The sequence below is a fragment of the Bacillus cereus group sp. BfR-BA-01441 genome, assembly GCF_022663075.1.
GTDB lineage: Bacteria > Bacillota > Bacilli > Bacillales > Bacillaceae_G > Bacillus_A > Bacillus_A cereus.
Genome location: NZ_JAKUEU010000003.1, coordinates 57672 through 115342 on the forward strand (window position 1 = coordinate 57672; position 57671 = coordinate 115342).

Here is a 57671-nt window from a genome sequence, read left to right on the forward strand (position 1 = left end):
ATCATCAACATTACTTAAAGGCATCCATTTCGAGTTATCCAATATTTCACCCTTTTCTTAATTCATTCGTTTATACACGAATGTTGCTAGACACAAACTATCATAAGCATCCGTCATTTCATTGATTAGACGACCACCGACAAAGAAAAAAGACTCAACATAGCTTTTTCCCCATTGAAACACTTGCTCTCTCTGTATGAGACAAATCACGAATATGTTTCAATAGATTACTGAACGCTTTGCTCAACCTCAATACATATCGAACGTTAGTTTTTATGAAATTATATTAAGATTTCGAATTGGTTTCAAATATCAACATTTACTTTTAACAGAGCTTTTATTTAAAATGTGTGCTTTTACTTAATTCTTTAGTTATTTTTACATTTTGAATCTACGAAAATGAATTCCCTTATAAAAACTCTAACAGAGAATCTTTCTTTCAAATTCCACCTAGGGAATCATTTATTTTCCCAAAAACCTACCAACATCTTTATCAACTCATTTTAGAATATTTAAACAATAATTTCATATACAAACTCTGCATAAATTATTCATTTTCTTTTATATAATGCCTACCTTTTTACTTTTGATAGATTATTATACATTGGATTATTATACATAAACGCCAAAACATGAGGTATTTTGTAGAATTTTGTCTATCAATATGTATGTACACCCTTTTGTAGTGGATATAGACTGTGAGGTGTAAGGAGATACCTTACAAAATAATAAAAAGGAGATTATAGAATGAGTAGATTAACAAAATTCTCAAAGTTAGTATTTGCAACTTTAGTCGTGGGAAGTAGTTTAAGCACCTTTGTTTCGTCACACAGTGTACAAGCTGACACCTTAGATACTAATTACCAAGATTCTGTAAAATTCATACCACCTTCTAGTGCTAGGCCAAAATTGGAACAAAAAAACACTATTGTTCCAGAAGCAAAAGTTGTTAAAAACCATTATGTAAAGTACTCTAAAGCACATTTCCAAACTAAAGAAAGTATACCAAAAGAGATTTATTATTCTTCAGAAGGCTTTAAAGGCTATATACAGGCAAGTACCGTTTGGGATATGGGAGATCATTTCGCAACACTATATTCCGGAACCGTTATTCGATGTTAGACTTTTAATCCATTCTTTCCTAATGCTTAAAATGATCAATAGTTCACTGCCAATACTGTAATATCTATTGTTCATAAAATAAACCACAAAATCTTTCGATTTCATGGTTTATCAAATATAAAGATAATGCTAAACGAATACTCTAACATTACCTTCCCCAAAGTTAATTATAGAGTATTTTCAAAAAAAAGACACTCTTGTAGTGTCTTTTTTATAGTATTTTAAAAAGAATTCCACCTACTAACACCTTTTTGTTGCGCCTATTCGTTTATTTCAATATGATACTTTTCCATCTCGTATATGCAATAGACAATGATAGCTAAACTCCAACTGACACTATAATAATTATGTGTGTAGAAGTCATAGCCCGCTTTAATACCTTTTTCTATTACAACTAATGTAAATCCTAAAGCCACCCATCTGTTAATTTTCATCTTTATAAACGTTAAAGAGATAATTATTAAAAATAAAATATTTGTAAGATGATTTATCATTAGCTCATATTTTTGAATGTATACTGCCATTATACAAGCAACGATATTAGTCGCAATGCCAAAGGCAATCACCGCTCCCCAAACCCTGTCCGAAAGTCCCACTCCTGAGTCAGTCCCTTCCTAAACAAATATCCCTTTCTTTAATTCGTTCCTACACCCTATTCAAGATATGCTAAATTATCCTTGTCTGATGAATATCTATTTATCTTTTCATATAGAGCAAACAAAATTTCTACTCATAATTTTTTCTTTATTAGACAAACTATGTCTAAGCCGTTTGAACTAGCGGCTTCACTCTTCTGGTAATGGGATAGCACAATTTATTGAATTGACTAACTCATTCAACCCACTGGCACCGGCAGGCAACAAAATAGTTGTCTGCCATTTTCATGTATACTTTTTCTAATTTCATTTCAAACCAAGTGTGTGCTGTACTGATTTCAAAAGGACAGAATTTCATTTTTTAAAATTTAAAAAAGATAAGGTCCTGTCTACTTTTGGTATAGGACTTTTTCTTTTCACACATACTATTTTTGAACCTGTTTACCAATACGTGTCCTAATGGTGTCTTGAATTCCTCCTAAAAAGGGCTGCAGATACGACTGCATGCCCTTTTATTTACATTGCTTCTCTATATTGAATAAAATAATTAAAAACTAAAAATGTAATATTACATATTTTTTCTGTTCAGATTATGTTAGTTTACTTCGTAGTCGAATTATAGTTTCGTATCTAATTCAGCAATATGTGAACTGTTTACCTAAAGAAAAGACACCCAAAAGGTGTCTTTTCTTCTTTTAATCTAAAAAACATTTTTTCTTTTCAGTAAGATCCAATTATCCCTCTAACCTAAACCTCATAATTAAAGGCAATTTAATCATGGTACTCAAGAGTTTTCATCCATTTCAATATACCTATAGCTTAATTTAAAATCACATTTCCAGCACTATATTTGCTTTCCTACAGATTTTCTGTCTTGTTCTTAATTCTGTCAAAATCCTCATGTAGCTATACAAAGAATATATGCTACTATGATATTAAGAAACTATGCGTTCCCTTAACCCTGTATCCGGCCCTGTATTTATTACAGGGTCTTTGTTTATTTTATTTACTTTTATTGGCTTATAAGGGTTAATACACAACCAATTTCAATTAAAATTGTTTAAATGTTAGTTAGAATTTGAAATAATATATCTATTAACTTTTTTAACAAATGTAATCTAATATTAAATTTCTAAATCTATACTGTACTATACACCAGTTAACACTATATAAATAGTATTAACTATCTTAATTGAATATTAGTAATAGTAAGTATAAATATTATCAATTTACTACATCTTACATTTATGTAAAAATAAATACATGTTAAGCTTTTTCAAAATCTTTCCCCTAATAAAGATTTGAAGTAGCATTTCATGATTCTCCTTACTGTTAATATGCCTTGAAAAAGAACCCTATAGGGTTCTTTTTCTTCTCATTATAACCTCAGTAAGTCCATACAAAAAGGACTGCTAGTTATTAGAACATTGCTTCATTTTCAAAGAAACAAAAAAAGGAATCCTTTACGGATTCCTTTTTGCAATGCACTCTTTTTCAAATGGTACATTTTGTACCTACTTTTAGTATAACTTATAATCCCTATAAGATAAATAAGATTAAATTGAATTTACTTCATTTATTTTCATAAAAGTATATAAATCTATAAATTAATACTACTAGGTTCACTTCCAAAAGGTTTGTATTTTTTCAATAAAAAGAATACATTATACTTCTTTATAATTTTACACTTTAGGTTTATCTGTTAATGCAGTAACAATCCTGTCCACTAAGTCTTCTGGCATCCATTCATGATTTGTATCATTCGTTTCATTTGGCCCTAAAGAATCAATAAACTTTTTAAACTTTGGAAATAAAACAATAGAAGTGATCCAATGTATCGTATGATTTATGGAGAAGAAATGAAAAACTCCTTGCTTTTCACCCTCCTGTAATATTTCTTTTAACTGTTCAAAATTACCTATGAAATACGGTTTAATCTTTTCTAATCGTGCACTTTCCTTAATAATCTCCTCATATGCCAATGATCCAATTTCAGGGTTCTCTTTTATATGTGTAGTAAAAACCGTTAAATAGTCTCTAAGGGCATTGATAGGATCAAATTGATTCTTCTCAAGAAAATTGGGTAGCTCATTAGCAAGACCATATTTCTTAAATACCTCATAATATAGGTTTTCTTTCCCGTTAAAATAGTAAGAGGCCATAGCAACATTCACTTTCGCTTCTTTTGCAATTTCTTGTATGCTCGTACCTTCGTAGCCACGCTCTCCAAATTTTTTCTTAGCAGCCTTTAAAATATTTTCCATTGTCTGCTCTCGAGATTTCCCCATTTCACACACCTCAAATAGTATATATTTCACTTCAAAAACCCAATAAGGACTTTGAATAGAGTATCTTTTTAATGAAATTTAATTATATATTTAAAGTGGTAACTTAACAACCGATGAAGTTCTGATTACTTTAAACAATATCCCCTTGCGTAATATCAATAGCTTTCAAATACTTTACGCTCTTTTCTAATCGAGTGAAAGTCTGGACAAAAAACATCTAATATTATCTTAACTTCGTGTGCAAACAAAAAAATAATAAGGACCAAAGTTTATCTATTTTATAGATAAACTTTAGTCCTTTCATTACATTATACAGATTTAAAATAAACTCGTATATTGATGAGATAATTATCCATCAATCGGCCATCATTTACTGACTAGATCTGTTTAATCTCGATATAAGGTCCTTTAATGTTTAATTTGTTAATATCATTAGAGATATTGCCTACAGTTGATTTTTCATTAAAAGTATAGACCTTTTCACCATTTACAAAGATACCCCAATTTTTATCTTCGTAACTGATACCATAACCAGCATTGCTAGATGTAGCTTTAAGTTGATTTCCATTCATTGAAAGAGATAATTTCCCTTTTCCTTTGTTAAGTTTATCATTCACGCTGTTGATACTATTCATTTGTTCTTCAAGGGCTTTTTGGTTATCAAGAGTAACTTGATGGTTTTTCCAGTCTAATTTATAGTGGTTCGTAAAGAATTCATTATATGTATCTTTATTATTTGTTCCCCACCATTTTGAACTTACCCATTCGATATTGTACTGATCTGAAATTCTACGATTTGTTATTTTTAAATCTGATGTAGTTTCTGTTTTATCAGCAGTAATAACCGCTACTACGTTTGGAGAAAAACCATATCCTGTTAAAGCTGGTACTGTATCTTTTGAAACAAAATTATTCGTTCCTTCATTATAACTACGTGATTTCATAAATAGTTGATTACCATAGAAAGTATTGAATGAATCACGATTATAAATTCCCCACTCTGGGAAGTTAAATGATTGGAATCCTACTTTCCAATTTAATTTTTTATCTGTGTGGGTCTCTAATACCGTTTTATAATCTACTTGATCATAAGATACACTTTCTTTCCAAGCAAAGCTACCTGTGATACTTGCATCGGCATTTGGCCCTTTATCATTTACTCCTACTTTAACACTTCCACCAAGTGTATACCCTACCTCCGAAGTGACCTTTGCTGAAGTCATTGTATTAACCGGGGCAGCTTTATGGAATTGAGCACTATCACCACTTGTTATTTCTGCTTCAGTATGATAGGCTGATGGCCATTTTAAACCTGCGTTATAGTATCCGCTATTAATTGTATATTTAGCATCTATATTACTACCATCAGTGGTAACAATTGCAATCTTTTTATCTGCGTAAGGATCCTCAATAAAAGAAACCTTTATTGAATTTTTGATATTTTGCTTCATGTCATAAGTAGTTTTAAAACTATTATAGACCTTCCCACCATTTTGAAGATTTTCTACAGTTCCTTTAGAATCTGCAAATGCAGATGTTGCTTGTAAACCAAATGATCCAGACATAATAACGGACGCTACCGCAACGCATTTAGCTATTTCTTTTGCTTTTTTCATACAGACAGCCACTCCTTCTTAAACATTTAAAAGATATAAATATATTATTTCTAGTTCACAAAAATAGAGATAGATTCATAGCCATACAATATAGAAATTCATTAACTTTTATGACACTAACTAAAAACACATATTTCACTAATCTTCCTCTCACTATTATTGATAACTATTATCAACATTATTAAAACATAAAATAACGATTTAAACAACAATTTTAAATATAAATTTAAAATTGTTGTTTAAAAAATTAAAAAAAATTATAGAATTCTTCATTTCGAGAATTACTATATTTTCAATTACTTATTACAGCCTATATTCAGATACATTATTTCCTTTCCATTCATAATAATCTAAAATTCCTTCATAAATGGCTTCTGCTGCAATTTGTCTGCCATTTTCCGTAGATAATTTACTGTAATCAATACCATTATCTATAAATGCCAGTTCCGTCAACACAGCTGGCATGTCATTTTCCCTTATAACATGAAGGTCTCCATGTTTAACTCCTCTGTCTCGTGTTTGAAGTGCCTCTACTAAACGTGTTTGAATTTTTTCCGCTAAAACACGACTTTCTTCCACATGAGGATTTGTTTTTTCAGATTTAGAAGATTTATAGTAATATGTTTCTGTCCCTTTTGCATTACCATTAAAAGCATTTGCATGTACGCTTATAAAGATATCACCCCGATTTTTCTTAGCAAATTTAACACGTTCCTGTAAAGAACTTTTTTGATCATGTCCTGGTCTATTATCAGATTGACGAGTTAATAAAACTGTAAATGGTGTATGCTTTTCAAGTAATTGTTGTAGACGTAAAGAAGTGTCTAGTACAATCTTACTTTCAGGTAATCCCTTTGTGGATTTCCCAGGATCTTCGCCACCATGTCCAGGATCAATAATAATTGTTTTGCTTTCTAATGGTTTTTTTTGACGATGTTGCATCATATCTGTTTTTGCAGTAAGTTGAGCAGCTTCAGCACGTGTTATAAATCTATTTGGTTGCCAACCGTTCTCAGTACCATTGGAAATTTTCAAACCGATTAAAATATTGGCATATTTTTCTCCCCAATGCCCTTTTAAATCTTCAAATTTAACCTGCTCATTATGATTTGGTGTGCTTTGTAGTTTATATGCATTTACTAGCATCGTAGCCATAGCAGCGCGAGTTACTTTTCCGGATGGATTGAAGATTCCATTACCCTCACCTTTAACAATACCAGCTTTTTCAGCAGCAGCAATATACGGAGTCGCCCAGTGGTTTTGTGAATCTGTAAATGATGGTTTTGCATTAGAGTCAATTTGTAGACCTAAAACTTTTGTCATAATTTTTGTAGCCGAAGCTCTGTCTAATGAGTCATTTGAACCGAAAGTTCCGTCTGGATAGCCATTCAATACCTGTTTATCAACTAAATAATTAACGGATTTGTCCGCCCATGCAGGAACATCTGGGAACTTATGAGTATTTGCAAATGTATTAGATGAGTAGGATAATAGACTTCCAGCAAGAATTCCTGTAGCAATTAATTTGTATTTCAAAATGTAACACCTCTATCAAGTTATTACAATTTGGTAAATATATCATTTATAATTAATCTTTAAATAATACGACCTTGAATAAAGAATAGATTAAGTTCTTCGCATTACTATATAGCAGATAATGAATTTAAAATCGAACTATTACTCCAAAAATAATCCTCGGACATACACTTATAGATAGAGATTATTAAATATAATTACCAACATTGTGTAACCAGTATAGTTACTCATATATATGAGTGTCAATTAAAATAACCTTACACTTTTGTAAGATAATCACCTTAATAGTAAACCAAGTAATTATTAAATAATATAAATAGTTACTACATATAATAAAATAATAATCTTAAATTTTGAACAAAAGCTAATTATTTTGATAGAAAAACAACTTATAATAACCACATTTTTAACAATGCTTTTGAATCCTACTTTACTCTATAATTCTCTGTTATATCCCAACGTGAATGCTCCTATACTATAGTCAATTGCTGCAATGAATACTACAACTTATAATATTGTATTCCCTCAAAAAACATCTCTAGAAGCCACCTAAAGTAGCCTTTATTAATACACCCACACAATCCATCTTTTCACTCCCTTAAGACATCCTCAAATTTTACAAGGAATGAAAAAAGAAGAGGGATACCTTCCCTCTTCACCAAAAAAATTAAAAAACACCTTAATTTATATCCCCTGCCCTTTACAATCTCACGTCTATTGATAGCCAGTTTAATTCTTCAATTCTATTTTCGTAGATCCATATATTCTTCTAAAGTCTGTTTTTGTTTATATATAGTTCTTAACAGAAAGACTGTATATCCTTCTATTTGTTTGACATCATTAAAATGCTCACAGATATAAATAAATTCTATTCCTACATATAGATAAAAAATCTAAAAATTTATATAATAAGATTAGAAGTGTAGCATATTATTATTGAAGGGTCTTGGTATAATGCTAGGCATTAATGTAAAAAAAACAAATGAAGAGTTAATTATTTCATGGCAATTGGCGGAGATTACAATTCCATTACGTGATGTGATTGAGGTTACCGAAGATGCTACCTATGCTGGTGTTGAAGAAGTAGATGTAATACGTATTGGAACAGCTTATGAGACAACAGACCGTATTTTAATTAAAACAGTAAAACAAAATTATGTATTGTTTACTACAAATAAAGTTGCTATTTTAAATGCCATTCACGCTTAAATATAGGAGTCTTCTTGGCTAAAATGATAAAAATAAGCACATCTTGTTATAAAAGCAGATGTGCTTATTTTTTAATTTCTATGCATTTTTACGTTTTAAGAAAATCACTCCACCAACAATTAACAGTAATGCGCCTGCAGCCATAGAGATCCAACTTGTAAGATTAGTACCTGTTTGCGGTAACCATCCAATTTTAGATTGAATTTCTTGTTTAGGTTGTGGTTGTTCTTTTACTTGCTCGTTAGGCTGCTCTGGTGTTGGAGTATTTTTATCTGAATTTGGCTGTTCTGGTTTAGGTTGTTCCGGCTTTACCTCTTTAAATTTCACTGTTTGTCCCTTATCTTCAATTTCAGCGTGAATAGCTACTAATATATTATCTTGATACAGTTCTTCAAACACTACTACTTCTTTACCTTGTAATGCAGAAGCATTAAATGTGAAATCTAGTGTGATAGAACCATTCTTCTCTTTAGCAATAAACTTAGATTCTACTGTTACTTCTTTACCATCAACTAATAATGGCTTGTTTGTTGCTTTATCCATCAGTTTACCTTTTACAACATACTCTTTACCCACGATTAAGTCTTTGTATTCCACTTTATCTTGGATTGTTGCAGATTTAGAAGCGTCTAACTCTTTAGAACCATCAGCTTTGTTTATAGCTGTCGTTTTAATAGAAGGTTCTACAAATCGAACTGTTTGACCTACATCGTTAATGTCAGCATGTGTTGCAATTACTTGACCTTCATGTAATAAGTCTTCAAACACGACTACTTCTCTTCCTTGCTGTTCAGCACCAACAAAAGTAAAGTCTAATGTTACAAGACCGTTCTTTTCTTTTGCAGTAAACTTCGTTTCAGCTGTTACTTCTTTTCCATCAATTAATAATGGTTTGTTAATAGCTTTGTTCATTAGTTTACCTTTTACAGTGTACTCTTTACCTACAACTAAGTTAGTATACTCCACTTTGTCTTGAATAGTGATAGAATCCTTTGAATGAATCTCTTTTCCACCATCAGCTTTGTTTGTTGCTGTCGTTTTTACTGATGGCTTAACGAACTTAACTGTTTGACCTTTATCATTGATATCAGCATGTGTTGTAACAATTTTTCCTTCTTTCAATAACTCTTCGAATACTACTACCTCTTTTTCTTCTAAACCAGTTGCATCAAATGTGAAGTCTAATGTAATAGAGCCATTTGCTTCTTTTGGTGTAAACTTCGTTTCAGCTGTTACTTCTTTACCATTTACAACTAATGGTTTATTAGTCTCTTTACTCATTAATTTACCTTTTAAAGTGTATTCTTTACCTACTTGTAGGTCTTTGTATTCCACTTTATCTTGGATTGTTACAGACTTAGACGTGTGCATTTCTTTTGTGCCATCTGTTTTATCAGTAGCTGTTGTTTTTATTGAAGGAATCTTTTCATCTTTGACAATGTGTTTAATGATTTGACCATTCTCTTTAATTTCAAAAGAGAACGTTTCTTCATTTAATACATAACCTTTTGGTGCAACAGTTTCTTTATATGTGTATTTTCCAAATGGTAATTTTTCAAATTTAGCGATTCCTTTATCGTCTGTTTTTCCTTTTACTACTTCTTTTCCTGCTTCGTTATAAATCGTAAATTCTGCATTTGGAAGCTTTTTATTTCCATCAGCTACATCTACCTTTGTAATTTCTAGATCACCTTTGATAAGATGATTAACTGCCAATAACTCAATAATCTTCCTATGTTCTTTTATTTCGAACATAATTTGTTCTTTAACAAGAACATAACCATGTGGAGAAGCCTTTTCTACAAATGAATATTTACCATACGCTAAATCTTTGACGTTAATCTCGCCATTTTTATCTGTCTTATATTCCCCAACTACTTTTCCACTTTCATCTTTCAATTCAAATACTGCACCTTCTAATTTTTTGCTAATATCTTCATTATCTACTTTTAGTAATTTTACACTACCTTTCACTTCGGTATTTTCCACTGTAAAAGTAAGTGTTTTATTGTGCTCTTTAATTTCAAAAGGATACTTTGTTTTATTTCCAATATATCCATTAGGTGTTTTTGTCTCTAAGAAATAATACTTACCATACGTAAGACCTTCAACGTTTGCAATTCCATTTTCTTTTGTTACTACTTTTTGCACTTCTTTTCCATCTTCAGTAAAGACTGTGAATTCAACATTTGGTAAAACCTTTCCTGAATCACTGAGCTTTTTAATTTCGATGTTACCTTTTACTTTGTTATTTACTATTTGGACAGCTCCTGTTTCTCCTGTCTTAACTTCAATAGTTTGTGGTTTATCATCTGAAACATAGCCTGTTGGTGCTTTAATTTCTTTTAATGTGTAAGTACCAATTGGTAAGTTGTTTAATTCTGCCATACCATCAGCACCAGTCGTGATTTTTCCAACTGATTCATTATTTGCATTAAAGACCTCAAATACTGCACCAGCTAAAACTTCTCCATTTTCTCCAACCTTTTTAATTTTTAAAGAACCAGCTGCTTCCCAATTTACTGCAAGATCACTACTAAGCTTTTCTTCATTTCTTTCTAATAGTACTGTAGCGTTCTGAACAGTATCCGTACCACGGTAAGCAATTGCTTGAACTTTAGTTAAATTAGCAGCTACACTTAAATTAAATTCACCCGTTTTTGTATTCTTAGGAATTTGGATACGAAATTTTTCTCCAACTGAAAGCTGATCTTTCACTTCTCCATTTTCACTAACAATTCTAACTCCATTAGGTGCATTTTTCGCTACTACCTTATAAGAACCACTCCTAGCATTTGTTTGTACTGAATATAGATTTGTTTCGAAGAATTCACCCTTTAATTCTGCTTTTTGCTTTTCAGCAGGAATCACATTCATAAAAACATCTTGAGTCTCTTCACTATTATTAGCATTACTAATAATAGCCTTAGCTGCTTTTTCAACATTTTTATTCTCATGTTTTAATTCATTTACATCGAGTTGACCTAATGCATTCCAAACCGCAAGTTGCGTTGCATAATGCGCTTCATTTTTATTAGCTACTCCCAGCTGTTCTATACTTTTTTGCGGGAAACCATTTAATAAGACTCTATATACTACATTATCTGTTTTCCCCATTTCAGGAAGATCTTCACCATTTGGTGATTTTAATCCAAGAGTTAAGCAATAAGCAATTTGACCACTTGAATTTTTAATCATTTCAGTGCGAATGTACTTACCTAGACTATTACTATAACTCCAGTCCATTGAATATTTCTCATGCGTCATAACCTCTGCACTAGCCCTAGGTAAAAATACATTAAGGAATAATGCCAGTACTGATAATAATGTAAAAACTCTTATAATGACTCTCTTACCCAATTTTGTAACCTCCCTAGAATAAATTAATCCGAGTATATATCGCAATATCTAAAACATTCACGACCGACCCATTTATCATTATAAAACAATAAATTACAAATATTAAATAATTTTAATTAAATAGTCAAAAAATTTACACATTTTATTATTTATCAAGTTTTTTAACGAATTTACTATATACAAATTCTAAAATGCGCCTACAATTTAAAAAACAAATATGTATGTTAAATATATAAATAGCAATTCCTTTACTCCAGTTATTAAGCTTTCCCCCTATTAAAAATATCCTCTACATTTTCTTGTTAACCTGAGTAACTTATACACCTCTTTTAATCTATTAATTCTCTATTACGCTCCTTTATTGAGATATAAGGGTGACTCCTCATTTAAAGAATAAAGTAAAACTTTATTCAGCTCGATCCCCATCTAACTTCTTTGCTTTCATTGAATTTGTGGGCGTGATTCTTACTGCCCACAAATAGCGGGATACATTATGCAATATTGCATTTGATAATCATTTTCAATGTAACTATAATGATTACAGGGTTACTGTTAATCCAATATTCTACACGGAGGTTTTATTATGTTAAAAAAAATTATTGTATCTTCTATGGCGCTTACTATGTTCGGTGGAGCTGCAACTATGCTAGAGGTACCTACTGCTCAAGCAGCTTCTTATAACTCAACATCATCCTCTTACTTTGACGTTACTCCTGAAGAGGCCGTGGCTTTCTATCAATCTCAAGACTATAAAAAATTAAAAGTATTTTTGGATGACTTTGAAGCTAGAAACCCTTATACTCCTGGTGGAGGCTACGCTCAAGGTAGTGTACGTATGCAAAAATTCAACGATGCTCTTAGAGATGCCAAATTAACAAATGTCTACCAAGAATTTATTAGAATCTCATACTACAATCATTATCCAGAACCAAAATAATAACAACGGATAAAGTGAAACTTTAATCAGTGGGGGTTTTGTTCATCCCCACTGATTATTAGTTGAACCAATCGGGCGTTTACTGGCAGTTGATGCGGGATTAAATGTTTATTATTTCTATAACTTAGCCTAATTTTAAATGTATAACCTAAAAATAATTACTAAAAACCACTCATATAAGAGTGGTTTTTCTATTTCCCCATATCATTTAGCTGAATGTTACATCATATTTATTTTAATATCTTTTATAGTAGACATTCTCTCGTTGACACAATCTAGTAGGTTAGCAATGGGAATATCAAAATATATTTATAATTATTTTCTGTTTAATAGCAAAAAACGAACACCCTCTCCCAATTAGATAAGGTGCTCGTTTTCATTTTTATCGGTAATTCTCAATTCAATTTAGCTTCTTTCCAATAAGTAAAGATTAAATTAACTTAAAAACAAAGCGTTTTAAATTTAATTCATAGATCTTACTGAAACTTGGAATTGCCCCTTAGAACCATCATCATTTGAAACGTAAATTTTATATGTTCCATTCGGTAATGGAGATAAAGCATTCCGTACATTTGTAACATTAATTTGTTGTTCTCCAGGTTTTATATAACCACCAACAATTAGCTCTGTATTTGGACCTTTTACACTATATCCCATTGTATTTTGACCATTATTTTTCATAGAGAAGCTTAAGTCAGTACTCCCATCATATACGAAAGAAGTTACAGCCTCACCACTATAATCCATTGTTTGAGTTAATAATAAGTCTGCAGAAACATGTTCAACTACATGAATTGGATCATTCGTTTTGTGCACTTCTTCAGCATAAGTATTATTCCCTAACACACCAAGTGTTAATGCTGAAACTACTCCACAACTAAGCACTAGTTTATTTAACTTCATTTTAAGTTCCCCCTTGATGTTTGTATTCTATTACCATCATACATCCTTTTCCAAGTGCGTTTTTATGTAATAATTCATATCTATAAACCTATATATCTTAACTTTTAACCTTAATAGTTATTGAGAAACCCACATAGATAAAGTTACAATATTACGCTTCATAAAAAACTTATAAATTTTAAAGTCTTTTTCTAACAAAGTTTTATACGATTAAGTACCAAAATACTCACATAAATAGCATTTCTATTTCAGATAAAATGTACTAATAAAATTTTTCTAAAATTTCACTTTGTAATTTGATATATTCCATGTTAATATAACGAAGGCTACAAAACAGGAGTCACCACACATATCATTTTTACAGAATATTCATACTTAAAGAACCTTATTTTATCAGTAACTCAATCCCAATTTTACCTATACAAAAGTTATTTTATAATTTCATATGCACATAAATTTAAATAGATTTTTTATCTATTATTTTTTCCTATTTTCCTTATCGATTTTAATACGAGTAATATAACAGCACTTTTCAAGTACCCTTCCTTTTTTGATAAAAAGTCTACTAATACTAAACATCTTTGTCCAACTCATACATAATTCTACTTACAAACTATTGGAGATGCAAAACTATGGGAATTTCTACTCTTTTATTAAATACCTTTATTATAATAATTTGTATCCTTAGCTATCACGTATTCTGGCTAGAGTTTAAAGAAAAAATAACATGTAATAATATGTTATTTTCTATCCTTTCCTCCATTGCTATTATTTTTTGTATGACTTTTCCTTTTCATTTACATGTGGGATTTATTTATGATTTACGTTTTATTCCTATAATATTAGTTTTTCTATATGGAAATACAAAAAACATTGTTTTTATAGGAATTTTATATCTTTCTTATCGGTTTTACTTAGGCGGAAATGGCGTTCTTCCATCATTTATTATCTTCACTATTATTTTTGGTATAACAATGCTCTTTCGTTACTTATTACCTATGTATGTTAAAGAAAAAAAAGTATTATTAAGCTTACTCCTTATTTTAGTATGTACAACTTCACTTTCTATTTGCGGTATTGTAACTCAAATACATACAGGAGGGAAAATAGACTCTACTCTCATAGAATTTTTATTAAATTACATAATCATTAATATTTTCACAGTATTATTATCAGTTTATTTAATAGAGGGAATGATCGAGAAATATAAAATGAAAGAAAAGCTACAACGGGCTGAAAAATTTTATATAGCTAGCGAACTAGCAGCGTCAATTGCACACGAAATCCACAATCCACTAACCACGGTACATGGATTCACTCAATTATTAAATGAAAAACATGCCTCTAAGCTATCTCAGGATCAATACTTAGAAATCATGTTAATTGAAATGCAGCAAATACAATCTACTATTAATAACTATTTATCTTTAACCAAACCACAGAACACCCTAAAAGAGAAAATAGATATTAATCACATTTTAAATCAGGTGAAAGATACTATTTCACCACTCGCTCTATCATACAAAGTTGAAATCAAACAAAATAGTACAGATTCCTTTTATATAAATGGGGACCCCGAAAAATTCAAACTCTGTCTAAACAACATCATCCAAAACGGAATTGAGGCTATGAAAAATGGTGGATTATTACAAATAAATATACAAAAAGTAAAAGGAAATATCATAATTGATATTATTGATTCAGGAATTGGGATGTCATCTCAACAAATAAAACGAATTGCTTTGCCATTCTATTCAACAACAGAAAAAGGAACTGGGCTTGGTACTATGATTGCTTATAGTATTATTAGAGAATTAAACGGAGATATAGAGATAGAGAGTGAATTAGGTAAAGGGACACGTTTTTCTATTAGTATCCCTTGCTAACGTGATAACAATTTTCTATTTAGTTAATTACATAAAAGGATCAGAGTATATCTATTGTTACAGATATACTCTGATCCTTTAGTTTAATTCAATTAAAAACACTTAATATTTATAACTTTTCTTACATCGTGATGAAATACTAGTTCATCGATTTTATCTCATTTACTGATTAGATTTGTTTAATGTAAATATAATATCTCGCGATACTTAATTTGTTATTATCATTAGGGACATTTCCTGCAGTTGTTTTTTCATTAAAGTACAGACCTTGTGCCATTCATTGAAAAAGACAACTCCCTTTTTACTACTTCACTTCCACCGTATAATTCCCTGTTCCACCACCATACTGATACACATGTAAATAATACTTCCCTGGATACGTGTAGTAACTACCTACTAGTTTATTCCCTTGTTGCTGAGCATACGTAACATAATTATTTAAATCTGCTTCAGAATAAAGTACCCAGTTCATTCCGATATTATTTTCATTCGTTACGTTAATTTGAAGGTTTTTAGCATTCTCCACATTAATTTCAAAGAAGTCACTTGTATCGCCATTTCCTAAACTAGCATGTAAAACTTGATTTAACTGCAGTTTGTTTGCTGTTTGGAATGAGTTATTCGGTTCTTTTTCTACACTGTTATCTTCTTTCTTTTGAACAGTTACAGTCGCTGTAGCAGTATTAGTTGCTCCTTTATCGTCTGTTACTGTTAATTTAGCCGTATACGCTCCTTCTTTTGTATATACGTGAGTTGGATTTTGCTCATTACTTACTGCTCCATCACCAAACTCCCATTTATATGAAATAATTTTCCCATCTTCATCTTTTGATCCGTTGCTTGTAAATGAAATTGCTTCATTTACATTTCCACTATACGGACCGTTTATAACCGCAACTGGTGCTTTATTCTCTGCCCCTTCTTCCGTATCAATACCATGGAACACAACATCATATTCAAATTGTCCTGATGCATTCACGCGATAATTTACGAAGTATGCTGTTACTGTTTTATAGCCTGTCCATTCCTTTACACTTAAACGTTTTAACGTATCATTAACGTTTTGTGTAATTGTTTTCCAATCTTCATATTCTCCTTTTGCTGCAGTTCCTGTATATGTTCCTTGTAGTGTGAATGTATTAAATAACTGTGATTTATTTTTCTTCACTGATACATTTTTCAATTTTGCTTCCGCTGTTATTTCTGCTGCAATATCTGAAACTGGCTTCGATGCATGATTCGCTAAATAATCGTCTGATACTAATGGCACATTATACTTCTCACGATTATCAACTAGCATTTGCATATAGTCTTGATATTCTTTATTTAAATTCGCATCTTTACTTAATGTAGAGCGATATGCATCATATGCTGTTACATCATTTTTCCTAATAAGATCATGTATTTTATCGAACATATCATATCTCTTATTGTACATATACGATTGTAAAGCAAAGGAATAATTATAGAAATCCCACGTTCCATACTTTGCATTTAACGTTCGCTCTGCCGTATAACGCTCTGCTGGATTTGAAGATAATCCTCCTATAATACTCTTTCTCGGTACAACATTATCCGTTCTCGTTGCCCCTGCAAAAAATTCAGCATTCCCTTCTTCAAACCAAAATAATCTTTCATTTTCATATATTTTCCCTTGTCCCCATAACCCTGGTACTTCATATCTACCTTGTAAATAATGCGTGAACTCGTGTCTGAATAATTCTTCTAAACTATAAATACTTTCTTCTGGCGTACGCTCATAAGTAAAGAACGTACCTGTTCCTTCTATATAAAGACCACCGTTATTCGTTTCATAACCGTACAATTGACGATTAAATTGATATTCTGCTGGGCTATTATAAATAACCATCGTTAGTACATCATCAGGATTTCCTTTTTCTAAAGGTTGATCACTTTCAACCGTACGATGGAATTGTGCCTTCACTTCTTTTGCCGCCCAATATAAACGTTTTACTTTTTCTTCTGTCACTTTATCTCCAGCTTTTAAAACAATTGCCCCATCATCAAACGTATACGTTTTTGGCAAATATTTTTTCTTTCCATCTTCTCTTATTTGATCTAAATTCACCACTTTACCATTTGCATCTTTTCCGCCATAATTCGTTGCGATTTGCTCAGCAGCTACGAAATATTGCTCCCCTAAATACGGATAAATTTTCATCGCATCTGTTACAACTTGTAACCCTTTCGTTCCTGTACTATGGAATGTACCGAGTCTACCTGTATAATAAATGCCATTATTAATAAGCCAACCGTTTTTTGCTGTAATCGTTCCCATTAATGCAAAACGACTTAGTTCATTAATATAACTATCTATTTTCTGATACCATACTGTATCTTTCGGTGCTTTCCTCGTATCGTACAAATACGATTGAATGTCGTAATCAACACCTTGCATAATATCGTAAATAGCATTTCCAGCTGAAAGATTATCTACTAATGTAGAAAAATTATCATTATATTGTTTAAAAATCTTTGCAGCTGATGTTATCGTTTCCACATCACTCGAAGCGTTTCCTATTAACTTTCCGTATGATGATACCACTCTATTTTGCTCTAATGTACCCAGCTTGAAATTTGAATTGTTAGCTATCGCTTTTAATGCAGGTAAGCATTTATCATGATAACTCCGTTCATTTAATTTACTAAGTTCCGAATTATAAAATCCTAAATAAAATCCTGAACGCAATACCTCCACTAATGTCTCAATCCCTTTTGAATCATCCTTCGTATAGGCTTGTCCTTGCTGCTTCAATTTATCAATAATCGCCTGCATCCTACTATCATTTTGATAGAATGCTAGACTGTCTGTATTAAACTGAAATAGCCCCGTAATTTGCTCCCAATCAATTGTTACAAGTAAATCTACTAACTGCTGATTGCTTAATTGATTTAATTCAGCAATTGTATAAGTTTTCGCTACAGCTAATTGCTTACTTTCTTTTTTCACCTCAGGTGGTCTTTGTGATAAATCGGCAAATTGTAGCCTTTTCTCAAAAGACTTGCTTTCGAGCACTTTCGATGAATGAGCTAATTCTTGTACTGGTAGTTGTACACCGACTGGCTCCATTTTGAGCACATTTCGATAAGAAACTTGCTCTCCCTTAGTATCTTCTGCCAAACTGCCCCCTTGAAAACTCCCTAACATTAAACTAGCAAAACTTACCCCTACTAACATTTTCTTTGAATAGCTTTTCATGCTCTCCCCTACCTTACATTTTTAGTGTCCCGCTCCATTATTTTACTATTTTTACTTTTTGTCCTGTATTGAGAAAAAATAAGGTAACGTTCACACATATATTCATTTCATGTAAAATTAACGCTTGACTTTCCGTGCATTTTAGATCAAAAAAAGATAGATAATAGCAAAATTTCTGCTACATCTATCCTCGTTTTCAACACTATGATTTTAACTTTATAAACGTAACTTCCGGTAATGTTTGCATATGCTGAATAAACTCATTCTTTTCTTCTGACGATATATTTTTCAGCTGCATTCCTACCTTATAAACAGTTTCTGTACCTTGCTGTGAAGCTTCCACCTCATATGAGAGTATTGGGATGCCTTTCACTTGTAGTGTTTCTAATATTTGTTGTATCGCTTCATGTTTATTTACAAACATTTGCACTGTTATATTTTGTGGAAATAGAAATTGCACCTTAAAAATACGACTTACAATTTCTAAACCAATTAAAACGAGAATCGTCGCTCCAATGCCTACTACATACATTCCCGCTCCAATTGCTAATCCTATACCGGCAGTAGCCCATAAACCAGCCGCGGTCGTTAATCCTTTCACCGCCTGCTTTTGAATAATAATTGTGCCTGCACCTAAAAAACCAACTCCACTAACGACTTGTGCTGCAATCCGACTTGGGTCTAGAGACGTATGCTCTTCATACACAATATCTGAAAAGGCATATTTCGAAACAACCATTATTAACGCACTTCCTACCGCTACGAGGAAATGAGTCTTTAATCCAGCTTCTTTCGATCGAATTTCTCTTTCAATACCAATCATTGCTCCTAACAAGCCAGCAACACCGATTCGTATAATAAAATCAAAATCTACACTCACGGGCACTTCCCCCTTTCATTCATTATAGATAGATAAAACAAAAATTATCACAAACATCCATTTATCACCATGAAAGAATACCACTAAAATACACTTAATACTCCGACTGTTTTATGTTAATATTTTAAATATTAACATAAAATAAATAACTCCTGATTTTAAACCTTCACTAATTTTCTAAAAAACCAAAGGTGGATTGCATGAAATTAGGTTGAGAAATTTTAGAAAACGCTTTCATTTTGTTTCATAATTTTTTATAAAAAATACATAAATAAAGGAGCTTACTAACAATGAACGTCTCGTTACTTACACCTACTACTGATTTACAAGAAGAATACTTAGATTTCTATAACGAATGGAAAGATAGCGGTGAAACAATGATCCCGTGGGTTATCTCAAAAAATCCTGCCAACTTCCCAGCTATGGTTCAAGAACTTCTCGATGCGCATAACGGAATAAATATCCCTGAAACTTGGGTACCAGACTCTACATATTGGCTTGTTACAGATGAAAATAAAATTGTGGGAGCTGTTAATATACGTCATAGTTTAACCGAACATTTATTTAACGCTGGCGGTCATATTGGTTATGGCATTCGCCCTTCTGAAAGAAGAAAAGGTTATGCTACGAAGTTACTAGCATTATCATTAGAAAAAACGAAGGAATTAGACATCACGAAAGTACTTGTCGTTTGCGACGCAGTGAATACCGCTTCTGAAAAAACGATTTTACATAACGGCGGGCTTCGTGATGATGATTTCACTGAGGAAGATGGGAATGTAGTAAGAAGATATTGGATTGAGCTATGAATGATCACAAATAAGCGAGAAAGTGATTATACACTTTCTCGCTTATTTTACACTGCTTCTATTTCAAACTGCACTGTAATACCACTTGGATCTACCACCACAAACCCATTTGTAGTTTCATTTATTTCATGTTGTTTTTCTATTAATCTTTCTTTCACTTCATCTAACGCTTCTTTATACGGTAGTACAATCGTATACACCTTTAGCCCAGTTGCATGTACTGGTGGGTGTGGATTGTTTACTCCGTTCCACGTATTTGCACCAATATGGTGATGATATCCCCCTGCTGAAATAAATAAGCAATCCTCTTCACGCTGTTGTACTTCAAAACCTACTGTTTCCACATAAAATTCATGTGATTTCTCTACATCAGCTATTCGTAAATGTACGTGCCCAACGACAGTATTAGCAGGCAAACCATCAAACTCATAATCAACGAATGTTGCCAATTCTTTTAAATCAAGTGGTGTACTTCCTCCTGGCCCTTCTCCCCATCGATCGCGCGGACGGTCTACATAAATTTCAATACCATTCCCCTCTAAATCTTGCAAATAAAAAGCTTCGCTATATGTATGATCACTTGCACTATTAAACCTTGAAATTGGTAAAATTTCATTTGAATATGTATAACGCCCTTCTTGCTCAGCCGGGCTGTCAATTACATTCTTATTACGAAGAACCCCAAATAGCGCAGAAGCAAAAGCTTCACGAGTCGGAACTAAAAAGGCTACATGATATATACCAGTCGTACGCGGTTCTTGCAGTACCCCGTCCTCTAACTTTTCAAGAACAAGTAACGCATTCTTTCCACCTTTTCCAGATAAATATGCTTTATTCCCCTCTTGCTTAATTACCTCTAATCCTACAACATTCTCATAAAAAGCAATTTGACGCTCTAAATCTTTCACTTTAAATTCAACATGACCAATACGTGTTTTCGGATGAATTTTTACCATGAATAACTTCATCTCCTTATCCCTATATTTTCCCATTACATATAACCGTTACTATGAAGGATACAACTAAAATCATCCTATGTAAATAAGAAAAGTCAGAATTTACATACATTTTTATTTTCATAATAAAAAGCCACCTTTTCTAACTTTTAGAAAAGGTGGCTTTTTAACTCTTATCTCATTTTATGTACTTCAGCAACTAGCTTTCCACCCTGAATGCCCATATAAAGCTTCACAGGTGCATCATTCGTATTTTCAAATACTAAATCTAAGTATGGATATGCAATTGTAGCATCTCTTCCTTGTGGAACATAACCTACCGTTTTAGAATGTGTAGTTCTCTCCACCATTTTCAGACCAGCTTGATCTGCTGCATTGTATAAAGTTGAAGATGTTTGACAAACACCACCGCCATATCCATCTACTAATTTACCATCAACTATTTCTTTCCCTAATTGATATCCTTTATCTGGTGTTGTATCACCGATTAATGAATTAAAAGAGAAACGGTCTCCTTTTGCTAACACAACTCCATTTATGCTCGCTGCTGACAAACGAATATTCTCAATACGGCCACCTGTTGAACCACCTAAGTTCGTTTCATATCTACCAATTACCGTACCATTTCCTTGCGCATCACTTAATGTTGCGACTGGTTTTTTCTCCACGATCGGCAACTGATACGTAGCATCCCACATACCAACATTTAACAATTTATCTACTAATTCTTTTTCCATTAATTCATAAGAAGGTTTTCCTTCTTGCCAACTTCCATCAGGTGCTATACGTGAAGGAACCATTTTTTTGTCGACGCTTTTTCCAACCTCACCAACAACCTTTGTTACAGACTTTTTAAATTTCGCTTCATCTTCAAAATAGCCTAAACTAGATAAATCTAATTTTTTCACTTCAGTACCAGTTCGACCATCAACTAAACTAATAGTATCCTGCACTTCTGCTTTAGCCTCTACAGTATGCCCACCAATATCACTTACCAATGCAACATCACTTACTTTTGCACCACAGCCACTCATTATAGCTACACATAACACCCCAACCAATATACCCTTTACTTTACGGAACAATATACTCTCTCCCTTTCCCCAACATCACTATTATGTATTTATTTCATTTTCATGTATGTTTTGTTACAATCATTTTACAATATGTTTATAAAATGTTACAAGTTATTTTTCACTCTATATAAATTACTCTTTTCTTTTATAAATGTCTATACATATTTACATAAAAGTTTGAGTTTGATAGAATTGTAACTTTTATGTAAACTCTCTCTTTTATCCAGTATATACCATTAAGCAAAAGAAATACAAATCAAAAACCCTCAAGCTATTTTTTATAAAGTGAAACTGTAATCAGTGGGGGTTTTACGGGCATCCCGACCTTCTTTGTTTCTGCTGAATTTTGACATGGGGGTCTTATTGCCCAGCAAATAGCGGGATAAAGAGAAATCCCGTCAACATAAATAGGTATTTGCCGTGCCACCACTCCGCTTTTGCACATACATTATGGTGAATTCAACCTATTTTAAAGAAATGGAGGATGTTATTATGTATCCCTACAATCCATATGATCCATATAATCAATATGCGTACCAACAACCACAGTATGACTTACAAACACAATATCAATCTTATATAGATCAAGCAGAGCACACGAATCCATATGACCAAAATAGACAATTCCAACTTCCAATCTCTTTTCCTGGCACTGGAAATCGTCAATTAGAAAGACGCGTAAATGAGCTTGAACAAAGAGTTCGTCAACTAGAAAATACAGTTGAGCGCCATACACGTAGACTAAACCGCTTAAACCAACGTTTACGCACAGTAGAAAACAGACTAAACATTCCATTCGCAGCATTAGAAGACGGATTTTAATCGAGAAAATAAAGATTATATAAAGGAAGGGGCTTCCCCTTCCTTATATAAATTGACGAAAGTTTTTTCCATCTCTATACTGATAAGAGTTAATGAAATGAAACAAGGTGATAAATATGGATTTTGAAATAAATTATCTTTCCTTTTATGTTGTACAAGTAGAAGGAAAAGGTGAAGCAGTTGATAAACGCTACAAACATTTTCAAACTTTAGACGCTGAAGAATATGAAGATAGTTCCTTAAAAGAATTTTTGAATGGTGAGTTATTAAAAATATCGAAGCGAAAAGTAGAACGTCATGCAAAAACAGAACAAGCCCCAACAAAAATTGGTCGCTTTATTGTAGAAGAAGGGCACGAACTTGATTCAAACCCTCATTACAACCTTTTTAATCGTATTCGCTTTGCAGAAACAAAAGAAAACTTTAAAGATATGAGCGAACCTCTCGTTTATACATATCTTGACACAAGCGCTGTACGTGGTGGTGTATTTTTAATTGCTCAGGCAAAACTACGCAAATACTTTGATGATCCATTCGTATTCGTAATGAAATGCGACTTTGAACCAAAGGTTGCTTCTATTTCTGATGAATCAACACTGATTCGTAACGTTGAAATGGCCATCACAACAAAGAATATGAAATCTATCCAATATCCGTACATGCCTGAAGAAGGTATGGTTGAAGTAGGCGAACTAAAAATACACCAAGCATCACATGCCCGCTACTTTGAAGACTTCTTAAAATTCGTCGAATACGAACGCTCTATGCCTGAAATTATGAAAACACAAGTAATGGACATGGTATACGACCAAATTGAAGATGTATTTGAAGAAGGTACGGAAGAACGCGAACAATTCGACCAAGCGATGGAAGTATGGGCTGCCAGTCCGAAACGCGAAATTATGGAACAATTTTCAACCGAAGAAGTAATGGAAGCAACTGCTCAAATCGTCGAGCATGCTCCTGAAGTCGAATTAAAACTAAAAGCAGATCATATCTCTGTGAAGGCCCTGCTTGCTGATTTCGGGGATCAAATACATATTGCGAAGGTAAATGATCGATATGTACTTATGATTGAAGCAGACACACTTACATTTGAAAAAGGCTTCTCTCCTATTGAGTTTCTGAAGCCAGATGAGCTGCAAAATGTGATTGAGCGGATTGAGAATAAGCAGCAGTATTCGTTTGATCCGAGCGGTATTGAATAAAGTGAAACTTTAATCAGTGGGGTTTTGTTCATCCCCCACTAATTATTAACCCTCACCAATCGGGCTTTTACGGGATAAATACTTCCATATAACTGTTGTTACTGGGCGCTTATAATAAGCGCTCTTTTGTTTATATTAAAAACCGATTCTACTAAGAATCGATTTTTCTGCTTTATAATAAAACATGTTTATTTTCAAATTTTTTTGATGCAAGATGACATTTGTTGCAGAATCAAATACATCCCTTCCTTGTTATACAAGCTTATTTCCATTAGAAATATCTACTTCAATATTTCTATTTGACCAAGTCCTTCTATAAGTTGTTAAGATGCAAATTTCACTTTACTACCTCAAATTTATTGTACTCGTAAAAAGATAATTGAAAACGATATTCCGGATGTTCTCTCACCCAATCGTAGGCTTCTTCTAAAATTTCCATTTTGTTTTGCAAGTCATTAAGTTCACTACATTCGTCCCTTTTCTGTTTGCACAGAGGGCAGAATCCATTCACTATTTCCGCACTCGTCGCCCTAATAGTTTTACTTTCTAAATCAACTACTAGACGAAGAATAACAGAATGCTCTTCTTTTGTAGTCACCTTCATTTCAGCAATCCGATCCTCATTCCAAAAGACACCGTTTAATTCCATCTTTACTGTGACATCTTTAATATCCAAGTCTACCACTATCACACCTCCCTTGTACAAAGCTCAATCTTACTCTTCTATTTTAAACTTTAATACACCACAACTTAAAGAGATATTAAGTTTTTTCCAATTCTTCTTTACTATGAAAGAAAGTGTAGTTAATGCTAATTGTGTGGTAAATATTATCCCAAAAACTAAAACAGTTAAAATGTTAAAGATTGTTTCCATTAAACTACACTCTTTTCTTTATATATATATTTATTTTATTAATACGGTTTAAAGCTCTTATTACGTCTTAACACTCCCAAAGCAATTATAATGCACAATCACAACAACAAGTTGATGCCTATTTAATATCAATACGCTGTTATTACATGTATGTAGTTAGAGGTGGAGGAGAAATTCATTTAACCTCTGTATTCTCCTCCATCTCAGCCAAATACCTAATCTGCCGTTCCGCTTTTCTCACTGCTGTACGAAAATGTTTTTTCAGGAGTTCTACTGTATTTTCACTTATATAATATCTTTCCGTTATACTTTCCCACGTGTCACTACTTTCAAATGTACTCCATTCAAAAGGGCGTTCTGTATTTTTCTTTAGTTCTTTAAATACCCATTTTCGCATCTTTTTTTTCGCTTTTTCTGTTAGTTTTCCGTTTTTTACAAGTTCAAGTTCACCATGTCTTTTGTATCGCTTATTAATATCTCTCTCGCTATATACTTTAAGAAGTATATTTGCTGTATTTTCAGCATCTGCTAAAGCACGGTGCTGTTTTCCTTCCCACGTTAAAGCGAGCTGTTCTACCGCAAAGTGTAAACTTGGCGTATGTTCAAACAATTCCTCATATGCTTGGAAAACAAATTTTTGCAAATCAATTCTATTTTCTTTTTCTATACTTGGGCATTCAACACCATATAATGTACAATCATGAGATAGAAAGCGATAATCTTCTTTTCCCCATGAAACAAATATAGAACCTTCGCCGATGAACTGAATAAATTTCTCTATAATTTGAGGGAATTTTTCTACACCCATTAAATCTTTTTTCGTAATACCGGTTAATTTTGTTGTATGACGAGTTAATCGTGCACTTGGTTTTACTAACTCCGAAAATTCTTCAATTATCTTCATTGTACCTATTTCTATTTTTACAGCTCCGATATCAACTATTTCTGATGGATCTTCTGATTTATACGGTCTGAAATTCCTTTCAATATCAAACACAATGAAATGTGTAGCGTTTTTCAATTTATTTACCTCTTTCTAAATTCCTTTTCACACAAACACTTTATTTTCAGTATTTATTTATTCATGTACTTTATACAAAAATACTCCGAATAAATAAATGAAAATTCAGTCTTGTTATGATATGTAAGTAGGAGGACATCTATAAAAATGCAAAAAAAAGAAGGGCGAGCCCTTCTTTTTTCAAAAATTACTTCTTGTTTACGTTAGTAGCTTGAGGTCCACGGTTACCTTGTTCTACTTCGAAAGTAACTTCTTGACCTTCTTCTAAAGTTTTGAAGCCTTCGCCTTGGATAGCTGAGAAATGAACGAATACGTCTTCTCCGCCTTCAACTTCGATGAAACCGAAACCTTTTTCTGAGTTAAACCATTTTACTTTACCGTTTTGCATGAAAAAAATCCTCCTACAATGTACCTATATGTACATATTCATTTTCAACCACCTTACAATAATAAGCCAGATATTAAAAAACTGCAACCCCTGAGGAGATTTAACATTGCTATCCTCCTCGGAAGTTACAGCTCATTTAAATCTCTATATTATTAAAAGTAAAATGGTTTAAATATACTATATCATATCAATATAATAAAAGTAAAGTTTTTTTCTTAAATTATTTTTTGTTCCCACTGCATTGCTTTTAATTCACCTGATCCGGCTACTACATAACCATCTTTTTGATTAACAATGCGCCATCCGTGCCCTTTAACTGAATCACATACTGTAACAATACCTTCTTCAAGAAGCACACGGCACACACTACTAATCCCCGCCTTATTTTGCGTTGAAGTTGTATATAAAACATGTTGATCTACACTTAAGTCTAAATAACTACTTGCTTTCTGCTCACTTTGACATGTATGCCAATATATTTTTTCACTTGCAATACTTTCATCTATTTTACAATAAGAAATATTTCCGCTAACTCCCTTGCACGATCCACTTGCCGCTACTAAATAAGAATTGTGTAAAGTCAACGCGGAGATCATTTGATTCATCGCAATTTTAATCCTCTTTAATTTACGTGTCTTCAAATCAAAGAGCCAAACACCACCATATTTAGCATGTATTTTCGTACCAATAAATAAGTAATGTTTATATAAAAATAATGATCGAATAGACGGTGCCGCACTGCCATACTCAAGAAACGGATGAATAGTTTCCCATGTCAAACCGAAATTATTAGAAAGATACAGCGTTTTTTCTCCATGAGCAACAACAGTTCCTTGTACATTGCTACATACATTCCAACTCGTTGCTTTTGTTGGAAAACGCTGAATTGTCCAGTTCTCTCCACCATTCATACTGCGAATAAAAATCCCTTCGTCACCTACACCATAAACTACATTATCTTCGCTATGTAAATCCCTAATTCGTTTTTGAAAACCATTTAAAATTCGTTTCCATTCTCCGTCTTGTTCAACAAATAAGCCATTATATGTAGTAGCTAACAACAGTTTTCCATCTCTTAACTTTGTAATAGCAGTTGCACTTAACATTGTCTCCACGTTGACACTCCCATTCTTAGAACTTCTCAGCAAATGCAATTGCAAAATTACTGCATTTTTCAACATCCTCTTCATCTTCTGGAGCTAATTCAATTTTCAGCCCTTCTTGTACAAGCTCTGCACCGCGTTCCACAAGACGTTCTTCAAATATCGTTACCGCTTCACAAAACAGTTCATACGCCGTATCACCCGATCCGAATACCGCTACCTTTTTCCCAGCTAAATCTATATTTTCTAAGTCATCATGAAAATCTTCCGCTTCAAATGGTAATTCACCATCGCCCCACGTATAAGATCCTAAAATGATTCCATCATAAGCTAATAATTCTTCAGCGTCCATGCCTTCCATTTCTTGCAATACTACTTCATGATCAAAAGCATCTAAACTAACTTTAATTAAATCAGCAATACTCTCTGTATTTCCTGACATACTTGCATAAGCTATTAAAATTTTTGCCACTTTGGCATCCCCCTCTAACAATAAATGATTCTCATTCTCATTATATTAATAATGAGAATCAATTTCAATTGATTTTTTCTACTTTTATTTACATTTCACATTACTTATTTCAAATAAGGTGAAACTTTAATCAGTGAGGGTATTCATCCCCCACCTAACTTCTTTGTTTCCGCTGAATTTTGAGGCGGGGGGGGCTTACTGCCCGGCAAATAGCGGGATAAAGTGAAAGTTTAATGAGTCCTCACCAATCAGGCTTTTTCAGACAACCCACAAAGAGCGGAATAAATAAAAAAGCACAGATGACTATACAATCATCTGTGCTTTTTTATTATTTTTTAAAAATACCAAAAGGCTTTCCTACTGGTAAAACAACTTTTCCGAAGTGTGTATTTAACACTGCTGCTGCTGAACCGTAGAAAGATAATAATGAAATAAGAAGTTCAGAATATGCTGCTAAATTATGCATTGCATGCGGCATAACACCTAAAGTACTTAATGAAAGACCGATAAATAAGAAATCAATAAGGACGAAAATCATAAATAATACTTTATGTGTTTCCATTGCACCAATTGTCATAAAGATTGTGAAAATCAAATATCCGATAAAGGCTACACCAAGCTGTTTTGAATCTGCAGCTTGTGCTAATTTTTCGCCAAATACTCCAAGTTGAATTAACCAAGTCATTCCAACACCTAGCCAAAATAGACCGTACGCACCGAATGCTGTTGTACCGAATGTATTGTTATGCTTTGCATCATGAATGCAAGCAAAGATTTGTGCAAATCCTCCTAAAAAGATTGCCCACGGTAATACAAGTGAAACGCCATCTGTTAAGCCTAACTTTTGAGATGATGCTACAAGTGTTACCATCGCTAATCCAAATAGACCAATTCCAGATGGATCCGCTGTTGTCATTTTCACATGATGTGTAGTAGTTTGATTGCTCATATAAACCTCCTGATTATAAACATACTCGAATACAATACTTAAATCAGAAGACTATGTCAATGGTTTTTTTTGTATGTTGTCAGACGTTATATTTTATAATGATTAAATATATTTCTGACCACTTCATAAGGTTTTATATTCACTTTTTCCAACTCGTTTATCGGTAGCCATAACGGAATATAATTTCCCCTACCTTCCAGCTGAAATTCCTCAGCTGTTCCGCTTCCGAACACTCCGCCTGTAATATAGGCAGCATAATAATATTCATTTCCTTTATATTTTACCTTTGCAATAAGGTGCTCCACTTGTATATGTACCCCTAATTCTTCGTATACCTCTCTTTTCGTTGCCTCTTCAGGCGTTTCACCTTCCTCAATCCCTCCGCCAGGAAAAACATAATATCTTTCCTCTTCTCGAATACGTTTTATAAGAGCGATTTTTCCTTCCTGTACAATGATAGCGGCTCCGCGATTTCTTATCATTTTATTACCTCAATACGAATCGCAACTGTTCCCCACTCTTTTTCTTGTTCTTTCGTATATATTTTGTATGTACTTTCTAACATTTCCTCTAAACTATCATTTTCACAATCCAATAATTTTTTATCGATTTGTTCATATATAGCTTTAAAGCTCTCGTATCGCTTTATTTCCGTTACTTTTACCGTCATCATTTCTGTTGTCGTAAGATTCGTAAATACGATTTCATCGTCTTTGTTTATTAGTTGACGTTTTTTATCGTATAGGCGTACTTCATATACTTTTTTCCCTGATTGAATTGACTGAAACGGTTTATTATATAAACCCATTTCGTATCGCATACATCCCACTCCCTTTTGTTCATTTCACCTATTAATACAGTTCACATTACTACATCTTGCATATAATATTCCATACGTATCGCTTAATTGAGAAAGGAGGCTAAAGAAGCATGTTATATTTAAATCAAAAACCTGAATATAATAAATATGATATTGGTGATTATACTTATAGTAAAGTAGGGCCAACCATTTTTTCTTGGAACGATGAAACAAAATTGAAAATAGGTAAGTTTTGTTCATTAGCAGAAGAAGTCGTTTTCATACTTGGCGGTGAACATCGCGCAGACTGGATAACGACTTATCCATTTAATGCACTTTTTGATGAAGGAGCACATATTACTGGTCACCCTTCTTCAAAAGGTGATATCGTAGTTGGCAATGATGTATGGATTGGTTATCAATCCTGCATTTTATCTGGTGTTACAATTGGTAACGGTGCCATTATTGGTGCAAAAAGTGTTGTTACAAAAGACGTCCCTCCATATGCAATTGTGGCTGGTAATCCAGCAAAATTTATTCGATATCGTTTCCCGCAAGAAACAATTGACAAACTAGAGAATCTTGCATGGTGGGACTGGGACATTTCTGTTATAAAAGGAGCTATTCCATTACTACTTTCCGACAAAATCGACGAATTTTTCACCTCGCCCGAAAAAGAATCTACATGATTAATGAAGAAAGAGCATCCTTCTCTTACAGGATGCTCTTTCTTCATTTATTTTTTCTTTATTTGCAAATGATCACACGGAGAACATTGAAAAGGAATTTTCCCTAAGCAATTAAGATTCGTTTCGCAAATTTGTTCAATCGTTGGAACAAATGGAATGACAACTATGTTACTTTCTACTATTTGTGTAACAGGTGGCAATACTGTGCCTACTTGATGTTCAAAACGAATACTCGCTTGATTTATATAATTTCCTGAACCATTTGGCGCGCTCTGTACTGCTACTTGGAACGAAACTGTCCTTGCTTCACCAGGATTTAAACTTCCGATAAGAAACCCTACTGCCGGGCTTACATTCGGCACTGGCGTATTATCAACCGTTACACTTCCAGGAACAAATCGAACACTACTATCTAACATATCTTGAAAACGAATATTTTGCATTACAGTATCACCCGTATTTGTGATGACTGTCGTAAACGTAATGACACCTCCAATTGTTGCTACCTGTAAATCTGCCGTTTTTACGACTGTCGTTGAGACATTTTGAGGAATAAACGGGATAACAACTGTATTACTATCACCTTCAACTACTACTGGCGGCTCATTCGGATTTACAGTTGCAAGCCCATTCGCTGTAGCAGTATTTGTAACTAAATTATTTACTTGCCCTCCTATTATTACAACTTGGAAATTAATAATTGCTGCATCATTTGGCTGAAAATCACCTAACGGAATACCAGTATTCGGATTAGCAAATGGAAGAGGTACATCATTTACCGTTACCGTACCATTTATAAATAGCGTATTCGGATCAATGATATCTGTTAACACAATATTGGTCACAGGAACTGTACTATCATTTATAACAGCGATTCCGTAAGTGACAACATCCCCTATCATTGCTACTTCAAAGTTTGCTCCTTTTGCAACAAATAAGATTGCAGTATTTACCGTCACTATAACTGTATTGCTTGTATCCATCACTGTAACTGGCGGCTCCCCTGGTACTAAAATATATTCTGCTAACGCCCCAGCAACGTTCACTACTGTACCACCATCCGGAAAACTTGTAATCGTAGCTTCATATGTTACAAGTGCCGTCTCACCAACTGGTATATCAGGTATCGTAAATCCAATCTGCGGATTTACCCCCGGTTGCGGAACCCCATTTATCGTTACACTATTTGGAACGAAATCAGCTTCCTGAGATAGCACATCGATAAATTGAACATTCATTGCATCAGCAGTACCAGTATTTAATATACGAACAGTATACGTTACCGTTTCTCCTACACCAACAACTGAATGGTCTACTTCTTTTAGCATATCTAAGCTACCTCTATTTACCGGCGTAACCGTCGTATTACTTGAATTTGTAATTGTAGACGGAGGTTCTCCTGGAATCAATTCGAAATCACCCGTTACTCTTGCTGTATTCATAATGCTACTAGAAGGCGGAACTGCGATTACATTTACTTCAAATGTAATTAATACACTATCCCCTACTGCAAGATCAGGCAATGCAAAGCCTACAAATGGATCTAAACCTACTTGCGGAATCCCATTTATTTGTACACTTCCAGGAACGAATTCTAAACTAGGTGATGGAACATCGATAAACTGAACATTCGTTGCTGTTACCGTTCCCGTATTTGTAACTTGCACACTATACGTTAACGTATCTCCTAATCGTGTCGCTTCTTTATTTACAGATTTTATAACGCTGAATCGTCCTCTATTCACTCTAGTTATCGTCGTATTACTCGGCTCTGTTACTACAACTGGTGGTTCTCCTGGCACTAAAGTAAAGCTTCCTGTTATATTTGCAACGTTCGTAATTGTTCCTGATGACGGGATGTTTGTAACTGTCGCTTGAAACGTCACTATAACTGTTTCACCAACTGGGATATCTCCAACTCCAAATCCAGTAATCGGATTTAAGTTTGGTTGCGAGGCTCCATTTATCGTTACACTATTTGGTACAAATGACCCCCCTGCTGAAATGGTATCAACAAACTGAACAGCATTAGCTGTTACTGTTCCAGTATTTGTTATTTGAACCGTATACGTTAATATATCTCCAACGAGAGTAGCAACCCTATTTACTTGTTTAATAACATTAAATTGCCCTCTATTTACAGTTGTAAGTGTTGTATTGCTCGGCTCTGTTACTATAACTGGTGGTTCTCCTGGTACTAATACAAAACTTCCAGTTACATTTGCCGTATTGGCAATTGTTCCGTTTGATGGCGCACTAACAACGGTTACTTGGAAGATGACTTCTACACTTTCACCTGGGTTTATATCTGGAAGCGGGAATCCATTATTCGGATTGAATCCAGGTTGTAACACACCGTCTATCGTTACAGTGTTCGGCACGAATGCTATAGAGGAAGGTAATACATCACTATATTGAACATTCGTTGCTGGCACTGTTCCTGTATTTTGAACTACTGTTGTATATGTGATTGTATCGCCTACTGCAACAACCGGCTGACTCACTGATTTTAAAACATTCAAACCAGGCTCATTGATTTCTGTTAATGTCGTATTACTTGTCGTTGTTTCCGTAATAGGCGGTTCTGTTTCACTTACAGCAAATGTAGCTGTAACGTCTACAAAATTAACAATCGTTCCACCTTCTGGTATGCTTGTAACCACTTCCTGATATGTGACAAGTACAAAATCATCGACAGGTATATCTGGAACTGTAAAACCAATGAAAGGATCTAATCCTGGTGCTGGTACCCCGTTTATGCTCACACTTCCTGGTACAAATGCTACACCCGCGGAAGTAGTATCGATAAATTGAACATTCGTCGCTGGCACTGTTCCGAAATTAAAAATCAATACATCATACGTTAATATTTCTCCTACCGTCGCTACTTCTTTATCTACTAGTTTCAATGGAAAAATAAAGGCTATATTAATTGTCGTAACGACTAAATTTGTTAATATCGTTTCCGTAATCGGTGGTTCCTGCGGATTTGGTTGTGAAGTAAATGTAACATCTGCATCATTTAATATGACTTCATTATCTGGAATTTCTGTAATCGTCACTTGGAATGTGACCTCAATACTTCCACCAGCGATTAATAATGGAGTAACTGTAAATCCTATTTCTGGATTTAAACCAAGTTGCTGCACTCCACCTATCGTTACACTATTGTCAACAAACGTCGTTCCTTCTGGTATGACATCTTGGAAGAACACATCTGTAACAGGGATAATTCCTACGTTTGAAATGAGCACAGTATACGTTAATACATCCCCAACGGCCCCAGTTGCAACATCAACTGTTTTTGTTGCAGTTACTTCACCAGGAGGAGGTAACGGTATTGTAACTACCGTTGTATTACTTGAATTCGTTGTTGTTACAGGTGGCTGTAAAGGATTTAATAAGAAAGTGGCTGTAGCAGATGCTGTATTTAATACCGCTCCACGTGTAGACGGTGCAACTACCGTAACTTGGAACGTTACTGTCAATGATGTTCCAGCTGCAATATTAGGAAGCGGAAAACCAACATTTGGGTCAAATCCAGGTTGTGGCGTTCCATTTATCGTTACACTATTTGCTACAAAAGTTGTTTCTAAAGCAATTGGATCAAGGAAAGAGACATTCGTTGCTGTTACTGTACCGTTATTTCGAATGACAACAGAATACGTGTAAGTTTCTCCAAGTGCTGCTTGTTGTACAGATGAAGATTTTTGTATATTTAACTGTGCTGTGTTTACTTGCGTCACTACAAAATTACTATTTGTAACAGTCGTTATTGGAGGGTTTGCTGGATTTATAAGAAAACTTGCAGTAACGTTCGATTGGTTTCTTATATTTCCACCGCTCGGAACACTCGTCACTGTAACTTGAAACGTAATCGTAGCCGTTTGCCCGACCGGAATATTTGGTACCGGGAAACCTAGCATAGGATCCGCGCCTTGCTGTACGACTCCATTTATCGTCACACTATTTGCTACAAAGGCAGTACCAGACGGAATTGGATCTTGAAAAACAATATTCGTTGCAGGAACAGTTCCTGTATTTTGAATAAGAATCGTATACGTTAACGTATCTCCTACACCGGCTTGTAGTGTATTTACACTCTTCATTACATTAAGTGATCCTACATTCACTCGCGTCACAACAATATTACTAATCGTTACAATTGTAATTGGTGGCTGGAGAGGACTTACTTGGAAATCAGCAGTGACATTCGCATTATTCGGAAGAACTCTATTTGGTGGTACACTCGTGATTGTCACTTGAAAAGTGACCGTCACCATTCCTCCTACTGGAATATTAGCAAGTGGAAATCCAGTAGGAGGGTTTAAACCTGGTTGAGGCGTCCCGTTTATTGTTACACTATTCGCTACAAAAGTGGTTCCAACTGGAATCGGATCAAGGAATGATACATTTGTCGCTGTCACCGTTCCACTATTTTGTATACCAACTGTATACGTTAACGTATCTCCTACACCGGCTTCAGTAGCACTTACACTTTTCATTACATTTAACCCTGAAGAATTCACGATCGTCATAACAGTATTACTTGGTACTGTTACAGTAATCGGCGGCTCTGTTGGATTTACAAGGAAATCTCCAGTTACATTCGCATTATTTACAACATTATTTCCTTGGGGAATTTCATCAATTAATACTTCAAATGTAACAATAACACTGGCGCCAGTAGGCAAATTATTTAATGGGAATCCAAGTTCTGGATCTGCCCCTTCTTGTAAAACACCATTCACAACTACACTATTTTCAATAAATAATGTCCCTTGGGGAATTGAATCTTGGAAAAATACATTCGTAGCTGGTACACTACCTGCATTTATGACTTCTATTGTATATACTAAAATATCCCCTACTGTTGCAACATCCGTATTGACTGCTTTCACAACTTCAAAGTTTCCTGATTGTACTGTCGTATTCACAACATTACTCGGTACATTGATTGTTACTGGTGGTTCATTCGGATTCACTTGAAAGCTTGCTGTTACATTTGCTTGATTTAAAATATCTTCATTTTCTGGATTCTGTACAATTACTACGTCAAATGTGACTACAACCGTTTGAGCCGCAGGAATATTCGGAAGAGAGAATCCTGTATTCGGATTTAGTCCACTTTGCTGTACTCCATTAATTGTTACAGAATTTGCAACAAATGAAACAGCAGAAGAAATAGGGTCTTGGAAAAATACATTTGTTAACGGAACATTCCCTGTATTTTGAACGGCAATTGTGTATGTTAAAGTGTCTCCTACTGCCGCTTGCGTTGTATTCACTTCTTTTATTACATTTAAACCGCCTGTATTAACTTGTGTCACAACTGTATTCGTTTGTCTATTAATCGTTATTGGTGGCTGATTTGGAATAACGACGAAATTAGCAGTTACATTTCCGCGATTCGCAATTGTGCCTCCTGATGGCGTTGATGTCACTCGTACTTGAAAAGTCACTGTCCTACTTCCGCCGGGAGATATATTTGCTACTGTAAACCCAGTCGCTGGATTTACCCCAGGTTGTGAAACCCCATCCACAGTCACACTATTTGCTATAAATGTCGTTCCAATTGGTATTGGATCTTGAAAAATAACGTTCGTTGCAAGTACATTTCCTGTATTTTGAATTGTTACCGTGTACGTAAGAACATCGTTAACCGTTGCAAAAGCTCTATCCACTGTTTTTCTCGTTGTTATATCAGCTATATTAATTGTCGTAACTACAGTATTACTTGTCGCTTGCCCTGAAACTGGTTGTTGACCAGGCACTGGAGTAAAGGTAAATGTTGCACTTGCACGGTTCGGAATTGGATTGACAAGAGGGTTCGATGTTACTCGAACTTGAAAGCGCACTACAGTCGTTTGCGAAGCATTAATACTTCCTAGATTAATACTACTTGCTGGATTCGCTCCTGGACGCGCTACTCCATTTACCGTAACGCTATTTGCGACAAATGTTGTTCCAGCAGGGATACTATCAACAAAAATAACATTGCTCGCAGTGACATTTCCATTATTTGTGATATTAACTGTGTACGTTAATACATCATTAAGCGTTGCCGTCTGTAAATCTACAGATTTCTGCATACTTATAGTTGCTTGATTCACTGTCGTTTGTACTGTGTTTGAAGAAGACGTACTTGTAATAGGAGGACTACCAACGAAAGGACGAAATTGATATGACACCATTGCACGATTTAAAATAGGATTGGGATTCGGGAATGATATTATTCGAACTTGAAATGTAACAATTCTTTGCGTGTTATTTGGGATTGTACCTAAATTAATTCCATTAGAAGGGTTTGCATTCGGCTGTGTTACTCCCCCTACCGTAACACTACCTGCAACAAACGTCGTTCCGTTCGGAATACTATCACGTAATACAACGTTTTCTGCACTTCCTGTTCCTGTATTTGGGACCGTAATCGTATAAGTGAGGGTATCCCCTACCCCTGCGACTGTTCTATTAACTGATTTAACAGGATTAATAATTGGACCTGTTGCATCAATTTGAACACCAAAACCAGCTGCTGCGTATCCATCTCCATTTGTAACAAATCGAACCGTTGCTGATGTTTGACTGTTTACTAAAGATGAGGAGGCATCTACATTCGTAATATCCCACCCTTGTCTTCGGACGGCCAAAGCTACCCCTAACGGCTGATTCAAATCTCCAAACGTGCCGCTCGTATCTAAATTTCCACTATCATTACAAATTTGTGACTGAAAGAAATTATTCGCAGGATTTCTCGGTCCGAATAATGCAACTGTAGCATTTGCATTCGGCCCAAAGCGAAGTTGATCTCCAACAATGTTAGAATCACCTTCTTGAGCAGTTACGAGCACTCTTCCTGTAACAGCTCCTGTTGCCGGCGTAGCAAAACCTGAAATTGTAGCATCAACTGGCGGGGATGAAGCATCGATAATTTCTTGACCTGCATATACTGACAAATTCCGAAGTGGTAAACTTGCATTTTGATACACAACCTCAAGCGTCCATCCAGCTGAACGACTGATTGTTGGGTCGGCTGAAGTTCTTGCAGCTGGCACAGCACCCGTTGTATATGTGCCTGCTCCACCTGCACTAACAAGATTTGTTACATTGGCAGAGCGAGCATAATAAAACTGATTTCCTACTGAACCTTGCTGCGCGGTAGCAGGATCTGGCGTAACAGAAAACGTCCCTGCTGGCGTTGTAAATGTAATGTTATCATTTAAAAATGGTAACACATCTTCCGTATCAGTCCGGAAAGTACCAGCCCAAACTAATTCTGCATATAATACACTGCTTCCCGCTGGAAGATTTAAAATTGCACTTGAAGAATTCAATTGCCATTCATCTGTTGTCCCTGCTGGGAACCCTGGTACTTGCAATGCTGTATTTACTGTCGTAAACACAGCAAGTGTACCAAAAATATTACCTGGTGCAGGTGATGTAGGGCTAAGTCCCAGCGTATTCCCAGTAAACGTGACGGCACCAGGTACTGTTGTCGTAAACCTATTTATAAAAGGCACACAATCATCTCATTTCAATTATAGTAAAAAGTGCTCTATACTATAAAATGTAGACAAACTATACAATGTACGTTGTCCAACAAAATTCCGCACATATGAGAGGGGTTTATAAAACTATGCGCTACGTTATCATAACAGGAACTTCACAAGGTTTAGGTGAGGCAATCGCTACGCAATTATTAGAAAAAAATACAACTGTCATCTCTATTTCTAGAAGAGAAAATAAAGAGCTTACGAAACTTGCAGAGCAATATAACAGCAATTGCATTTTTCATTCCCTAGATCTTCAAGATGTACATAACTTAGAAACTAACTTTAAAGAGATCATTTCATCTATTAAAAAAGACAATGTATCCTCTATTCATTTAATTAATAATGCGGGTACAGTTGCACCTATGAAACCAATTGAAAAAGCAGAAAGCGAACAATTCATTACGAACGTTCACATTAATTTACTTGCACCTATGATTCTTACATCTACGTTTATGAAACATACGAAAGACTGGAAAGCAGATAAACGCGTTATTAACATTTCATCTGGCGCAGGAAAAAACCCTTACTTTGGCTGGGGCGCTTATTGTACAACGAAAGCTGGTGTAAATATGTTTACACAGTGCGTAGCAACTGAAGAAGTGGAAAAAGAATATCCAGTAAAAATCGTCGCTTTTGCACCTGGCGTTGTTGATACAAATATGCAATCACAAATTCGCGAAACAAATAAAGAAGATTTCATAAATTTGGACCGCTTCATTGCATTAAAAGAAGAAGGAAAACTATTATCACCTGAATATGTTGCGAAAGCTATTCGTAACTTACTAGAAACTGAGGACTTCCCTCAAGGCGAGGTTATTAGAATCGATGAATAACAAAAAGGCGTGCTAAAATAGCACGCCTTTTTGTTCTACTTCTCTAAAAATATAAGCACAGACTCCGCAATTTGCTCATAACCAATTTCTTGATAAATTTTATTCGATGTCGGATTCGCTAAATCAGTATATAACGTAGTCGTCTTGTACCCTTCATCTAACATACGTTGACTAAGTGCCGCTACACACTTAGATGCGTATCCCTTTTTCCTTGCTTCTTTCGGCGTATATACAAAATTAACTGTTATATTATTTTTAGTTGGTCTCGTTTTTGCAGCTACAGAAACGAGTTTTCCATCCACTTCCAAACCAAACAGTCGATTTGTAGTTATTAATGTATATGCAGTTTGTTTTGCTTCTTCTTTCGTAGTAGGAAGCTTTACATCTTCACAAAATTGATATATCCACTGTTCTATTAATGGTAATTCATCATTATTTACCGCTCGAAAAAGTCCATTCGCATTACACTTCTTCTTTACTCTGTTCAACTCATACACACCTTGCTCCATTGCAACATTCATTTTCTTATTTTCTAATACCGCAATCTCTTCCGCTAATTTCTGTACAATTTTCTTATTACCGATCAATCCAGGAATATCCGGATATACTTTCGTTAACTCTTTTGCAAGTTCCTCAATAGCTACTCCCGAAATTTCAGAAGTTGCAACAATGATTTGTTTCTTCTCTTCTGTTTGCAGAAATACAACCGCAATGTCTTCTCCTTGTTTCGCTATCCCCATAAATATCGGTTCTTGAACCATTTGTAATACACCTAATATGAGATTGTTTTCCTGCTCATTCTTTTCTAGAAATGGTGTAACATCTTCTTTAAAATGAAAAATCTCTTCATATACATGTAATTGAATCATCGACAATCTCTTCTCTCTATTTATATTTTAATTAAGTATTGGCGATTAATTCATTAAATCCCTCTTTTACGATTCAATAATATTCAAAGCTAATGTATTCAAGGCATTTTCAGCTTGTAAAATTCTCTGTTTTTCCTTTTCAAATACATCTTCTTCTTTTCGAAAGGACTCTTTTCGATTTTTAATCATACGCTTCATTTCTTTTTTACTCGGTCCACCGTATACATTTCTTTTTTGAATAAAAGCTTCTGGCGATATAATTTCTTTCCACTCTTTTTCTAATAAATTTATTTTAAAATGTTCTTGCAAATACATATTTACATCTTTGAAGTGTAATTCATGTAGTTCTTTTTTCTGCTCCAATGACATATTTGCAATAGCACTTGCTGCATGATGAGCATGCCGAAATGGAATTTCATAATTTTTCGTTAAAACATCAGCGAAATCCGTTATCGTTATTGCATGTTTATAGGAACGACTTTTTAACGTTTCTTCTTCTACTTTCATCGTTAGGATCACTGCATTCATCATACAAAAAACACGAATCGCCTTTTCAATCCCTTTATATAAATATGGCTGCAAGTCATCTTCCGTATCGACAATATCACCAAATGGTGTATTATGAATCATTTGAAATACTGTAAATGCTTCTCCTAAAGCACTACTCGTAATTGCACGAGCGTGTTCAATTGAAACCGGATTTCGTTTTTGCGGCATAATACTACTAATTTGTACATATGGCTTTGCAACAGTAATACCGTCATATTCTTTCGTTGCTAACAACAAAAAGTCATGAATCCATCTACTCGTATTCGTCATCATTACCATAAGTAGCGAGCTAACTTCTAATAAATAATCCGCTCCGGCAACAGCATCATATGAGTTCTCAATTACAGTTGTAAATCCAAGTAGATGAGCAACTCGTTCTCGTTTAATCGGGAAACTTGTTGTAGAGAGTGCAGCCGCCCCCATTGGAGACTGATTTAAAAGCTGGTACGTTTTTTTCATTCGTTCTAAATCTCTTTGCATCGTATCATAAATTGCTAAAGTATAATGACCAAATGTTGTTGGCTGTGCCGGTTGTGTATGTGTATAAGCTGGCATGATCGTTTCCTTATGATCATCAGCAAGTTGCAGTACACTTTCTTGCAATAGCAAATGATGTTCCATTAATCGTAATATATACCGCCTTAAACTCATGCGATACATCGTTACACCCATATCATTTCTACTTCTACCAATATGCATATTACTTACAAAATCGCATTTCGCTTCTTGAGAAATTAAATGTTCGATTAAAAAAAAGAGGTCTTCATGCTGCTCTGTATATACCAATTTATCTTTTGGTATTCGCTCTACTTTTCTAAGTGCGTTTAATATAACTTTAGCTTCTTCTATTTTTATTAAACTTTCTTCAGTCAGCATCGTAATATGTGCTTTATGCACTTGAAACATATCTTTCAATAAGTAATTTCGTTGAAAATCAAATACATGTTGTAATACACAATCCACATATGTTTTTCCAGGGAAATCAGCGCCTTCACTCTTTATAAACTCTTCCTTACTCTGTTTCATCACCTTTTCCCCTCTCACCTAAGTATTACTACCCATCATACCCATTGATAGAAAAAAAGTGCCTGTACATAAAAATAAACTCGGTGCTCTCTGCACCGAGTTTATTTAATAAAAGTCGCATCATACTTATCACTTTGCAACACTTGGAAATGTAAGTTTGCTAAATGTTTCCGTATTTCTGCACTATCGTCTTCATTTAAATTGTTCGCCAAAAACACAATCTCCGTACAGTTTCCACGTTTATCCATAGCGTAAACTGCTTTTGTAACCGTCCATGGTGTATAACCATTCTTTTGCCCAGCATGTCTAAATGTTTTACGGTATTTCTTGGCACTCATGTCTGTTTCAACGATATTTGCCCACACTTTTTCTTCAGCTTCTGTCAAGCCACCTTTATGGTTTGCCTTTTGAAGTAATACCATATAATCATTTGCAGAAGCTGCTGGTAATCTATCTGACCAAATTTTGTCGTAACGTTCCTCTAAATAAAGCGGAATTTCCTTCTGTAATAATGGTCCCTTCTTCTTTAAGCGTTCATGAATAATCATCGCATATTCACGATATTGCTCTTGAGACATTTCTTTTAACTTTTTCTCTATTTTATATTTTGGAACATGTAATTCTTTATGCAAATATCCCGGGATATACAAAGATGAAACGATTGGAAATAGTGGTTGATGTGCAGGAAGTGATAAACTTTGTAAATTTCGATTGATGTTATCTAATCCTAACAATTCCATTAAGTATTCAGCATTTGCATTCGAACTAAACTTAACCATTCCTTTTGCCACTTCTTCTAAAGAAACCGCTCCTTCAGTTATCTTGCCCGTTTTCTCCAAATACTTTTGCCATCTATCTTGTGCACCACCATCTGTATTCGGCACATAATAGCGATTCACATCATTAATCGACACGAAACTAGAAGAATCAATTTTCCCTTCAGTAACTTGTTTCGTATATTCAAGCGCCACAATTAATTTCATCGTACTAGCAACTGGCAATACAACATTTGGGTTTACAGAATAAACAACTTTATCATTTCGCTTTACTAGAAGCGCACTATTTTTTTCATCTTTATGTTCTTCAATAAAAGATGCAATATACTGTGCATCATCATTATTTGAACTCCACACTTTTTTCACTAAAAAGTTACCCGATATTAGCAAAACAAAAATACCCACAATTACTGCGCATACTATAGTTTTTTTCAAGTAAAATTCCTCTCCTATTGTGTAACTCTTCTCTATTTATCATTTAAAAACAAAATAATGGAGATGGTCATTTACATAACCATCTCCATTATTTTAACTTGTATGCTCCTATTATGTCTACGTCATAAATTTCACAAAATCCTCAAGAAACTTTTTATAATGTAACGACCAACCAATTCGCACCCAATTTTTTAATGCTTTTGCATCAGGTTGAGGCCGAAAATCAGCAATACTCTCTCCTTTTGCAATTCCAGCTGTATCTACATCGACACGACGATATACATAATCTAAAAGGGATGGATTTGCCGCAACCATCATTGTAACGACGTCATGTACTGGACTTCCTTTTATTTTCGGATTTAACTTTCTATAAGCTTTATAATAGTACGTAAATATCGGCTCGATTAACTTATTAAAACTCGTTTTAGAGTGTTTCGTAATATATTTTACCATTTCCGGTGTAATAATTGCTTCAGATGTAACGTTAAGTGGCACTAATGTCACATTTTTGGCATTTTGCATAACTAATTGTGACGCAATGGGATCACCATGAAAATTCGCCTCTGCGACTGGTGTTACATTGCCAGGCATTAAGAAAGCACCGCCCATTATATAATATTCTTTCACATACTTCATCATCGGCTTTTCTAAAATAAATGCTGTCGCTAATGTTGTTGATCTACCAGCATCGACTATTATTAATTCTCCTTTATATTTTTCAAGAAGATCAAAAAATGTACAAAAAGGCTTTATATTTGGTGAAAAAGTTTTTGGAGGTTTAATTGGCCCTAAACCGTCTGTCCCATGAATTTCTGGATAATACGTCGTAATATCTCCGGATAAAGGAATTTTCGCACCATTAATAACAGGTATATCTTCCCGTCCTGCCATTTGCAATAAATATGCGGCATTACTTGTCGCCTTTTCTTGTGTTACATTTCCATATCCCGTTACTACACCAACAATATCAATATCAGGATGCAACAATCCATACATAATTGCTAAAGAGTCATCAATTCCTGGGTCTCCTAAAAATAACACTTTTTTCATCGACCTCAACTCCATCCCCTCAGTTGTTATTAATTTATGAATAACCGTGGATATACAGAATAAAAAAAGAACAAATTCATACGAAAAAACGCAGTCTTATAAGGACTACGTTCTTCAGCTAACCTATACTGTTTTTTTTACAGCACTCATACTTCCAATAACATAAGCGATAAACGCAAAACAAATCGGGAAGACAACTGTATGTATACCGAACGGATTTGGATAGAAAAGATGAATACACATATATGAGCCTACCCCAACTAAAATAGACGCAAGCGCTCCTGTAGCATTTCCTTTCCTCCAATATAATCCTAATACGATTGGCCAAATGAATGCTGCTTCTAATCCACCGAAAGAAAATAAATTTAGCCATATTAAAAAATCTGGTGGTTTAATCGCCGCTGCATAAACGAGTAGTCCTACAATACCAGTAATCCACAAACTTCCTTTTTTTATCGTACTGTCTGCTGCATCTTTATTTATGTAATTTACATATATATCTTTAATAATTGACGAGCTTACAAGTAATAATAAAGAGTTTACTGTAGACATAATCGCTGCCATCGGTGCAGCTAAGAAAACTCCAGCTAACCAAGGAGGTAACACTTCCATCGCAAGTAGCGGCATTACTTTATCTGGTACCGTTATACCTGGAAGTACTACTCTTGCAAATACACCAGTTAAATGCATACCGATCATAATTGTGCCAACGACAACGGTTCCAATTATTAAAGCTTGATGCATCGCTTTTGAATTTTTATAAGACATGGCACGCACGCTAATTTGCGGTAAGCCGACAACGCCAATTCCAATTAAAATCCAAAATGATGTAACATATGATTTCGTTAAACTGCCATCTGCTCCGAATGGTGTAATTAACTTTGGATTAATTTGAACAAGTTCCTGCATAATCTTTTCAATTCCACCACCAGCAATGACAGTAGCAATTAAAATGATTGTCGTTCCAACTAACATAATGATTCCTAATAATGTATCTGATAGAGCAACTGCACGAAATCCACCAATTAATACGTACACAAGTACAGAAAAAGTAAATAAAAATAGTGCTGTTGTATACGATAGACCAGTTAGTGACTCGATTAATCGTCCACCACCGACCCACTGGGCTACTGTCGCTGAAAATAAAAAGATAATAATACATAACGCAGAAAGTATAACAACTGCTTTATTATTGTATCTCCCTTTTAAATAATCGATAAGAGTAATTGCTTCCATCTTCCTAGCGATAATTGCAAACTTTTTACCGATAACCGTTAAAACGATATAGCCTGTTACAACTTGAATCGCAGATAACAGTACCCATCCAAGACCCATATTGTAAGCAATACCAGGGCCACCAATAAAGCTACTTGCACTACCGTACGTAGCAATCATTGTCATCGCTAATAATAAACCGCCTAGCTCACGCCCACCAAGAAAATATTCTTGTAAAAATTTATTATGAGCAGTTGCTTGCACACGTCTTGAAGCATATACACCAATTAAAAATACAACGATAAACGAAATTATCATTGGAATGATTACATACCAATTCATCTATTATTCCTCACTTTTTTCTTCCTCATCGAGTGAAATATCTTGAAATACAAAACGAACAACTAAACTAAGTAAAATAACCATAACGATAAATCCAACGATACAGCTATAAAAAAACCATGCGGGAAAACCTAATACATATGTATATTCATTCGGATTTTTACTACCAAGCCCATAAGCAAATCCGTACCATATTATAAAATTAATAATAGCAAGTCCAAGACCAATTAACGCTTCTCTATGGGCTATTCGAAAGCGTGGATCATCATGATAATCTTTCATTTTTACCCCTCCTCTCACGATGTATTATTGTACCATTGTTCTTCTAGTTTTTCCTACTAGAAAGCAAAAACAAGCAGGATTTTTTATAATCATATAGAAGATTCTCTTACATTACATATTTTTTACAATTGTAACACAAATGAAATTTGAATTTTCAGTATTTCTTAATTATGATTTTAATTAGAGGCTTTCCATCTAGTTTCCACATCCTTGATTTCGGAATAAGCGCCGTCTCGTACTGCGTTTACATTATATTTTCAAGGGGGTTATACAATGAGTCAACTAGCTGTAAATCTTCATGAAAAGGTAGAGAAATTTCTTCAAGGTACAAAAAAGTTATATGTGAATGGATCTTTCATTGAAAGCGCTTCCGGTAAAACATTTAAAACACCTAACCCAGCAACTGGTGAAACACTTGCCGTCGTTTCTGAAGCTGGTCGCGAAGATATTCATAAAGCTGTAGTCGCAGCTCGTATGGCTTTTGACGAAGGTCCTTGGTCTCGTATGAGCACCGCTGAGCGAAGCCGTCTCATGTACAAGTTAGCTGATTTAATGGAAGAACATAAAGAAGAGCTTGCACAGCTCGAAACATTAGATAACGGAAAGCCAATCCGTGAAACAATGGCAGCAGACATACCACTTGCAATTGAGCATATGCGCTATTACGCTGGATGGGCTACGAAAATCGTTGGTCAAACAATTCCTGTTTCCGGTGATTACTTTAACTATACACGCCATGAAGCTGTTGGTGTCGTTGGTCAAATTATCCCTTGGAACTTCCCGCTTCTTATGGCAATGTGGAAAATGGGAGCAGCGCTTGCTACAGGATGTACAATCGTTTTAAAACCTGCAGAACAAACTCCACTATCTGCTCTATACTTAGCTGAATTAATTGAAGAAGCTGGATTCCCGAAAGGTGTTATTAATATCGTACCTGGATTCGGTGAATCAGCTGGACAAGCTCTCGTTAATCATCCACTCGTTGATAAAATTGCATTTACCGGTTCTACTCCTGTCGGTAAACAAATTATGCGACAAGCATCCGAAACATTAAAACGCGTTACACTTGAATTAGGCGGTAAATCACCAAATATCATATTGCCAGATGCTGATTTATCTCGCGCGATTCCTGGTGCACTTTCTGGTGTTATGTTTAACCAAGGACAAGTATGCTCTGCTGGATCACGCTTATTTGTTCCGAAGAAAATGTATGATAATGTCATGGCTGATCTCGTCCTCTATTCTAAAAAACTAAATCAAGGTGTCGGTCTTAACCCTGAAACAACAATTGGCCCTCTCGTTTCCGAAGAACAACAAAAACGTGTAATGGGCTACATTGAAAAAGGGATTGAAGAAGGCGCTGAAGTCCTTTGCGGAGGAAGTAATCCATTCAATCAAGGCTACTTCGTTTCTCCTACAGTATTCGCTGACGTAAATGATGAAATGACGATCGCAAAAGAAGAAATTTTCGGTCCAGTTATTTCTGCAATACCATTTAACGATATTGATGAAGTAATTGAACGTGCAAATAAATCACAATTCGGCTTAGCGGCTGGTGTGTGGACAGAAAATGTTAAAACAGCACACTATGTTGCAAGTAAAGTACGTGCAGGTACAGTATGGGTAAACTGTTATAACGTCTTTGATGCAGCATCTCCATTTGGAGGATTTAAACAATCTGGTCTTGGCCGTGAAATGGGATCTTACGCATTAAATAACTATACAGAAGTAAAGAGCGTTTGGCTTAACTTAAATTAATGAGAAAGAACCTGACCTACCTGGTCAGGTTCTGTTCATTATGTATTCCTTTAAACTTGCAGTCCTCCGCTCACATTTAATACTTCACCTGTAATATAAGATGCGTATTCTGATGCTAAAAAGGCTGCTGCGTTCGCAATATCTTCTGGCGTTCCAATTCTACCAACTGGAATAGCGCCAACCATCTTTTCTTTCACTTTATCTGGTATCGTTTTGGTCATATCTGTATCCATAAACCCCGGACAAATCGCATTACAAGTAATACCGAAACTTCCAACTTCTTTCGCTGCTGTTTTCGTTAATCCTACAACTCCTGCCTTTGTAGCCGCATAATTTGCTTGACCTATGTTTCCTTCTCTACTAATTGAAGATATATTAATAATGCGTCCATACCCTTGTTGTCTCATGTAAAGAAGCGCGGGTTGCATACAATAAAAAACTCCAGTTAAATTCACTTGTAATACTTGTTCCCAAGCAGATTTCTCCATTTTATGTAACATTGCGTCTCTTGTAATTCCAGCATTATTCACCAAAATATGTAATGTACCAAATTTTTGAACCGCATATTCAATTAACGACTTTGCTTCATTTTGATTACTCACATCACATCGATATGAGCACACTTCATATCCTTCATCTGATAACTCACGTGTCGTTTTTTGTAGATTCTCTTCATTTACATCGCTAATTAATACTTTCGCCCCTAGTTTTGCATAAACCCTTGCAATCTCTTTTCCAATTCCCTGTGCAGCTCCTGTTACAACAGCTGTTTTCCCATTTAAAAACTCCATTCCTATCCCCCATTTCTATTACTTATACTGTATATTTCGGCTCCTTGCTTTCCAATTCCTCTTTGTATAAAAAAGTCTATTTGTGTCAAACTAACTTTGCAACATCGTATAAACGCAAGGAGATTGTGTCGAATGAACAAAAAGAATTTCAAACAAAGCAAAGCAACTGATGGCATTGATGTTGAGTTCTCTCTCGAACTCGCTGACCACAATGACTTAGAAGCAAACGCACGTGCAAATGCCGCTGATGCACGTCAAAAGCGCCAATCAACCGAAAAATAAGGTACATCACAACCTTATTCTTTTCAAAAGGGACCTACTACCCAACAAAATAAACCGAGAGACATCTCTCGGTTTATTTTCTATATTTTTTTGCATAATGAGCCAAAGTAAGCAATGGATATATATGAGCATAACTATGATAACGAATATAAAACCCACCTGGTAAACCTGTTCCAGTAGGATATTTTTCATTTATATAAGAGTTGGAGAGCAAATATGAAATACCTTTTCGAATGACTGGCGTTTCTTTATCATAGTAAGAAATGAGGGCATCTAGCGCCCATGCTGTTTGGGATGGTGTACTAAATGGCAAAGTAACAAATCTTTTTTCCACACTACTTTGGCAAGATTCTCCCCAGCCACCATCTTCATGCTGTATATGTTCAAGCCATAAAGCTGCTCGTTTCAATGATGGATCGCTAGATGGTATTCCTAGTGACCGTAAACCAGTCAACACTGCCCACGTACCATATATATAACAAATTCCCCATTTCCCATACCACGATCCATTTTCCTCTTGTACATTCATTAACCAATTTATCGCACTTTGTTTTTGTTTCTCGGGCAATTCATTTTGCGTATACGTTCCGAAAAATTCTAATACTCTTCCTGTAATATCTGGTGTAGAAGGATCTGTAATCATATCACTTGCATTTTCGATTGGTAAATTTGCTAATATACGGCTCGTTACCCCTTTTTCAAAAGCCCCCCAACCACCATCATTATTTTGCAATCCTTTAATCCAATTAACCGCTCGCTTCCAAGCAGTGTCTACATTTTCGTTCCCTCTACTTCGCGCCAATGCTCTTAACGCAGCAGTTGTATCATCAATATCTGGAATCGTCGTATTCACATCCGAAAAGCCCCAACCACCCGGGAAGAGATCCGGTGCATGTACACTCCAATCTACTTTCTTCGTTTGCTGTTTTCTTAGTAAATATGCTGATGCATTGTGAATCACTTTACTTGCTTTCGGAACTTGAGCTTCTTGCAAAGCATAACTGAGTAAAGCTGTATCCCATACAGTTGATGGAGAGTTTTGCAAATGGCTCCCTCTCTCCATCTTCCATATATAAGATGTGATTCCCGTTATAGCTTTTTGAATAATTGGTGATTGAATAGAATGTCCTAATGCAAGTAAAGCATAAATCATATAAAACGAGGCAGTTGCGTAGCTATATAATGTTCCATTTTCATCAATACGCTCTTTCATAAAACGTTCTACTTCCTCATATCCTTTATGATGCAAAGAAAGTGGATACGTTATAATTTTCTTCACGTCACTTACTAACGTTTGAAAAACTGGAGACCGGTCCTCCCGAAACCATTCTCCGCCCCCGCCTGCAATGTGATTTAAATTTGGCAATAACTTTTTCCCTACTCGAAATCTTTTATTTAAACACAACATCATCGGAATTAAATGAATACGTGCTGAGCTACTCAGTTCAAAAATACTGAGAGGGGAATCATTCTGCAGAAACATAATTGGTGTTGGCAAATGAAAGAGAGAAGGATATTCATATTCTCCATGAATCGCTAATAAAAACTTCGTCATAAAATGAGCACGCGCTACCCCACCGCGCTCATTTATAAACATTTCCGCTCGCTTCATATTCACATCTTCTTTTGTATATTTTTCCGATGCAAGTAAGGCAGCATAAGATTGAATTGTAGCAGATAAATTACCACCCACTTCATCTTCATACAATTTCCATGTTCCTTCATTTGTTTGGAGTGATGCTAATCTTTTTACAAACGGTTCTATCTCTTTATCTTTACCTAATAATTTTAATAAAAAAATCATATGACAATCTGTTAGTGGCGCTCCTTCAAAACAAAACCGCCACGTACCATCTTGCCGTTGCATTGTTTGAAGTGCAGTTGTTCTTCTCGCTATTTCTTCATGCACTTTTTCATATAATAACAAGTTGCTCACCCACCCTTTCGAAATCCGTATAACGATATTCAAAAAGGTAGCTGAATATGTATAAAAACAAAGAAAAGCAGAACATATAAAATGTTCTGCTCATAAACAATACCCTACTCCGACAATAATCCCTAATAAAGCACCGACTACTACTTCATACGGTGTATGCCCAACAAGTTCATTTAACTTCTTATATTCTGTTTCTCTACCGTGAAAAAAGTCATTCAATATTTTTGCTTGTTTACTTACTGCAAGCCTTACTCCTGAAGCATCATACATAACAATAATGGCAAAAATTGTAGCAACCGCAAACATCGAGCTTTCCACACCTTCCACTACTCCAACTCCTGTAGCAAGCGCTGTAACTGTTGAAGCATGAGAACTTGGCATCCCACCTGAAGCAAAAAACTTTGCAAAATCAAATTCACCTGTTTTAACTAATTTGAAGACTACTTTCGTTAATTGTGCTAAAAACCATGAAATTACAGCTGCCATAAGCGGATCATTATGTAAAATTGTTTCCATGTTCTCAGCTCCTTACTGACTATAATGGAAATTCTATATAATATAAGTATAAAGAAAAATGCGTAGAAAATACTACGCATTATGATACTTTTGCTGATTTATTTTTTATAAATTTCGGTTGTTTCTGCACTAAAAACTTAGTCTTCGCTACCGAGAATACAAATAATGCAACCCATATACAGAAAAATGCAATCATATGAGTAGATGTGAAATGTTCACCAAATACGAATACACCTAAAATTAAGCTAATTGTTGGTGCAATATATTGTAAAAAACCTACCATATAAAGCGGAATAAGTTGGGCTCCTTTTGCAAAATAAAAAAGTGGTAGAGCTGTAACAATACCTGCTCCTATTAATAGTAATGTCGATAACATTGAAATAGATCCAAATGAGCCGAAACCATGGGCGCCTGTCATAACAAGGTAAATGATTGCAAGCGGTGTCACCAACATCGTTTCCATCGTAAGTCCAATTGTAGCATCATAGTTTAACAGTTTTTTCGTTAATCCGTATAATCCAAATGAAAAGGCAAGTGAAAGAGAAACCCACGGAATAGATCCGAAACGCACTGTTAAAATGATAACCCCCACTCCAGCTAAACCAACTGCAACATATTGCCAGAAGTTTAACTTTTCCTTTAAAACGACTGTACCAAGTAAAATACTAATAAGCGGATTAATATAATAGCCAAGACTCGCTTCAATAACATGATTATGATTAACGGCCCATATGTAAACAAACCAGTTTCCGCTAATCAAGACTGAAGCTATTGTTAATGACATTAATAATTTAGGTCGTTTAAAAAGATTCACAAATTCCCCAATAAACTGACGAAACCTCTTCGTAACACCTAATACGAGTAACATAAAAACAAATGCCCAAACGATGCGGTGTGCTAATATTTCATCTGCTGGAACTTCCTCAACCCATTTCCAATAAATCGGTAGGATTCCCCACATCGTGTAAGCACCAGCCGCGTATAGTATCCCTTTTTTTTGCTCTGCTGATTGACTCCCCATCTTCCTTTTTCTCCTCTTCTCATTTTTTCTCCATTATACGGTCTCACATGCTCACTTTACCAATAATCAATCTGCATTTCTTTCGACATTTCTCATACAACGAATAATAAACATACCGTTATTACAACAAGTAACGGTATGCCGAAAACAAATTTCTTTTTATGAGTTTTATGATGAAACATATACATGCCGATCCAAGCTCCAACTGCTCCTCCAGCTGCCGCCGATAAAAACAACGTACTTTCTGGCGTTCTCCACTGTTTCTTCTTTGCTTTTCGTTTATCAAGCCCCATAAGGCTAAAAGCTATAACGTTAATAATAAGAAAATAAATCCATTTCATCGCTTTCTCTCCTTATGAAAAATTCGATTAATAGTAACACGAAAAAACGACGGAAACAACTGAAGAACTCTTTTTATCCAACTAGTTTCATTCCTTTTTCTTAATTAGTTACCTTCATATTTACATAACCAACTAAAATCGCAGTTAAAGCATTTAATATTGAAAAATGTTATGAGTAGAATCTTATATTTCATTACATTCATCCACTACCATATCATCAAAAAAATTGCTCTCAATCACTTTCTCATCAAAACGAAGAACTACAATTAGCCCTACATATAAAGAAACAAAATTTAGAAACCATTCCCCATTCTCATCTTTCTTAGCTAAGCATTTAAATATCTCTTGAAATTGCACCCGCTCGTCTGCAGCAACAATGGGACGTACACCAAAATATTTCAATACAAGATTCAGCTTCAGCTGTACGGATAATGATAAAATATATTTTAATAGCTTCGTATACTCTGCACTATCTTTTTGACTATACAACTTCACAAGCTTTGGATGTAAATTCGAAATCGATAATTCCTCGTCAGTCACTCTAGTTACTTCTATCGTTTCAATCATCTTTTTCATATCCATCACATTCACCCCTTCTGAAAAAATTCTAAAGCCAAAGAGTACTTAATTCAAAATGTACAACAATTGTGCGTTTCTCGTCTCTCGTTCTTCCTCACTGACTAAATCATATTTTTTTAGGAGGTGAAAAACATCATTTAATAATTTCTGTGAATGAATACCTTGCAAAAAACTCTTTAACTCTTTAAAGATCCCTTCAGGTAAAAAATTCTTTTGACTTTCAAGCTTATTCATCACATCTTCAATAGAATGATCAATGTTACATGCCATACTAAACTTCCCCCTCTATCCTCTATAAATAATATCCTCAGCTAACGATGTAAACACTTCTCCAACAAGAGAATCTTCATCATATACAGATGAACCATTATTTTCTTCACGTTTCGCAAAAGGTATTTTGGCAATTACTTCTGTTTGCAATTGTTCTGCAAGCATTTCGCCGCCGCCTTTTCCGAAGAGATAATTTTTCGATCCATCTTGTTCTTCATAATAAGCCATATTTTCCACAATACCTAAAATCTCATGCTTCGTATGTTTTGCCATTACACCAACTCTTGAAGCAACGAATGAAGCTATATTGTGCGGAGTTGTAACAATTATTTCTTTCGCTTGCGGAATCATCGCTGCAACATCAATCGCAACATCTCCTGTACCTGGTGGTAAATCAAGTAATAAATAATCTAATTCTCCCCAGTGCGTATTCGCAAGGAAATTTTGAATCCATTTATTTAGCATCGGTCCGCGCCACATCACTGGGTTATTTTCTTCTGTAAAGAATCCCATCGACATGATTTTAACACCGTGACTAATGACTGGAATTGCCGTTTGATCAATCATCGTTGGTTTCTTATTCGTTTCCATCATAGCTGGAATACTAAAACCATATATATCTGCATCTAATATCCCCACTTTTTTGCCCATACGAGCTAGTGCAGTTGCAAGATTAATTGTCACCGTTGATTTTCCAACTCCGCCTTTTCCGCTCGTTACCGTAATAAAACGTACTCCTGAATCCGGGCGAAGCATGCTCGGCATACCAGTTTCTGTTCTAGTATTTCGCTTTAACTTCTCTGTTAAAGCTGCACGTTCTTCTTGTGTCATAGAACCAAATGTTACCTCCACTTTAGAGGCACCAATTGCGTGAAGCGATTCTTCAATATCTTGTTGAATTTTTGCTTTTAACGGACAACCTTGGATTGTTAGTACTACTTCAAGTTTAACCTCTGTTCCGTTCATTTGTATATTTCTAACCATATTTAATTCTACAACACTTTTGTGTAACTCTGGATCCTCTACATGTTTTAATGCATTCATTATTTGTTCTTGAGTAAGCATAGAACTCATCCCTTCTCTTATTCTAATTTATATACAACATTTTCTTGGCACTTCATCTGGTGAAAAAGCTTATTATCCCCCGCTAACGGGTGGGATTAATGCGACTATATCTCCGGCTTTTATCATCTCTTCATTCATTACAAACTCTTCATTAACAGCCACCATCACTTTATCCAGCGATTGTAAACAATAGGTGGCTTTGAGCCATTCTTTTAATTGCTGCACTGTCATTTCTTGCTTTTCTGAAATTACTAATCGATCCGATCCAACTTCCTCACGCAAATTTGCAAACAGTAAAATTGTAATCATTTTCTCATTCTTCCTTCTTTGGTTTTCCTTCTGGATAAGGTGTGTTTTCAAGTTGATCTCCAACCCACATCGTTCCATCTTCCCAAAATTCTTTTTTCCAAATTGGAACGATTCGTTTTATACGTTCAATCGCGTACTCATTCGCTTCATAAGCTACTTTACGATGCGGTGATGAAACTGCAATGACTACCGCAATATCCATTATTTCTAGTCGCCCTACACGGTGCGTAATTGCTACTTTTGCATCCAGCCATCTTTCACTAATTTCTTCACCAATTCTCATAAGTTGTTTTACTGCCATCGGTTTATATGCTTCATACTCTAAATGTAGCGTTCGTTTTCCTTTTGTTAATTCTCTCACCGTACCAATAAATGTTGTAATCGCACCTGCTTCCCTTCTTGCGACTTTATTCGTTACTTCTTCAACTAAAATCGGTTTATCTACAATCTCAAATAGCACTTGTCCCATTAAAACCACCTCTCACTTTATGAAATGTCCAAGGCCATTCACTACCTTCGTTATTTTCTAATAAAAGAACATCGACAAACATATCTTTTTTATATCCTCTTGTCCCGCCCGGCAATACGATAAACGCGTTGGATTCTGCCAATGAAGAAACTGAGCTAGATTTATCAAACCCTGATGGATAAGCGATTAATTTCCCCTCATCATATTGCAATTTTGCTCGTACAAATCTTGTAAATGGATTCGGTTTTAGAAAATCTTCTCCTAATAACGCTTTTTCTCTTTTTAAATGTACTTTTTCACTAAACATATACGTCCGAATACACGGTCTTACGAATAATTCAAACCCTACGTAACAAGCTGATGGATTCCCTGATAAACCAAATAATAACTTGCCATTTAATTGTGCTACAGTCGTAACACTTCCTGGTCGCATTGCAACTTTATTAAAAAGAACAGATGCACCTAACTTTTCGTAAATAGCTGGTAAATAATCATAATCTCCTACTGATACACCGCCCGTTGTAATTAACATATCTACTTGGCCAAGCGCTTCTTTCACAGCTGTAAAACACGTATTAAAATCATCACTAAACTTCCCAAAATATTTTACTCTTCCGCCCGCTCTTCGAATTTGAGACAATATCATGTACGTATTACTGTTTCGGATTTTCCCTGGCTGTAATGAATCATTGACATCCAGTAATTCACTCCCAGTCGCTAACAGTCCAATTACAGGCTTTCTCGCAACTGGTACTTCACTATAACCGAATGTAGCAAGAAGAGCTGAAATACCTGGATTAATGTACGATCCCTTCTTTGCAAGAACTGTTCCTTTACGAGCATCTTCACCTTGAAAAGAAATATTGTCGCCCGTTTTGAATGATCGCTTCACTTCCATATAATTGTTGCCATTCTTCTCATATTGACGAGTCAGCTCTAACATAACAACCGCATCACACCCATTCGGAATTTGTGCTCCTGTCATAATTCGAACTGCTTGAAATGGACCTACTTTCTCATGGAATAGCGATCCTGCACCAATTTCACCCACTACTTCAAATACAATTGGCGTTTCATAACTTGCTAAATTAGTATCTTCTGCTCGAATAGCAAATCCGTCATACGGCGAACGATTAAATGACGGTACATCATGGTCAGCTACTAAATCCTCTGCTAATATACGTCCATAAGCTAATTCAATTGGTAATAGCTCCTTTAAGCCCTTATCAGCAAATCCTATCACTTTACGAACAGCTTCTTCAACCGTAATTGGCACTCTTCTTTCCATTGTTGACACCCTCTCTATTAACCGAATACGCGATAATATAGTTGTTTCGCTTTCGAAATATCATTTGTACCATGAATAAAAACACGACCATCCCGAAAAAAAACGATGCGGTAATCATCGAATTGGCAAGATAGTAAATACGGATTCCGATCTACTTTTCCCAGTTTTTTTAATACTTTTTCTATATCATCAAAATTGTATTTCCTATTGTCTACTGTTCTAATTTGAACTGTATTTCTTCCGCATAAAACAGCTGCTTTCGTTTGATTTTCGTATGATAAATAAGGATAAGTTCGATTCAAACCGCATGAGAGACAAGCGTCTGTTTTTATTTTCCCTAATTTTATAAAATGATTTTGATTACTCCATATATCAAACATGAAAAATGTTTTTCTAATTGCTGAGAAATCTTCCACTAAAATTTTGAGCGCTTCTGCCACTTGATATGCTGCGACGATTTGAACAGTCGGGCTAATAATCCCAGCAGTATCACACGTCACACCTGTAACAGGGATATTTTTCAGCATACAATGTAAACACGGTGTCTCTTGCGGAATAATTATATAACTCATACCATATGATCCAACGCAAGAACCATATACCCACGGAATATTATGTTTTTGTGATAAATCATTTATTACAAATCGAATATCAAAATTATCTGTTGCATCAATGATTACATCTACATTTTTTAATAGACCTTCCATATTTTCTGAAGTTGCATCCATTACGAAAGCATGTATTTGTACTTCCGAATTAATTTGTTCTAGCCGATTTTTTGCAGCAATTGCTTTCGGCATTTTCTCTCTCGCATCTTGTTCAGAGTACAATTGTTGCCTTTGTAAATTACTCCATTCAACGTAGTCACGATCGATAATCGTCAACTTGCCAACACCTGCACGTACGAAACTTTCGGCACTTGCACTTCCTAATGCGCCTGCCCCTACAATTAACACATGTTTATTTCGAATTTTTTCTTGTCCTTTACTCCCAATTGGTTTGAACAACTGTTGTCGTGAATACCGATCAGCCATTACATACCCTTCCTCTCAAGAACTCTATTTCATATTAGAATGTTGTTTCTGATAACAAGCAAAGTAAGCAAAACCAACAAACCCAGCTCCTCCAATTACATTTCCGATAAAAACAGGAACAAAATTTTTAGCCAGATCCATCCACGTTAGATGACCAGCAAAAATAACAGCGGAAATGACAAACATATTTGCTACTACTTGCTGAAATCCAATCACTACAAATGCCATAATTGGAATCCAAATTCCGATGATTTTCCCGACAAAATCACTCGTCCCGTAAGCGAGCCAAAGAGCAAGACAAACGAGCCAATTACAACCAATTGCTAAAATCAAAGTTCTCCCAAATGATTCATGTAACTTCCC

General features: G+C 34.8%; 50 protein-coding genes and 1 pseudogene (2 of these 51 cut by a window edge). 11 read left to right on the forward strand and 40 right to left on the reverse strand.

The features are described from left to right. Both MR107_RS02410 and MR107_RS02415 read right to left on the reverse strand, forming a co-directional pair. A protein-coding gene (locus tag MR107_RS02410; protein ID WP_002041583.1) for a hypothetical protein crosses the window boundary here: on the reverse strand, positions 1-24 show its beginning. It extends 261 nt beyond the left edge of the window; only the first 24 of its 285 coding nucleotides appear in the window; the start codon lies at positions 22-24; its stop codon lies off the left edge, out of view. 84 nt (positions 25-108) lie between these two features. Beyond that, positions 109-247: pseudogene (locus tag MR107_RS02415) on the reverse strand (IS1595 family transposase); the annotation flags it as partial. 500 nt (positions 248-747) lie between these two features. On the opposite strand from MR107_RS02415, the gene MR107_RS02420 reads away from it, so the two are divergent. Further along, positions 748-1122, forward strand: coding sequence for a hypothetical protein (locus MR107_RS02420; RefSeq protein WP_000088971.1), 375 nt, complete (start codon positions 748-750; stop codon positions 1120-1122). Between the two features lie 260 nt (positions 1123-1382). Here MR107_RS02420 and MR107_RS02425 read toward each other — a convergent pair whose 3' ends face one another. The 4 genes from MR107_RS02425 to MR107_RS02440 form a co-directional block, all read right to left on the reverse strand. Beyond that, entirely contained in the window at positions 1383-1718 is a 336-nt protein-coding gene (locus MR107_RS02425; RefSeq protein ID WP_000524431.1) for a hypothetical protein, read from the reverse strand. A 1682-nt stretch (positions 1719-3400) separates the two neighbouring features. Next, complete coding sequence (gene hlyIIR, locus MR107_RS02430) at positions 3401-4006, reverse strand: hemolysin II regulator HlyIIR (RefSeq protein WP_000520484.1); 606 nt, start codon at positions 4004-4006, stop codon at positions 3401-3403. A 377-nt stretch (positions 4007-4383) separates the two neighbouring features. Further along, on the reverse strand, positions 4384-5622 hold the full coding sequence (gene hlyII, locus MR107_RS02435; protein ID WP_000709367.1) for a hemolysin II HlyII: 1239 nt from the start codon (positions 5620-5622) through the stop codon (positions 4384-4386). A 303-nt stretch (positions 5623-5925) separates the two neighbouring features. Beyond that, positions 5926-7158 carry an N-acetylmuramoyl-L-alanine amidase gene (locus tag MR107_RS02440; RefSeq protein WP_016125012.1) on the reverse strand — a complete coding sequence of 411 codons (1233 nt, stop codon included), beginning with the start codon at positions 7156-7158 and terminating at the stop codon, positions 5926-5928. A gap of 954 nt (positions 7159-8112) precedes the next feature. Here MR107_RS02440 and MR107_RS02445 point away from each other — a divergent pair. Continuing rightward, complete coding sequence (locus tag MR107_RS02445) at positions 8113-8367, forward strand: SunI/YnzG family protein (RefSeq protein WP_074555063.1); 255 nt, start codon at positions 8113-8115, stop codon at positions 8365-8367. 78 nt (positions 8368-8445) lie between these two features. Here MR107_RS02445 and MR107_RS02450 read toward each other — a convergent pair whose 3' ends face one another. After that, complete coding sequence (locus MR107_RS02450; protein WP_242292042.1) at positions 8446-11727, reverse strand: VaFE repeat-containing surface-anchored protein; 3282 nt, start codon at positions 11725-11727, stop codon at positions 8446-8448. Positions 11728-12310: 583 nt separating this feature from the next. Between MR107_RS02450 and MR107_RS02455 the strand changes: the two genes are divergently transcribed. Continuing rightward, positions 12311-12664 (forward strand): hypothetical protein, encoded by a 354-nt coding sequence (locus tag MR107_RS02455; protein ID WP_242292043.1) that lies wholly within the window; start codon positions 12311-12313, stop codon positions 12662-12664. Positions 12665-13126: 462 nt separating this feature from the next. Here the strand turns inward: MR107_RS02455 and MR107_RS02460 are convergent, their stop codons facing one another. Further along, positions 13127-13567, reverse strand: coding sequence for a hypothetical protein (locus tag MR107_RS02460; protein ID WP_000773522.1), 441 nt, complete (start codon positions 13565-13567; stop codon positions 13127-13129). A gap of 632 nt (positions 13568-14199) precedes the next feature. Between MR107_RS02460 and MR107_RS02465 the strand changes: the two genes are divergently transcribed. Further along, positions 14200-15453: a sensor histidine kinase gene (locus MR107_RS02465; protein ID WP_000513014.1), complete on the forward strand. Its 1254-nt coding sequence runs from the start codon at positions 14200-14202 to the stop codon at positions 15451-15453. Positions 15454-15757: 304 nt separating this feature from the next. Here MR107_RS02465 and colA read toward each other — a convergent pair whose 3' ends face one another. Both colA and MR107_RS02475 read right to left on the reverse strand, forming a co-directional pair. Continuing rightward, on the reverse strand, positions 15758-18673 hold the full coding sequence (gene colA / locus MR107_RS02470) for a collagenase ColA (protein WP_242292044.1): 2916 nt from the start codon (positions 18671-18673) through the stop codon (positions 15758-15760). Positions 18674-18875: 202 nt separating this feature from the next. Continuing rightward, positions 18876-19553, reverse strand: coding sequence for an MgtC/SapB family protein (locus MR107_RS02475; RefSeq protein ID WP_000109728.1), 678 nt, complete (start codon positions 19551-19553; stop codon positions 18876-18878). A gap of 290 nt (positions 19554-19843) precedes the next feature. Between MR107_RS02475 and MR107_RS02480 the strand changes: the two genes are divergently transcribed. Next, a complete protein-coding gene (locus tag MR107_RS02480; RefSeq protein ID WP_001103118.1) occupies positions 19844-20362 on the forward strand; it encodes a GNAT family N-acetyltransferase in 519 nt (172 codons plus the stop codon). A gap of 47 nt (positions 20363-20409) precedes the next feature. Here MR107_RS02480 and MR107_RS02485 read toward each other — a convergent pair whose 3' ends face one another. Next, positions 20410-21354: a VOC family protein gene (locus MR107_RS02485; RefSeq protein ID WP_130055527.1), complete on the reverse strand. Its 945-nt coding sequence runs from the start codon at positions 21352-21354 to the stop codon at positions 20410-20412. A 137-nt stretch (positions 21355-21491) separates the two neighbouring features. Continuing rightward, on the reverse strand, positions 21492-22403 hold the full coding sequence (locus MR107_RS02490; RefSeq protein ID WP_000488973.1) for a VanW family protein: 912 nt from the start codon (positions 22401-22403) through the stop codon (positions 21492-21494). Between the two features lie 483 nt (positions 22404-22886). Between MR107_RS02490 and MR107_RS02495 the strand changes: the two genes are divergently transcribed. Continuing rightward, the gene (locus MR107_RS02495) at positions 22887-23216 is read left to right on the forward strand and encodes a hypothetical protein (RefSeq protein WP_000283715.1); all 330 of its coding nucleotides are present in this window, start codon (positions 22887-22889) and stop codon (positions 23214-23216) included. Between the two features lie 116 nt (positions 23217-23332). After that, positions 23333-24424: a DUF3900 domain-containing protein gene (locus tag MR107_RS02500; RefSeq protein WP_242292045.1), complete on the forward strand. Its 1092-nt coding sequence runs from the start codon at positions 23333-23335 to the stop codon at positions 24422-24424. Between the two features lie 337 nt (positions 24425-24761). Here the strand turns inward: MR107_RS02500 and MR107_RS02505 are convergent, their stop codons facing one another. From MR107_RS02505 to MR107_RS02540, 8 genes are all read right to left on the reverse strand, one after another. Further along, a complete protein-coding gene (locus MR107_RS02505) occupies positions 24762-25109 on the reverse strand; it encodes a hypothetical protein (protein ID WP_000227983.1) in 348 nt (115 codons plus the stop codon). Between the two features lie 364 nt (positions 25110-25473). Next, positions 25474-26319, reverse strand: coding sequence for an exonuclease (locus tag MR107_RS02510; protein WP_000786414.1), 846 nt, complete (start codon positions 26317-26319; stop codon positions 25474-25476). 187 nt (positions 26320-26506) lie between these two features. Beyond that, positions 26507-26707 carry a cold shock-like protein CspB gene (gene cspB / locus MR107_RS02515; protein ID WP_001179150.1) on the reverse strand — a complete coding sequence of 67 codons (201 nt, stop codon included), beginning with the start codon at positions 26705-26707 and terminating at the stop codon, positions 26507-26509. A gap of 215 nt (positions 26708-26922) precedes the next feature. Continuing rightward, positions 26923-27822 (reverse strand): WD40/YVTN/BNR-like repeat-containing protein, encoded by a 900-nt coding sequence (locus MR107_RS02520; RefSeq protein WP_000449496.1) that lies wholly within the window; start codon positions 27820-27822, stop codon positions 26923-26925. A 16-nt stretch (positions 27823-27838) separates the two neighbouring features. Beyond that, positions 27839-28282, reverse strand: a complete 444-nt coding sequence (locus tag MR107_RS02525; RefSeq protein WP_001062752.1) for a flavodoxin — start codon at positions 28280-28282, stop codon at positions 27839-27841. Positions 28283-28610: 328 nt separating this feature from the next. Continuing rightward, positions 28611-29231, reverse strand: coding sequence for an acetate uptake transporter (locus MR107_RS02530; protein ID WP_000070938.1), 621 nt, complete (start codon positions 29229-29231; stop codon positions 28611-28613). Positions 29232-29317: 86 nt separating this feature from the next. Then, positions 29318-29713 (reverse strand): NUDIX hydrolase, encoded by a 396-nt coding sequence (locus MR107_RS02535; protein WP_000620822.1) that lies wholly within the window; start codon positions 29711-29713, stop codon positions 29318-29320. Next, positions 29710-30051, reverse strand: coding sequence for an ASCH domain-containing protein (locus MR107_RS02540; RefSeq protein ID WP_074555052.1), 342 nt, complete (start codon positions 30049-30051; stop codon positions 29710-29712). The genes MR107_RS02535 and MR107_RS02540 overlap by 4 nt, the downstream gene beginning before the upstream one ends. Before the next feature lie 110 nt (positions 30052-30161). Here MR107_RS02540 and MR107_RS02545 point away from each other — a divergent pair, with 110 nt between their 5' ends. Beyond that, on the forward strand, positions 30162-30719 hold the full coding sequence (locus MR107_RS02545; protein WP_000966302.1) for a CatB-related O-acetyltransferase: 558 nt from the start codon (positions 30162-30164) through the stop codon (positions 30717-30719). Between the two features lie 47 nt (positions 30720-30766). On the opposite strand, the gene MR107_RS02550 is transcribed toward MR107_RS02545, so the two are convergent. Continuing rightward, positions 30767-38239 (reverse strand): DUF7507 domain-containing protein, encoded by a 7473-nt coding sequence (locus MR107_RS02550; protein WP_242292046.1) that lies wholly within the window; start codon positions 38237-38239, stop codon positions 30767-30769. Positions 38240-38355: 116 nt separating this feature from the next. On the opposite strand from MR107_RS02550, the gene MR107_RS02555 reads away from it, so the two are divergent. Continuing rightward, positions 38356-39105 carry a (S)-benzoin forming benzil reductase gene (locus MR107_RS02555; RefSeq protein WP_135278045.1) on the forward strand — a complete coding sequence of 250 codons (750 nt, stop codon included), beginning with the start codon at positions 38356-38358 and terminating at the stop codon, positions 39103-39105. Positions 39106-39140: 35 nt separating this feature from the next. Here the strand turns inward: MR107_RS02555 and MR107_RS02560 are convergent, their stop codons facing one another. The 6 genes from MR107_RS02560 to MR107_RS02585 all read right to left on the reverse strand — a co-directional run bounded on the left by MR107_RS02560 (position 39141) and on the right by MR107_RS02585 (position 45649). Beyond that, positions 39141-39974, reverse strand: a complete 834-nt coding sequence (locus MR107_RS02560; RefSeq protein WP_000615373.1) for a GNAT family N-acetyltransferase — start codon at positions 39972-39974, stop codon at positions 39141-39143. A 66-nt stretch (positions 39975-40040) separates the two neighbouring features. Beyond that, the gene (gene argH / locus MR107_RS02565; RefSeq protein WP_000813967.1) at positions 40041-41549 is read right to left on the reverse strand and encodes an argininosuccinate lyase; all 1509 of its coding nucleotides are present in this window, start codon (positions 41547-41549) and stop codon (positions 40041-40043) included. 101 nt (positions 41550-41650) lie between these two features. Further along, on the reverse strand, positions 41651-42760 hold the full coding sequence (locus MR107_RS02570; protein ID WP_000751366.1) for a serine hydrolase: 1110 nt from the start codon (positions 42758-42760) through the stop codon (positions 41651-41653). A gap of 117 nt (positions 42761-42877) precedes the next feature. Next, positions 42878-43810, reverse strand: coding sequence for a nucleoside hydrolase (locus MR107_RS02575; protein WP_000756458.1), 933 nt, complete (start codon positions 43808-43810; stop codon positions 42878-42880). Between the two features lie 123 nt (positions 43811-43933). Further along, the gene (gene panF / locus MR107_RS02580; RefSeq protein ID WP_001104820.1) at positions 43934-45367 is read right to left on the reverse strand and encodes a sodium/pantothenate symporter; all 1434 of its coding nucleotides are present in this window, start codon (positions 45365-45367) and stop codon (positions 43934-43936) included. Between the two features lie 3 nt (positions 45368-45370). Beyond that, positions 45371-45649, reverse strand: a complete 279-nt coding sequence (locus tag MR107_RS02585) for a YhdT family protein (protein ID WP_000656239.1) — start codon at positions 45647-45649, stop codon at positions 45371-45373. Between the two features lie 273 nt (positions 45650-45922). Here MR107_RS02585 and dhaS point away from each other — a divergent pair, with 273 nt between their 5' ends. Then, on the forward strand, positions 45923-47407 hold the full coding sequence (dhaS, locus tag MR107_RS02590) for an aldehyde dehydrogenase DhaS (RefSeq protein ID WP_000080282.1): 1485 nt from the start codon (positions 45923-45925) through the stop codon (positions 47405-47407). 50 nt (positions 47408-47457) lie between these two features. On the opposite strand, the gene fabG is transcribed toward dhaS, so the two are convergent. Continuing rightward, complete coding sequence (gene fabG / locus MR107_RS02595; protein ID WP_000395038.1) at positions 47458-48198, reverse strand: 3-oxoacyl-ACP reductase FabG; 741 nt, start codon at positions 48196-48198, stop codon at positions 47458-47460. A 132-nt stretch (positions 48199-48330) separates the two neighbouring features. On the opposite strand from fabG, the gene MR107_RS02600 reads away from it, so the two are divergent. Further along, positions 48331-48480: a YfhD family protein gene (locus MR107_RS02600; RefSeq protein WP_242292047.1), complete on the forward strand. Its 150-nt coding sequence runs from the start codon at positions 48331-48333 to the stop codon at positions 48478-48480. 73 nt (positions 48481-48553) lie between these two features. Here the strand turns inward: MR107_RS02600 and MR107_RS02605 are convergent, their stop codons facing one another. The 12 genes from MR107_RS02605 to MR107_RS02660 form a co-directional block, all read right to left on the reverse strand. Next, the gene (locus tag MR107_RS02605) at positions 48554-50407 is read right to left on the reverse strand and encodes a terpene cyclase/mutase family protein (protein WP_242292048.1); all 1854 of its coding nucleotides are present in this window, start codon (positions 50405-50407) and stop codon (positions 48554-48556) included. A gap of 99 nt (positions 50408-50506) precedes the next feature. Continuing rightward, positions 50507-50932 (reverse strand): divergent PAP2 family protein, encoded by a 426-nt coding sequence (locus tag MR107_RS02610; RefSeq protein ID WP_000447820.1) that lies wholly within the window; start codon positions 50930-50932, stop codon positions 50507-50509. Positions 50933-51011: 79 nt separating this feature from the next. Continuing rightward, entirely contained in the window at positions 51012-51953 is a 942-nt protein-coding gene (rarD, locus tag MR107_RS02615) for an EamA family transporter RarD (RefSeq protein WP_000535539.1), read from the reverse strand. 92 nt (positions 51954-52045) lie between these two features. Beyond that, entirely contained in the window at positions 52046-52294 is a 249-nt protein-coding gene (locus MR107_RS02620) for a DUF1294 domain-containing protein (protein ID WP_000871349.1), read from the reverse strand. Positions 52295-52477: 183 nt separating this feature from the next. Continuing rightward, on the reverse strand, positions 52478-52876 hold the full coding sequence (locus MR107_RS02625; RefSeq protein ID WP_000367300.1) for a hypothetical protein: 399 nt from the start codon (positions 52874-52876) through the stop codon (positions 52478-52480). 42 nt (positions 52877-52918) lie between these two features. Then, positions 52919-53143: a hypothetical protein gene (locus tag MR107_RS02630; RefSeq protein WP_000752375.1), complete on the reverse strand. Its 225-nt coding sequence runs from the start codon at positions 53141-53143 to the stop codon at positions 52919-52921. A gap of 15 nt (positions 53144-53158) precedes the next feature. Further along, positions 53159-54208, reverse strand: a complete 1050-nt coding sequence (locus MR107_RS02635; RefSeq protein ID WP_242292049.1) for a P-loop NTPase — start codon at positions 54206-54208, stop codon at positions 53159-53161. A gap of 72 nt (positions 54209-54280) precedes the next feature. Further along, positions 54281-54517, reverse strand: coding sequence for a molybdopterin converting factor subunit 1 (gene moaD / locus MR107_RS02640; protein ID WP_000628501.1), 237 nt, complete (start codon positions 54515-54517; stop codon positions 54281-54283). 4 nt (positions 54518-54521) lie between these two features. Further along, complete coding sequence (gene moaE / locus MR107_RS02645) at positions 54522-54986, reverse strand: molybdopterin synthase catalytic subunit MoaE (RefSeq protein WP_000531881.1); 465 nt, start codon at positions 54984-54986, stop codon at positions 54522-54524. After that, positions 54967-56274 (reverse strand): molybdopterin molybdotransferase MoeA, encoded by a 1308-nt coding sequence (locus MR107_RS02650; protein ID WP_242292050.1) that lies wholly within the window; start codon positions 56272-56274, stop codon positions 54967-54969. Before MR107_RS02650 ends, moaE begins: the two co-directional genes overlap by 20 nt. A gap of 17 nt (positions 56275-56291) precedes the next feature. Continuing rightward, the gene (locus MR107_RS02655; protein WP_000785259.1) at positions 56292-57308 is read right to left on the reverse strand and encodes a molybdopterin-synthase adenylyltransferase MoeB; all 1017 of its coding nucleotides are present in this window, start codon (positions 57306-57308) and stop codon (positions 56292-56294) included. A gap of 24 nt (positions 57309-57332) precedes the next feature. After that, positions 57333-57671: the 3' portion of a formate channel gene (locus tag MR107_RS02660; RefSeq protein ID WP_000863998.1), read on the reverse strand. The gene runs 441 nt beyond the window's last position; the window shows 339 of its 780 coding nt (coding positions 442-780); the start codon falls outside the window, past its right edge — the gene reads right to left on this strand; it ends in the stop codon at positions 57333-57335.

Bases quoted from the DNA above. Each gene is read 5' to 3' on its own strand.
- MR107_RS02420 (WP_000088971.1), top strand. From the start codon at position 748: ATGAGTAGATTAACAAAATTCTCAAAGTTAGTATTTGCAACTTTAGTC.
- hlyIIR (WP_000520484.1), bottom strand. From the start codon at position 4,006: ATGGGGAAATCTCGAGAGCAGACAATGGAAAATATTTTAAAGGCTGCT.
- hlyII (WP_000709367.1), bottom strand. From the start codon at position 5,622: ATGAAAAAAGCAAAAGAAATAGCTAAATGCGTTGCGGTAGCGTCCGTT.
- MR107_RS02445 (WP_074555063.1), top strand. From the start codon at position 8,113: ATGCTAGGCATTAATGTAAAAAAAACAAATGAAGAGTTAATTATTTCA.
- MR107_RS02455 (WP_242292043.1), top strand. From the start codon at position 12,311: ATGTTAAAAAAAATTATTGTATCTTCTATGGCGCTTACTATGTTCGGT.
- MR107_RS02460 (WP_000773522.1), bottom strand. From the start codon at position 13,567: ATGAAGTTAAATAAACTAGTGCTTAGTTGTGGAGTAGTTTCAGCATTA.
- MR107_RS02465 (WP_000513014.1), top strand. From the start codon at position 14,200: ATGGGAATTTCTACTCTTTTATTAAATACCTTTATTATAATAATTTGT.
- colA (WP_242292044.1), bottom strand. From the start codon at position 18,673: ATGAAAAGCTATTCAAAGAAAATGTTAGTAGGGGTAAGTTTTGCTAGT.
- MR107_RS02480 (WP_001103118.1), top strand. From the start codon at position 19,844: ATGAACGTCTCGTTACTTACACCTACTACTGATTTACAAGAAGAATAC.
- MR107_RS02485 (WP_130055527.1), bottom strand. From the start codon at position 21,354: ATGGGAAAATATAGGGATAAGGAGATGAAGTTATTCATGGTAAAAATT.
- MR107_RS02495 (WP_000283715.1), top strand. From the start codon at position 22,887: ATGTATCCCTACAATCCATATGATCCATATAATCAATATGCGTACCAA.
- MR107_RS02500 (WP_242292045.1), top strand. From the start codon at position 23,333: ATGGATTTTGAAATAAATTATCTTTCCTTTTATGTTGTACAAGTAGAA.
- cspB (WP_001179150.1), bottom strand. From the start codon at position 26,707: ATGCAAAACGGTAAAGTAAAATGGTTTAACTCAGAAAAAGGTTTCGGT.
- MR107_RS02530 (WP_000070938.1), bottom strand. From the start codon at position 29,231: ATGAGCAATCAAACTACTACACATCATGTGAAAATGACAACAGCGGAT.
- MR107_RS02535 (WP_000620822.1), bottom strand. From the start codon at position 29,713: ATGATAAGAAATCGCGGAGCCGCTATCATTGTACAGGAAGGAAAAATC.
- MR107_RS02540 (WP_074555052.1), bottom strand. From the start codon at position 30,051: ATGCGATACGAAATGGGTTTATATAATAAACCGTTTCAGTCAATTCAA.
- MR107_RS02545 (WP_000966302.1), top strand. From the start codon at position 30,162: ATGTTATATTTAAATCAAAAACCTGAATATAATAAATATGATATTGGT.
- MR107_RS02555 (WP_135278045.1), top strand. From the start codon at position 38,356: ATGCGCTACGTTATCATAACAGGAACTTCACAAGGTTTAGGTGAGGCA.
- MR107_RS02560 (WP_000615373.1), bottom strand. From the start codon at position 39,974: ATGATTCAATTACATGTATATGAAGAGATTTTTCATTTTAAAGAAGAT.
- argH (WP_000813967.1), bottom strand. From the start codon at position 41,549: ATGAAACAGAGTAAGGAAGAGTTTATAAAGAGTGAAGGCGCTGATTTC.
- MR107_RS02575 (WP_000756458.1), bottom strand. From the start codon at position 43,810: ATGAAAAAAGTGTTATTTTTAGGAGACCCAGGAATTGATGACTCTTTA.
- panF (WP_001104820.1), bottom strand. From the start codon at position 45,367: ATGAATTGGTATGTAATCATTCCAATGATAATTTCGTTTATCGTTGTA.
- MR107_RS02585 (WP_000656239.1), bottom strand. From the start codon at position 45,649: ATGAAAGATTATCATGATGATCCACGCTTTCGAATAGCCCATAGAGAA.
- dhaS (WP_000080282.1), top strand. From the start codon at position 45,923: ATGAGTCAACTAGCTGTAAATCTTCATGAAAAGGTAGAGAAATTTCTT.
- fabG (WP_000395038.1), bottom strand. From the start codon at position 48,198: ATGGAGTTTTTAAATGGGAAAACAGCTGTTGTAACAGGAGCTGCACAG.
- MR107_RS02600 (WP_242292047.1), top strand. From the start codon at position 48,331: ATGAACAAAAAGAATTTCAAACAAAGCAAAGCAACTGATGGCATTGAT.
- MR107_RS02610 (WP_000447820.1), bottom strand. From the start codon at position 50,932: ATGGAAACAATTTTACATAATGATCCGCTTATGGCAGCTGTAATTTCA.
- rarD (WP_000535539.1), bottom strand. From the start codon at position 51,953: ATGGGGAGTCAATCAGCAGAGCAAAAAAAAGGGATACTATACGCGGCT.
- MR107_RS02620 (WP_000871349.1), bottom strand. From the start codon at position 52,294: ATGAAATGGATTTATTTTCTTATTATTAACGTTATAGCTTTTAGCCTT.
- MR107_RS02625 (WP_000367300.1), bottom strand. From the start codon at position 52,876: ATGGATATGAAAAAGATGATTGAAACGATAGAAGTAACTAGAGTGACT.
- MR107_RS02630 (WP_000752375.1), bottom strand. From the start codon at position 53,143: ATGGCATGTAACATTGATCATTCTATTGAAGATGTGATGAATAAGCTT.
- MR107_RS02635 (WP_242292049.1), bottom strand. From the start codon at position 54,208: ATGCTTACTCAAGAACAAATAATGAATGCATTAAAACATGTAGAGGAT.
- moaD (WP_000628501.1), bottom strand. From the start codon at position 54,517: ATGATTACAATTTTACTGTTTGCAAATTTGCGTGAGGAAGTTGGATCG.
- moaE (WP_000531881.1), bottom strand. From the start codon at position 54,986: ATGGGACAAGTGCTATTTGAGATTGTAGATAAACCGATTTTAGTTGAA.
- MR107_RS02650 (WP_242292050.1), bottom strand. From the start codon at position 56,274: ATGGAAAGAAGAGTGCCAATTACGGTTGAAGAAGCTGTTCGTAAAGTG.
- MR107_RS02655 (WP_000785259.1), bottom strand. From the start codon at position 57,308: ATGGCTGATCGGTATTCACGACAACAGTTGTTCAAACCAATTGGGAGT.